The organism is Amycolatopsis panacis, from assembly GCF_003600245.1.
Lineage (GTDB): Bacteria > Actinomycetota > Actinomycetes > Mycobacteriales > Pseudonocardiaceae > Amycolatopsis > Amycolatopsis sulphurea.
The window spans coordinates 1-52,833 of record NZ_QZFV01000097.1; the positions used below are offsets into that span (position 1 = coordinate 1).

46 protein-coding genes and 3 pseudogenes are annotated in these 52,833 nt (G+C 69.8%); 29 read left to right on the plus strand and 20 right to left on the minus strand.

Annotated features, from left to right (window positions below; translation table 11 throughout):
- Together D5S19_RS20095 and D5S19_RS20100 are read right to left on the minus strand one after the other, a co-directional pair.
- A pseudogene (locus D5S19_RS20095) lies at positions 1 to 259 on the minus strand (hypothetical protein); the annotation flags it as partial.
- 80 nt (positions 260 to 339) lie between these two features.
- Positions 340 to 1,026: pseudogene (locus tag D5S19_RS20100) on the minus strand (alpha/beta fold hydrolase); the annotation flags it as partial.
- Between the two features lie 178 nt (positions 1,027 to 1,204).
- Between D5S19_RS20100 and D5S19_RS32525 the strand changes: the two are divergent.
- Positions 1,205 to 2,527, plus strand: a complete 1,323-nt coding sequence (locus D5S19_RS32525; RefSeq protein ID WP_199730596.1) for a hypothetical protein — start codon at positions 1,205 to 1,207, stop codon at positions 2,525 to 2,527.
- Here the strand turns inward: D5S19_RS32525 and rox are convergent.
- Complete coding sequence (gene rox, locus D5S19_RS20110; protein WP_120024895.1) at positions 2,476 to 3,924, minus strand: rifampin monooxygenase; 1,449 nt, start codon at positions 3,922 to 3,924, stop codon at positions 2,476 to 2,478. The two genes, D5S19_RS32525 and rox, sit on opposite strands and share 52 nt — an antisense overlap.
- Positions 3,925 to 4,101: 177 nt before the next feature.
- The gene (locus D5S19_RS20115; protein WP_233574048.1) at positions 4,102 to 5,181 is read right to left on the minus strand and encodes a C40 family peptidase; all 1,080 of its coding nucleotides are present in this window, start codon (positions 5,179 to 5,181) and stop codon (positions 4,102 to 4,104) included.
- A gap of 80 nt (positions 5,182 to 5,261) precedes the next feature.
- Here D5S19_RS20115 and D5S19_RS20120 point away from each other — a divergent pair, with 80 nt between their 5' ends.
- From D5S19_RS20120 to D5S19_RS20140, 5 genes are all read left to right on the plus strand, one after another.
- A complete protein-coding gene (locus D5S19_RS20120) occupies positions 5,262 to 6,071 on the plus strand; it encodes a biotin--[acetyl-CoA-carboxylase] ligase (protein ID WP_120024896.1) in 810 nt (269 codons plus the stop codon).
- Positions 6,072 to 6,160: 89 nt separating this feature from the next.
- Complete coding sequence (locus D5S19_RS20125) at positions 6,161 to 6,751, plus strand: PH domain-containing protein (RefSeq protein ID WP_120024897.1); 591 nt, start codon at positions 6,161 to 6,163, stop codon at positions 6,749 to 6,751.
- Position 6,752: 1 nt separating this feature from the next.
- Positions 6,753 to 7,694: a hydroxymethylglutaryl-CoA lyase gene (locus tag D5S19_RS20130; protein ID WP_120024898.1), complete on the plus strand. Its 942-nt coding sequence runs from the start codon at positions 6,753 to 6,755 to the stop codon at positions 7,692 to 7,694.
- A gap of 283 nt (positions 7,695 to 7,977) precedes the next feature.
- Positions 7,978 to 8,784: a TNT domain-containing protein gene (locus D5S19_RS20135; protein WP_233574049.1), complete on the plus strand. Its 807-nt coding sequence runs from the start codon at positions 7,978 to 7,980 to the stop codon at positions 8,782 to 8,784.
- Complete coding sequence (locus D5S19_RS20140; RefSeq protein WP_120024899.1) at positions 8,781 to 9,041, plus strand: hypothetical protein; 261 nt, start codon at positions 8,781 to 8,783, stop codon at positions 9,039 to 9,041. The genes D5S19_RS20135 and D5S19_RS20140 overlap by 4 nt, the downstream gene beginning before the upstream one ends.
- A 66-nt stretch (positions 9,042 to 9,107) precedes the next feature.
- On the opposite strand, the gene hisN is transcribed toward D5S19_RS20140, so the two are convergent.
- Positions 9,108 to 9,896, minus strand: coding sequence for a histidinol-phosphatase (gene hisN / locus D5S19_RS20145; protein WP_120024900.1), 789 nt, complete (start codon positions 9,894 to 9,896; stop codon positions 9,108 to 9,110).
- Between the two features lie 42 nt (positions 9,897 to 9,938).
- Here hisN and D5S19_RS20150 point away from each other — a divergent pair, with 42 nt between their 5' ends.
- Together D5S19_RS20150 and D5S19_RS20155 are read left to right on the plus strand one after the other, a co-directional pair.
- Positions 9,939 to 10,643 carry a response regulator transcription factor gene (locus tag D5S19_RS20150; RefSeq protein ID WP_120024947.1) on the plus strand — a complete coding sequence of 235 codons (705 nt, stop codon included), beginning with the start codon at positions 9,939 to 9,941 and terminating at the stop codon, positions 10,641 to 10,643.
- 15 nt (positions 10,644 to 10,658) lie between these two features.
- Positions 10,659 to 11,942 carry an ATP-binding protein gene (locus D5S19_RS20155; RefSeq protein ID WP_120024948.1) on the plus strand — a complete coding sequence of 428 codons (1,284 nt, stop codon included), beginning with the start codon at positions 10,659 to 10,661 and terminating at the stop codon, positions 11,940 to 11,942.
- Positions 11,943 to 12,080: 138 nt separating this feature from the next.
- On the opposite strand, the gene D5S19_RS20160 is transcribed toward D5S19_RS20155, so the two are convergent.
- Genes D5S19_RS20160 through D5S19_RS20170 form a run of 3 tightly spaced genes read right to left on the minus strand, consistent with a single transcriptional unit; the run spans position 12,081 to position 15,525 of the window.
- Positions 12,081 to 12,605, minus strand: a complete 525-nt coding sequence (locus tag D5S19_RS20160) for a GtrA family protein (RefSeq protein ID WP_199730598.1) — start codon at positions 12,603 to 12,605, stop codon at positions 12,081 to 12,083.
- A gap of 36 nt (positions 12,606 to 12,641) precedes the next feature.
- On the minus strand, positions 12,642 to 13,145 hold the full coding sequence (locus tag D5S19_RS20165) for a GtrA family protein (protein WP_120024901.1): 504 nt from the start codon (positions 13,143 to 13,145) through the stop codon (positions 12,642 to 12,644).
- Positions 13,146 to 13,155: 10 nt separating this feature from the next.
- A complete protein-coding gene (locus D5S19_RS20170) occupies positions 13,156 to 15,525 on the minus strand; it encodes a sigma-70 family RNA polymerase sigma factor (RefSeq protein WP_120024902.1) in 2,370 nt (789 codons plus the stop codon).
- Between the two features lie 250 nt (positions 15,526 to 15,775).
- Between D5S19_RS20170 and D5S19_RS20175 the strand changes: the two genes are divergently transcribed.
- The 5 genes from D5S19_RS20175 (at position 15,776) to purE (ending at position 22,230) form a co-directional block, all read left to right on the plus strand.
- Positions 15,776 to 16,615, plus strand: coding sequence for a hypothetical protein (locus D5S19_RS20175; RefSeq protein ID WP_120024903.1), 840 nt, complete (start codon positions 15,776 to 15,778; stop codon positions 16,613 to 16,615).
- Positions 16,616 to 17,866: 1,251 nt separating this feature from the next.
- Complete coding sequence (locus tag D5S19_RS20180; RefSeq protein ID WP_120024904.1) at positions 17,867 to 19,219, plus strand: glycosyltransferase 87 family protein; 1,353 nt, start codon at positions 17,867 to 17,869, stop codon at positions 19,217 to 19,219.
- Positions 19,200 to 20,360: a glycosyltransferase 87 family protein gene (locus D5S19_RS20185; protein ID WP_120024905.1), complete on the plus strand. Its 1,161-nt coding sequence runs from the start codon at positions 19,200 to 19,202 to the stop codon at positions 20,358 to 20,360. Before D5S19_RS20180 ends, D5S19_RS20185 begins: the two co-directional genes overlap by 20 nt.
- Before the next feature lie 176 nt (positions 20,361 to 20,536).
- A complete protein-coding gene (locus tag D5S19_RS20190; RefSeq protein WP_120024906.1) occupies positions 20,537 to 21,721 on the plus strand; it encodes a 5-(carboxyamino)imidazole ribonucleotide synthase in 1,185 nt (394 codons plus the stop codon).
- 11 nt (positions 21,722 to 21,732) lie between these two features.
- Positions 21,733 to 22,230, plus strand: a complete 498-nt coding sequence (purE, locus tag D5S19_RS20195) for a 5-(carboxyamino)imidazole ribonucleotide mutase (RefSeq protein WP_120024907.1) — start codon at positions 21,733 to 21,735, stop codon at positions 22,228 to 22,230.
- A gap of 58 nt (positions 22,231 to 22,288) precedes the next feature.
- On the opposite strand, the gene D5S19_RS20200 is transcribed toward purE, so the two are convergent.
- The 4 genes from D5S19_RS20200 to D5S19_RS20215 form a co-directional block, all read right to left on the minus strand.
- Positions 22,289 to 23,065: an enoyl-CoA hydratase-related protein gene (locus D5S19_RS20200; protein ID WP_120024908.1), complete on the minus strand. Its 777-nt coding sequence runs from the start codon at positions 23,063 to 23,065 to the stop codon at positions 22,289 to 22,291.
- Between the two features lie 31 nt (positions 23,066 to 23,096).
- Positions 23,097 to 24,386, minus strand: coding sequence for a ferredoxin reductase domain-containing protein (locus D5S19_RS20205; protein WP_120024909.1), 1,290 nt, complete (start codon positions 24,384 to 24,386; stop codon positions 23,097 to 23,099).
- Entirely contained in the window at positions 24,383 to 25,948 is a 1,566-nt protein-coding gene (locus D5S19_RS20210) for an amino acid adenylation domain-containing protein (protein ID WP_199730599.1), read from the minus strand. The genes D5S19_RS20205 and D5S19_RS20210 overlap by 4 nt, the downstream gene beginning before the upstream one ends.
- Before the next feature lie 465 nt (positions 25,949 to 26,413).
- Complete coding sequence (locus D5S19_RS20215) at positions 26,414 to 28,087, minus strand: class I adenylate-forming enzyme family protein (RefSeq protein ID WP_120024910.1); 1,674 nt, start codon at positions 28,085 to 28,087, stop codon at positions 26,414 to 26,416.
- A gap of 140 nt (positions 28,088 to 28,227) precedes the next feature.
- On the opposite strand from D5S19_RS20215, the gene D5S19_RS20220 reads away from it, so the two are divergent.
- The 7 genes and pseudogenes from D5S19_RS20220 to D5S19_RS20250 all read left to right on the plus strand — a co-directional run bounded on the left by D5S19_RS20220 (position 28,228) and on the right by D5S19_RS20250 (position 32,316).
- Entirely contained in the window at positions 28,228 to 28,314 is an 87-nt protein-coding gene (locus D5S19_RS20220; RefSeq protein WP_407641768.1) for a hypothetical protein, read from the plus strand.
- Positions 28,315 to 28,374: 60 nt separating this feature from the next.
- Positions 28,375 to 28,569, plus strand: a complete 195-nt coding sequence (locus D5S19_RS33250) for a hypothetical protein (RefSeq protein WP_233574050.1) — start codon at positions 28,375 to 28,377, stop codon at positions 28,567 to 28,569.
- Positions 28,570 to 28,723: 154 nt separating this feature from the next.
- On the plus strand, positions 28,724 to 29,203 hold the full coding sequence (locus tag D5S19_RS20230; protein ID WP_158605574.1) for a DUF3558 family protein: 480 nt from the start codon (positions 28,724 to 28,726) through the stop codon (positions 29,201 to 29,203).
- 367 nt (positions 29,204 to 29,570) lie between these two features.
- Positions 29,571 to 29,909 (plus strand): alpha/beta fold hydrolase, encoded by a 339-nt coding sequence (locus tag D5S19_RS20235; RefSeq protein WP_120024917.1) that lies wholly within the window; start codon positions 29,571 to 29,573, stop codon positions 29,907 to 29,909.
- Positions 29,910 to 29,970: 61 nt separating this feature from the next.
- Positions 29,971 to 30,900 carry an esterase/lipase family protein gene (locus tag D5S19_RS20240; RefSeq protein ID WP_120024918.1) on the plus strand — a complete coding sequence of 310 codons (930 nt, stop codon included), beginning with the start codon at positions 29,971 to 29,973 and terminating at the stop codon, positions 30,898 to 30,900.
- 339 nt (positions 30,901 to 31,239) lie between these two features.
- A complete protein-coding gene (locus D5S19_RS20245; protein WP_098514817.1) occupies positions 31,240 to 31,662 on the plus strand; it encodes a hypothetical protein in 423 nt (140 codons plus the stop codon).
- Positions 31,663 to 31,880: 218 nt separating this feature from the next.
- Positions 31,881 to 32,316 (plus strand): annotated as a pseudogene (locus D5S19_RS20250) (DoxX family protein).
- Positions 32,317 to 32,360: 44 nt separating this feature from the next.
- Here D5S19_RS20250 and D5S19_RS20255 read toward each other — a convergent pair.
- The 3 genes from D5S19_RS20255 to D5S19_RS20265 form a co-directional block, all read right to left on the minus strand.
- Positions 32,361 to 33,065, minus strand: a complete 705-nt coding sequence (locus D5S19_RS20255; protein ID WP_120024921.1) for a TIGR03089 family protein — start codon at positions 33,063 to 33,065, stop codon at positions 32,361 to 32,363.
- A 21-nt stretch (positions 33,066 to 33,086) separates the two neighbouring features.
- Positions 33,087 to 34,253, minus strand: a complete 1,167-nt coding sequence (locus D5S19_RS20260; protein ID WP_407641769.1) for an LCP family protein — start codon at positions 34,251 to 34,253, stop codon at positions 33,087 to 33,089.
- Between the two features lie 554 nt (positions 34,254 to 34,807).
- Complete coding sequence (locus D5S19_RS20265; protein WP_233574052.1) at positions 34,808 to 36,322, minus strand: LCP family protein; 1,515 nt, start codon at positions 36,320 to 36,322, stop codon at positions 34,808 to 34,810.
- A 134-nt stretch (positions 36,323 to 36,456) separates the two neighbouring features.
- On the opposite strand from D5S19_RS20265, the gene rfbB reads away from it, so the two are divergent.
- Both rfbB and rfbD read left to right on the plus strand, forming a co-directional pair.
- Positions 36,457 to 37,449 (plus strand): dTDP-glucose 4,6-dehydratase, encoded by a 993-nt coding sequence (gene rfbB, locus D5S19_RS20270; protein ID WP_120024926.1) that lies wholly within the window; start codon positions 36,457 to 36,459, stop codon positions 37,447 to 37,449.
- A gap of 83 nt (positions 37,450 to 37,532) precedes the next feature.
- Positions 37,533 to 38,417 carry a dTDP-4-dehydrorhamnose reductase gene (rfbD, locus tag D5S19_RS20275; protein ID WP_120024953.1) on the plus strand — a complete coding sequence of 295 codons (885 nt, stop codon included), beginning with the start codon at positions 37,533 to 37,535 and terminating at the stop codon, positions 38,415 to 38,417.
- A gap of 37 nt (positions 38,418 to 38,454) precedes the next feature.
- Here rfbD and D5S19_RS20280 read toward each other — a convergent pair whose 3' ends face one another.
- From D5S19_RS20280 to D5S19_RS20290, 3 genes are read right to left on the minus strand one after another with little or no spacing between them, the layout of a single operon-like run.
- Positions 38,455 to 39,540, minus strand: a complete 1,086-nt coding sequence (locus D5S19_RS20280; RefSeq protein ID WP_120024927.1) for a glycosyltransferase family 4 protein — start codon at positions 39,538 to 39,540, stop codon at positions 38,455 to 38,457.
- Entirely contained in the window at positions 39,533 to 42,046 is a 2,514-nt protein-coding gene (locus D5S19_RS20285; protein ID WP_120024930.1) for a glycosyltransferase, read from the minus strand. The genes D5S19_RS20280 and D5S19_RS20285 overlap by 8 nt, the downstream gene beginning before the upstream one ends.
- A gap of 32 nt (positions 42,047 to 42,078) precedes the next feature.
- Positions 42,079 to 43,005 (minus strand): glycosyltransferase family 2 protein, encoded by a 927-nt coding sequence (locus tag D5S19_RS20290; protein ID WP_233574053.1) that lies wholly within the window; start codon positions 43,003 to 43,005, stop codon positions 42,079 to 42,081.
- 18 nt (positions 43,006 to 43,023) lie between these two features.
- Here D5S19_RS20290 and D5S19_RS20295 point away from each other — a divergent pair, with 18 nt between their 5' ends.
- Positions 43,024 to 44,091: a glycosyltransferase family 4 protein gene (locus D5S19_RS20295; protein ID WP_120024932.1), complete on the plus strand. Its 1,068-nt coding sequence runs from the start codon at positions 43,024 to 43,026 to the stop codon at positions 44,089 to 44,091.
- Positions 44,092 to 44,310: 219 nt separating this feature from the next.
- Positions 44,311 to 45,441 carry a glycosyltransferase family 4 protein gene (locus D5S19_RS20300; RefSeq protein ID WP_120024935.1) on the plus strand — a complete coding sequence of 377 codons (1,131 nt, stop codon included), beginning with the start codon at positions 44,311 to 44,313 and terminating at the stop codon, positions 45,439 to 45,441.
- Here D5S19_RS20300 and mptB read toward each other — a convergent pair.
- Complete coding sequence (mptB, locus tag D5S19_RS20305; RefSeq protein WP_199730600.1) at positions 45,374 to 46,891, minus strand: polyprenol phosphomannose-dependent alpha 1,6 mannosyltransferase MptB; 1,518 nt, start codon at positions 46,889 to 46,891, stop codon at positions 45,374 to 45,376. The two genes, D5S19_RS20300 and mptB, sit on opposite strands and share 68 nt — an antisense overlap.
- Positions 46,892 to 47,026: 135 nt before the next feature.
- On the opposite strand from mptB, the gene D5S19_RS20310 reads away from it, so the two are divergent.
- Entirely contained in the window at positions 47,027 to 47,890 is an 864-nt protein-coding gene (locus D5S19_RS20310) for a glycosyltransferase family 2 protein (RefSeq protein ID WP_199730601.1), read from the plus strand.
- 40 nt (positions 47,891 to 47,930) lie between these two features.
- On the opposite strand, the gene D5S19_RS20315 is transcribed toward D5S19_RS20310, so the two are convergent.
- Positions 47,931 to 48,380 (minus strand): hypothetical protein, encoded by a 450-nt coding sequence (locus D5S19_RS20315; RefSeq protein ID WP_120024936.1) that lies wholly within the window; start codon positions 48,378 to 48,380, stop codon positions 47,931 to 47,933.
- A 143-nt stretch (positions 48,381 to 48,523) separates the two neighbouring features.
- On the opposite strand from D5S19_RS20315, the gene manB reads away from it, so the two are divergent.
- The 4 genes from manB to D5S19_RS31775 all read left to right on the plus strand — a co-directional run bounded on the left by manB (position 48,524) and on the right by D5S19_RS31775 (position 52,302).
- Positions 48,524 to 49,603 carry a mannose-1-phosphate guanylyltransferase gene (gene manB, locus D5S19_RS20320; protein ID WP_120024937.1) on the plus strand — a complete coding sequence of 360 codons (1,080 nt, stop codon included), beginning with the start codon at positions 48,524 to 48,526 and terminating at the stop codon, positions 49,601 to 49,603.
- The gene (locus D5S19_RS20325; protein ID WP_120024938.1) at positions 49,603 to 50,496 is read left to right on the plus strand and encodes a DNA-3-methyladenine glycosylase family protein; all 894 of its coding nucleotides are present in this window, start codon (positions 49,603 to 49,605) and stop codon (positions 50,494 to 50,496) included. Before manB ends, D5S19_RS20325 begins: the two co-directional genes overlap by 1 nt.
- Positions 50,497 to 50,829: 333 nt before the next feature.
- Positions 50,830 to 51,021, plus strand: a complete 192-nt coding sequence (locus tag D5S19_RS20330) for a recombinase family protein (protein ID WP_147397465.1) — start codon at positions 50,830 to 50,832, stop codon at positions 51,019 to 51,021.
- 726 nt (positions 51,022 to 51,747) lie between these two features.
- Positions 51,748 to 52,302, plus strand: coding sequence for a hypothetical protein (locus D5S19_RS31775; protein ID WP_147397467.1), 555 nt, complete (start codon positions 51,748 to 51,750; stop codon positions 52,300 to 52,302).
- Positions 52,303 to 52,833: the final 531 nt, after the last annotated feature.

Below are 52,833 nucleotides of genomic sequence, written 5' to 3' on the forward strand. Positions count from 1 at the left end.
AATGGCCGGGCTGGTGGGCGGCGTTGATCCAGCTCGCCGCCGGAACGCTGGTGTGCCTGGGCGCCGACTCCCGGGTGGTGTCCCAGGAGGGGAAGCGGCTGCCGCCGACCGCCTCGTGCAGGGTGGTGTGCGAGATCCGGCCCGAGCGTCCGGCCATCTTCCGGAACGACGGGTTCCCGGCCCGCGCCCGCAGGGCGGCCAGCTCCGCGGCGAGTGTCCCGGCGGGGGTGCGCGCCGGATGGTCTGCCCCGTCAGCCATCGTTCTCCCGGTCCTCGGATCACAGGTCCGGACAATTCTGACAGCCGAGTCCAGTGTCGTGGGGCACTCCGGCCGGAAGGTCAGCGGGCCAGCAGGTCCCGCAGGGCTTGGGTGATCCTGGCCGGTCCCTCCTCCGCCATGAACTGCCCGCAGGTCACCGTCTCGTGCACACAGCCGGGCGCCCAGGCGCGCCAGACCGCGGCAGCGTCGTATCCGAGGGTGGCACCCCAGTCCTGCTGCAGCACGGTGACGGGCATGTGCAGCTGGTTGCCCGCGGCCCGGTCGGCCCGGTCGTGTTCGAGGTCGACGGACGCGGAGGCCCGATAGTCGGCCACGATCGACGGGACGGCGGCCCGGCTCGCGGCGAGGTACTCCGCGCGGATGTCGGCCGGATCGCGGGCCCACTGGTCGAAGAAGTGGCCGAAGAACTCGTCCGGCGCCGCGCCGATCATGCGTTCGGGCAGGCCGGGTGGCTGCGCCATCAGGTAGAGGTGGAAGGCCACCGCCGCGTTCACGCCGTGCAGGACGTCCGACATGTCGAGGGTGGGCAATACATCGAGCATGGCGAGATGGGTGACCGCGTCCGGATGGTCGAGCCCGGCGCGGAAGGCGACGAGCGCGCCGCGGTCGTGCCCGGCCAGCGCGAACCGCTCGTGGCTGGACGCCTTGGCCAGCGCGACGACGTCGGCGGCCATGGTGCGTTTGGCGTAGGCCTGCCCGTGCGGGTCGGCGGGTTTGCCGCAGGCGCCGTAGCCGCGCAGGTCCGGTCCAGGGGAGGTTTTCCTGCTGGCGCATCACTTCCTGCGCGCCGGCGACGACCGTGGAGTGGGCTACGCGCGAGCGGCCGCGGAACGCGCGGAGCGAGACTTCGCGCCTCATGAAGCAGCCCGGCCATGGCAGGCGGCTTTGACGCGCGGCCCGCGGACGGCCGAGCTGTTGATGGGCTTGGCGCGAACTACGGCGATCACCGGTTCGCTCGCTGCGGCTCGCCGATACCGCGCTGAGGCACTCGACCTCGCGGGCGCCGATCTGGACTTGACCACGCGGGTGCTGACCGCGTTCGACGTGCCAGGAGTCTGGACCGACAACGACGATCCCGCGCTCGCCCGGCGGATCGCCGATGCCGCCGAATGGGTCTTGGCGACCGGGCCGGAAGCGCGGATCCGCGCCCGCCTGCTGGCGACGATCGCCTTGGAACTGCGCAGCGACGGTGGTTCTCGCGCTCTCGAAGCGGCTCTCGAAGCCGAGCGGCTGGCGCGCGAAGCCGACGACCCCGCGTTGCTGGCGCTGGCGTTGAACGCGCGCTGGACTCAGACGGTCACCCGGGCCGGGCTGGCCCCCGAACGCGCGCGGATCGGGACCGAGCTGGTCGAGACGGCCGGGCGGCACCGGCTCGTGACCTTCGAAGTGCTCGGTCACCTCATGCTGGTGCAAGCGCACTCGGCGCTGGCGGACTTCGCCGCCGCCGACACCCACGCGGCTGCCGCGGATTCGCTCGGCGCGGAGTACGGCCTCCCGCTCGTCGGCGTGTTCACCGAGTGGTACCGCGCGCTACGGCTCACTGTGACCGGCCCGCTCACCGCGGCCGAGACCAGGGTGTCGGCAAAGTTGGTCGGGGGCCCGGCAGTGGGCGATGCGGAGGTGTGTGTGCGACCACCTCGTGGCGTGCGCCGGACCGGTTTCGGGTCTGTGAAGGGTCCCTTCACAGACTCAGAGTCCGTGAAGGGTCCCTTCACGGACCTCTACACCGACTTTGCCGGAACCCTGGCGGCCGAGGCGGCGTATCGCACTGCCGCGGCTCGCCTGTCCGGCAGCGAGATGCCCGGCCTCGACCGGGAAATGGCCGCACTGGCCCGGCATTGCCTGTACCGATCGCACGGTCTTGTGTCCACAATGGAGCGTACTCCGCCGGAACGGCCGGACCTGTTCCTCGGACTCAGCGCCTGTCTGAGCACCCCGGACAGCCCTGCCGAAGCGGAACGCCGGTACGCCCTGCTCATCCCGGCTGCCGGGGAATTCGCCGGAGCCGGTTCGGGCCCGCGTTCCTGGCCCGGTCGCGTACTACCTCGGCGACTTGGCGACGGAGCTGGGCCGCCCGGCCGCCGAGCACTACCTGCAGGCCGCCGTACTCGCCCGCCGGGCCGGCTCGCCCCATTGGGTGGCCGCGGCCGAAGCGAAAGCGCGCGGCCACCCGGTAGTCCTGGCCCTTCGGTTACTCAGGCGGGCTTGCCGAACCAGCGGGCGAGGTGGTCGTTGAGGTCCTGCTGATCGTCGCCGATCCAGGCGACGTGGCCGTCTGGGCGGAGCAGGACGCACGGAACATCCAGCCCCGCAGTGCGATCCGCGAGGTAATCGACCCGGTCCGACCAACCGCCGACGGTCAGGCTTTCGCTGCAATCCAGCAGCAGGCCACGGCCCCGGTGTAGCTGATCGTAGAGGCGGCCCTGGTTCAGGTCGATGTCACGCAGCCGGCGGCCGAGCAGGTCGGGGCCCGCGCCGAAGTCGTAGCGGATGTCGATCGCGGTGATCTTCTCGATCAGGTAGCGGTTCACCTCATCGAAGTTCATCAGTTCGGTGAGCAGCCTGCGCACGGCCCGCGGGCCGGGTTCGGTGGACGACAGTTCCGTCTGCGCGCGGGTGTTGTCCAGTACGTCCCCGGCGACCGGATGACGCTCTGCCTGGTAGGTGTCCAGCAGCGTTTCCGGCGCCCAGCCGCGGATCTGTGCCGCCAGTTTCCAGCCGAGGTTCACTGCGTCCTGAATGCCCAGATTGAGGCCCTGGCCGCCGGTGGGCGGGTGGATGTGCGCCGCATCACCGGCCAGCAGCACCCGTCCGACCCGATAACGTTCAGCCTGCCGGGTGGCATCCCCGAAGCGGGACAACCAGCGCGGGGAATGGACACCGAAATCGGTTCCGGCGATGGCGCGCAGCTGTTGCTGGAAATCCGCGAGAGTAGGCGGCTCTGCGCGATCGCTGACTCCCTCGGCAGGGACCACGACGCTGTAGACCTTTTCGCCGAACGGCCGGAGCCAGAATCGCTGACGCGTCTCGCGGAGTTCGGTCATCTTGGTGGCGATCTCCTCCAGCGGCACCCCCACTTCCATCTCGCCCATCAGCGTTTCGGCCCGCGAAGGCTCGCCGGGGAAGCCGACGCCGAGCAGTTTGCGCACCGCACTGCGCGCGCCGTCACAGCCGACGAGATAGCGCGAACGCAGCTGTCCACCGCCGGCCAGCTCGACGGTCACCCCTTCGTCGTCCTGCTCGAAACCGGCCACCGCGCAACCGCGCCGGACCTGCGCGCCCAGCTCGATCGCGTGTTCTTCCAGCAGACGAACGATGACCGGCTGGGGAATCCCCAGCAGATAGTCGTGTGCGGAATCAAGGCCCTTGGGCGCGGGTGTGGGAATGGCGGCGAAGAATCCGCCGGCCGGACGCTTTCTTCCGTGCTCGAGAATGCGATCCAGCAGACCGCGCATTGCCATCAGCTCGATACTGCGAATATGCAGACCGACGATGCGGACGAACGATACGGGCTCGGTTTCCTGCTCCAGAACGAGTACTCGCACGTCGTGCAGCCGTAGCTCGGCGGCCAGCATCGCGCCGGTCGGCCCGCACCCGGCAATGATCACGTCGAACGGCTCGGGGGTGAACTTCGGAGAGTCCATAGGTGGTGCCGTTCGGGAGTGCCTGGTTGTCGAGGCGCTCCCGGCGACACCTACGTCAATCGCCCGACCGTGACGGGAGGGGGAGCACCCACATCGATACAGCGTTCATGGGTCTCACCTCCTCGGGCAGCGTCGCGGTCGAGTGCAGGTTACCGGCCCGGCAAAGATCGTGCCGCCTCAGGCGGGGTGCCCGGCGCCCGCGTAGTCGTCGCCGGGAATGTGGACGGTGTGGATCTGCACGGCCTGGCCCTCCGTCGGAGCGTTGATCATCAAGCCGTTGCCGACATAGAGGCCCACGTGGTGGATGTGGACAGCGGGGTTGCCGTAGAACACCAGATCGCCCAGCTGCGGCTCAGTAACCGGTGGCAGCGAACGGAACTGGCTGTCCGCAGTCCGGGGCAGACTGACGCCCGCGCTTTCGTAAGACGCCTTGGTGAGCCCGGAACAGTCGAAGCCCGCGGCACCCGCGTCCGGCCCGTTGCCGCCCCACACATACGGCAAACCCAGCTGTCCCAACGCGAATCGGGTGGCGCGTACGGCAGGAGTGGCGGCCTTGTCCTTGTCGAGCGACAGCGTGGCGTACAGCTGCGCGTAGCCGAGGACCCGCTGCCGGAACAGCTCCATACCGCTGCCGCTGTGGTAGCCGGCCATCGCCTTCCACCAGCCGTTGCCCGCGGTCAGGTTTCCGGCGCCGGCGCACAGCGCGCGGCCCGCGGCGACTGCGGAGGATGACGGATCGGTGAGCGCGGGCTTGGTGATCCCGCTGATCTTCGTGCCGTACTTCTTCCACTGCGCCGTGGTCAGCCCCATCGGCGTGCCTTCGCGGCGGCCGTGGTCGGTCCCGGCTTCGCCGATGCCGGCCAGCGTGACCCACGACAGGTGACAGCCGGGGTCCTCCGCGCGCAACGCAAGCTCGCCATTCGCGTAGCCCAGCAACGCGGTCGCCGGGATGTCCAACGGTCCGGCGAGCGAATCCGCCCACTGCTGCAACGGCGACCCGCCACTGCTCGCCGCGCCCTGCACCGGCTCCTGCGCACGCAACGGCGCGCTCGCTTCGAGCACGGACGGGCCGCTCACCGCGGGTTCCGTGGCGGCCGCCGCGACCGGGGCCGGGGCAGACGGCTCGTCACGGTCGGCGACGATCCAGCCCGCCGTGACCAGACCCGCCACCAGCGGCAGCGCGACCAGCCCGCGATACAGCACGCCACGGCCCCATGAGGGATTCGCGGCTTCAGCGGAGATCTCCGGCGGGGTCACGGCGTCCAATCTAGAAGAGCGCACCTCTGTGTAACGAGCGAGTCGCTTGCGCGTTAGGGGGACTCTCCTAGGCTGGGTACATGGCTGAACTGGACGCGGCACGGCTGCGCGACGGGCTCGCCGGGCGGTACGCCCGGGTGGACGTGGTCGAGACGACCGGCTCCACCAACGCAGACCTGCGGGAAGCCCTCCAAAACGGGGCGGCGGACCGCACCGTGCTGCTCGCCGAGCAGCAGACCGCCGGGGTCGGCCGCCGGGCCCGGACGTGGAGCTCACCGAAGGGCGCCGGGCTGTACCTGAGCATCGCGCTGCGCCCGGCCGGCGTGTCGTTCGCCGCGCTCGGCTCGCTGTCGGTGGTCGCCGGGCTCGCGGCCCACGCGGTGGCCACCGAAGCCGGGGTGGACGCCGTACTCAAGTGGCCCAACGACATGCTCGCCGGTCCGCAGCGGGCCAAGTGCGCCGGAATCCTCGCCGAGGCGGTCGGCGGGGACGAGACCGCCGTGGTGCTCGGCATCGGGCTCAACGTGCTGCCGCTCGGCGCCGACGTGCCCGCCGGCCCGGGCGGGCTGCCGGCGACCTCGCTGGCCGAGCAGGGCGCGACCGAAACCGATCGCACCACGCTCGCGCTCGCCCTGCTCACCCACTTCGACGAGCTGGAACGGCGCTGGCGCCAGTCCGGCGGCGAGCCGGCCGCGGCCGGGCTGCTCGCGGACTACCGGGCCCGCTGCGCGACGCTGGGCCAGGACGTCCGCGTGCAGCTGCCGGACGGCACCGAACTCACCGGCCGGGCCGCGGATCTCGACCCGGACGGGCGGCTGCAGGTCGACGTTCCGGACGGGCGCAGGCTCACCGTGTCCGCGGGTGACGTGGTCCACGTCCGCCCGTTCTGAACCCGGACCGGTGTCCGCGGGCGCCGTGACCGTCGCACGCCGGTACGGTGGGGACTATCAGCATCGGCACAGATCAGGGAGCATCCGCCGTGGCCTATCCGGAAGATCTGCTCAGCGAGAATGAGCATGTGGTGGTGCACAGTCACCCGCACTTCAAGATGCTGATCTTCCCGTTCCTGGGGTTCCTGATCACGGTGGGCGCGGCGGTGTGGCTGCTCACCCTGTCATCGGGCATGGCGGCGCCGTGGAACAACGTGGCGCTGATCGCCATCGGAGTGGTGGCGGTGGTGCTCGTGGTGTGGGTGTTCTTCACGCCCTTCGTCCGCTGGCGCAGCACGCACTTCATCGTCACCACCGACCGGTTGATCGCCCGGGAAGGCGTGCTCAAGCGCACCGGTATCGACATCCCGCTGTCGCGGATCAACAGCGTGAAGTTCGAGCACGGCCTGCTGGACCGGGTTTTCGGCTGCGGCACGCTGGTCGTGGAGTCGGCCTCCGACGAACCGCTGAAGTTCGACGACATCCCGCGGGTCGAGCACGTGCACACGGTGATCTACCGCGAGGTCAACGACAATCCGTACGACGACTATCAGTCCGATCCCGGCCGGGGCGGCCCTGGCGCCCAGCAGACCGAGCCCTTGCCGCCGCAGCGGCGGGCTCCGCGTGGAAGGAGGCGCTGAGGTGGGTGCACTGGAGGTGGGACTGCCCGAGCGGGTCCCGGCGGACGGGCTGCCGGAGCGGGTGACGATCTGGGAGGTCGGCCCGCGCGACGGGCTGCAGAACGAAAGTTCGGTCGTCCCGGTGGAGATCAAGCTCGAATTCCTGGACCGGCTCGCCGGCGCCGGGCTGAGCACGCTGGAGGCGACCAGCTTCGTGCATCCGAAGTGGGTGCCGCAGCTGGCCGACGCCGAGCAACTGCTCGCCGGGCTCGACCGTCGTCCCGGTGTGCGGTACCCGGTGCTCGTGCCGAACGAGCGCGGGCTGAACCGCGCGCTCGACGCGGGCGTCTCGCACATCGCGATCTTCGCCAGCGCCACCGAGACCTTCGCACGCAAGAACCTCAATTCCTCGCTGGACGAGCAGTTCGCGATGTTCGAGCCGGTGGTCACCCGCGCCCGTGCCGAGGGGCTGGAGGTGCGCGGCTACCTGTCGATGTGCTTCGGCGACCCGTGGGAGGGCGTGGTGCCCGCCGAACAGGTCGTGCGGGCGGGGCAGCGGCTGCTCGACTTCGGCTGTTCTCAGCTGTCCCTCGGCGACACCATCGGCGTCGCCACCACCGGGCAGGTGAGCAGGTTGATCGAGACGTTCGGGAAGGCCGGGGTGGACGTCTCCGCGCTCGCCGTGCATTTCCACGACACCTACGGACAGGCGCTGGCCAACACCGAGGCGGCCCTGCGCGCCGGCGTGTCCACTGTGGACTCTTCGGCAGGTGGTCTCGGCGGCTGCCCGTACGCCGAATCGGCCACCGGCAACCTGGCCACCGAGGATCTCGTGTGGCTGCTCGAAGGGCTCGGCGTGGCGCACGGCGTCGATCTGCGCGCGCTGGTCGAGACGAGCGGGTGGATGGCCCGGCAGCTGGGCCGCCCGTCCCCCTCCCGGGTGGTGAACGCGCTGGGCGGCTGACGCCCGAGTCCCGTCGCACAAGCGGTTCTCCGGCCCGGGGCAAGGTTGCTCGGGGCTGCCGGTACTTGTCGACGGGCGCCGCGTTCACCCGCTCGATCGCTGCGAGTCCTGCCGGACGTCGCCGCCGGTTTGGTCACCGGAACGGGTTTCCGCCGTATCGGCCCGCGCGACGCCGCCCGCGCGTTGGTACGGCGGGAGATAAACTGGGGTTCCCGCTCGGCCGGAACCACCCGGCGGGACGAACGTCTTTACCGGTGCCGGCGCGACCGAGAAGAGGGTGCCCGTGTCCGATCAGCCCGAACTGGCCGACACCGACGTGGCCACCGGCCCCGTGCAGGTGCCCCGTCAGTACCGCGGGTTCCTCGAACGGGGCTTCGACGACGTGCCGACCCCGCCGTCGGGCACCTGTGTGCGGCCCGGACCCGTGACGCGCCCGCCGGTCGGTTCGCCGCGGACGGACCGGGAGAGCGTGCTGGCGTTGTTCCTGGTGCACATGTTCCCGCTCGGGCACCTGCCGGTGGCCGCGGATCACCCCGAGCGCCAGTTGCCGTCGCGGGCCCGCCGGTACCCGCCCGCCGACCACCCGGAGTCCGCGCTGCTCGAAGACACCACCGTGCTCGGGTATGTCGCCCAAGGCTTTCGACGCTCGCCCACACCACCCGCCGACCCGTCGCCACCGGCGGCCGTGCTCGACGGCTACCGGCCGCCCGAAGGCCCGGAGTGGGAGAGCAGATTCGTCGACGGCGCCGAGTACGTGTGGCCGTCCGCGAAGGAATTCCCCGAAGGCGGGACGGATGCGGCGGAGCCGGTGGTGCTGCCGGAAGGCACCCTGCTGGACCGCTTCGGCGGCGAGCACGGCCGGATCTTCGCCCCCGAGGGCACGCCGTTCGCCCGGCGTTCGCTGCCGCCCGCGGCTTTGCGTGCCGGGTACCGGCGCTACCGCGTGGAGAAGCCGGTGCCGATGTGGCGCTCGATCGCCGCGGGATGGTTCGGGCAGCCCGGCGGTGGCGTGCGCTACCGCGCGGTGCTGTCCGCCGACGAACTGCTCACCCTGGGGTTCCTGGCCGACATCACGCGGGAGGCACGATGAACACGCAGTCGATCCGGCGGTGGCTGGACGTGATCGGCGTGCCCGCCGAGGTCGTTTCCGTCGGCGCCGAGACGGACAACACGTGGTGCCTGATGCCCACCTCGGGCGGCTGGGAAGTGTTCTGGCGAGAGCAGGGCAACCGCTACGACTGGGCCGCGTTCACCTCGGAACAGGTCGCCTGCCACTACCTGTTCGGCCGGCTCACCTGGTCACAGGTCGCCCGCGGCGCCGTCGGCGTCCTGCCCGGCGCGCACTGATCGCAGCAAGGGCTGTGAAGGGACCCTTCACAGACTCAGAGTCCGTGAAGGGTCCCTTCACAGCTTTCACCGACGCAGCAGCGTCAGGGCTTCGTCGTGCAGAAGGCCGTTCGTCGACAGGGCCGAGCCGCCCTCGTAGGTCGGCGCCCCGGACAGGTCGGTGAACCGCCCGCCCGCCTCGGTCACGATGACCTGCGCGGCGGCGACGTCCCACGGGTTCACGACGCACTCCGCGGCCACGTCCAGCGCGCCCTCGGCGACCAGGCAGTGCTGCCAGAAGTCGCCGAACGCACGGGTTTCCCAGCAGGCTTCGGTGAGCGCGAGATAGCGCTCCCGCGAGTGGTACTCGGACCAGGTGTTCAAGTCCGTTGTGGACAGATACGCGTCGGACAGCGCGGCCACTCCGGACACCGACAGCGCCCGCTCGCCCGCGGCGTCACGCAGGTGGGCGCCGCCGCCCGAAGCGGCCCACCACCGGCGGCCGAGCAGCGGCGCGCTGATCACGCCGACGACCGGCGTGCCGTCCTCGACCAGCGCGATCAGCGTGGCCCACACCGGCACGCCGCGCAGGAAGTTCTTCGTCCCGTCGATCGGGTCGAGTACCCAGGCCCGGCCATGGGCGTCCGCGCTGCCACCGCGCTCCTCGCCGAGCACGGCGTCGTCCGGGCGTTCGGCGGCGAGGATCGCGCGGATCGCGTCCTCCACCGCGGTGTCCGCGTCGGTCACCGGGGTGCGGTCCGGTTTGGCCGATACCGCGAGGTCCAGCGCGCGGAACCGGGCGGTGGTGAGCGCGTCGGCGGCATTAGCCAGCCGGGTGGCGAGGGTGAGGTCTTCGTCGTAGCCGGGCACGGTCACGATGGTTTCACGGGGGTTCGCCGTAAGGTTGGCCAGGTGAGCATGGTCCTACTTGCCGAAGACGATCCGGCCATCGCCGAGCCGTTGTCGCGCGCGCTGCAGCGCGAGGGGTACGAGATCGAGGTCGTCACCGACGGTCCGGCGGTACTGGCCGCGACCACGGCGCACCGGGTGGACCTGCTGGTGCTCGATCTCGGCCTGCCAGGGATGGACGGGCTGGAGGTGTGCCGCCGGCTGCGCGCGAGCGGGACCGAGCTGCCGGTGCTGATGCTCACCGCGCGGACCGACGAGGTGGACTTCGTGGTCGGCCTCGACGCGGGCGCCGACGACTACGTGGCCAAACCGTTCCGGCTGGCCGAGCTGCTGGCCCGGATCCGCGCGCTGCTGCGCCGCCGGGTGCCGGAGGTACTGGAGGCCGGCGGGGTCCGGATGGACCTCGGTGCCCGCCTGGTCACCGTCGACACCCAGGAGGTGCAGCTGGCGAACAAGGAGTTCGAGCTGCTGCGGGTGCTGATGAGCCGGGCCGGCCAGGTGGTCAGCCGCGACGAGATTCTCGCCGAGGTGTGGAACGACCTGGAGTCGAAGACCTCGAAGACCCTCGACATGCACATGTCCTGGCTGCGCCGGAAGCTCTCGGTGGCCGCGGACGAGGCGGCCGGCGGCCGGGCGGTCAAATCCGCGCACTCCGACGCGGAGCGGCGCATCGCGACCGTGCGCGGTGTCGGCTTCCGGTTCAACGTCGAGTAGCCGCCGCCGATGAGCATGCGCCGCCGGATCCTGCTGGCGATCCTGCTCGCCGTGCTGGTCACCGCGGCGGTGCTGGGCATCCCGCTGGGCGTCACCGCCTGGCGGCTGGTGGAGAACCTGAACCGGGAGAGCCTGGCCGAACGGGCGCGCAACATCGCCGCGACCGTGGACACCCAGGTGGCCAACGGCCAGGAGGTGGACATCGACCAGTTCCGGGTCGGCGTGCCGCACGGCGGGCTGCTCACCATCCGTGGTGACGGGATCCCGGAGAAGCAGCTCGGCCTGAATCCCGGCCCGGACCCGGTGGTCGAATCGGCACCGACCGCCCGGCGGGGCACGGTGATCCTGGCCATCCCGAGCGAACCGGTGCGTACCAAGCAAACCCAGGTGACCCTGCTGGTGGTGCTGCTGGTGGTGCTGTCGGTCGGCACCGGCACGGTGGTCGCCACGGTCACCGCGCGGCGGCTGGCGAAACCGCTGCGGCACGTCGCCGACCGCGCGTCCCGGCTCGGCGGCGGCGACTTCCGGCCCGACCCGAGCCGGTACCGGGTGGCCGAGCTGGACATGCTCGCCGAGGCACTGGACACCTCCGGGTCCGCGCTGGCCCAGCTTGTCCAGCGGGAGCGGCAGCTGGTCGGCGACGTCTCGCATCAGCTGCGCAGCCGGCTCACCGCCCTGCAACTGCGTCTGGAGCCGCTGACCCTGCACGAAGACGCGGAGGTGGCCGAGGAATCCCGCGCCGCGCAGGAGCAGGCCGACCGGCTGGCGCAGGCCCTGGAGGACCTGCTGGCCGCGGCCCGTGCCGCGCGCGAGGTCGACGCCGAGCCGGTGGACCTGCCGGTCAGCTTGCCCGCGATCGCCGAGGAATGGCGGCAGCTGCTGCGTTCCGAGGGCCGGAACCTGCGGATGAAGATCACCGACGGGCTGGTGGTCCGCGCGACCCCGGCGCGACTGCGTGAGGTGATCGGGGTGCTGCTGGACAACGCCCTGCGGCACGGCGCCGGGACGGTCACCGTGGTCGCCCGACGCGGCGACGCGGAGGGCACCGTGGTGATCGAGGTCGGGGACACCGGCTCCGGCGTGCCGGACGAGATCACCCCGCACATCTTCGAGCGCGGGTTCTCCGGCGGCGGCTCCACCGGCGTGGGCCTGGCACTGGCCAGGGCGCTGGTCGAGGCGGACGGCGGCCGGCTGGAACTGTCGAACAAGCGCCCGGCGATCTTCAGCCTGTTCCTGAAGGTGCCACGACCGGACGACGTGGGCGAGGTCCGCTGGCCCGCCGACCCGGCGCCCCGCTGAGCCGCCCGCCACCCCGCTGAGCCGCCCGCCACCCCGCGCCCCGCCGGTTTCGTCCGCAAAGGCTGTGAAGGGTCCCTTCACAGCCTCAGCGTCCGTGAAGGGACCCTTCACAGCCCTCATGCCGGGCCACAGCGGGGGCTAGCGGGGTAGGCGGGTGACGTGTTCGCGGCGGCGTTCGCCCAGCTCGTCCGGGAAAACCCACTTCTTGAAGGCCCAGAAGCGGAAGACCATGGCCAGCAGCATGCCGAGGATGGAACCGCTGGCGAAGTCCGCGACCTCCTGCACAAGCCTCGTCACGTGCGGCACCTCGAGGTGCAACGCGTAGCGCGAGAGGTACAGCGGGATCAGGTTCACCACCACCGCGATTCCGCTGACCAGGAAGAACAGCGCGGCCTCGTGGGTGCGTTCGCGGCCGCCGCGGGTGCGGAAGGACCATTCCCGGTTCAGCACGTAGGACGCGATGGCGGCGACGATGATCGCGATCGCCTTCGCGGTGGTCGGCTTGGCCTCCAGGACGGTCAGCTTCAGCAGGTACCAGACGCCGTTGTCGACCAGGAAGGTCGTGCCGCCGACGATCGCGAACTTCAGCAGCTCCCGGTGCTTGATGAGCACCGCACGCAGCGGGGCGGGCGTACGGGCGAGCACGGCTTCCACGACGGTCACCCGACCAGTCTAGAGAAGCCGAGGTCACCCCGGGTGTCAGGCGGCCTTCCGGCCGGTTTCGCCCGATTCGGCGGGCGGTGCGACCGCGCGCAGCCGGGCGCCCTCGGTGGGGAACACCCATTTCTTGAACGCCCACCAGCGGAACAGCGTGCCGAGCAGGGTGCCCAAGATCATGCCGCTGACGAAATCGGCCGTTTCCTGCCCGACCAGGCTCACGTGCGGTGCCTGCAGGTCCAGTACGTACCGCGAGATCCACTGCGGCAGCGCGTTCAGGCCGAGCGCGACCCCGCTGATCAGGAAGAACAGCGCGGCCTCGTGGGTGCGTTCGCGTCCGCCGCGGGTGCGGAAGGACCATTCCCGGTTGGCCACGTAGGAGAAGATCGTGGCGATCAGCACGCCGACGATCAGCGCGGTGACCGGGTTCTCCCGCAGCACGGTGAGCTTCAGCGTGTAGGTGATCACCGTGGTGATCACAAAGCTGGTGCCGCCGACCACGGCGAATCGAAGCAGCTCACGATGCTTCGTCAGGAACTCACGCACCGCCCGGACGCTACTGGATGAACCAGCCGAAGAAGCTGCGGGGCTCGATGGAAGGCGGCTGATCACCGGATTTGCGGCCCTTATCCGCATCATCGGACTCGCCGGGTCCCGGCTTCGGTGGCGCGCTCGTGGTGGTCGTGGCCGGGGTGCTGGAGGTGCTCTCCGGGGTGTCGGCCGGCGAGGCCGGGGGAGTGCTGCGGGCACTCGGCTGCGGGTGCGGCTTCTTCGAGGTGGACGGGCTCTCCGAAGTGGACGGAGTGGATGTGTCCGGAGTGGACGATGGTGCCGGCCGGACCGAGGGCAGCGTCGGCACGGGGCCGGTGGGGTAGGGCACCTCGCAGATGCCCAGCCAGCACCCGAACCGCACCTGCTTGCTCTTGGTCGCCTTGCCCAGCGTCGCGGTCACGGTCACGGGGGCGTTGTGCTGCGGGCGGCCCTGGACCCGCACCCAGAGACCGGCCTGCTGGGCGGGCGCGAGGGCGGTGCGCGTGGTGCACGTCGCACCTGCGCCGCCGGAGGTGCAGGCGAACCCGCTCAGGCTCCACGACTGGAACAGCGCGTGGTCGAAGGTCACGGTGACCGGTTTCGTGCTCTCGCCGGTGTTGCGCACCCGTACGTAGATGAGCGGGTTGCGGTTCCACGGGAACGACGAGAGCCGGTCCGCGTCCGCCTGCAGCAGCAGATCGTCCACCGGAGTCTGCACCTTGACCGGCACGCTGACCTGGATCCGCACCGCGACGCCCGCGGAGACGGAGCCGGTCACTGTGCCGCCCTGCGCGTCTTCCGCGGCTTGCAAGCGGAAAGTCAGTACCGCGGACTGTCCGGGCTGGAGGCCGGAGCCGGTCTTGCAGGTCACCGTGCCGGTCCCGCCGGGGCAGGCGACGTTGAGCGAGCCGGACTGCGGCGCGGCTTCGGCGGCGAACGAACCGGCTGCGCCACCGCCGCCGCCCGCGGGCACCGCGGAGACGCCAGGCGGCAGGTTCAGCGTGGCCTGGATCGGCTCGGACACGCTGCCACCGTCGTTACGCACCGTGATCGGCATGGCGACCGGCGCTCCGCCGGGCTTCAGCTCGACCCCGCTCGGCGGCGACGTCGCGGACAGCTTCGGCGGCGCCGGAGCGGCGGGCGGCTGAGCGGGGGGCGGCGGCGCGGGGGGCGCTGCCGGGGCTGCCGGTGGCGGGGCTGCCGGAGGTGCCGCGGGCGGCGGAACCGGGGCCGGCGGCGGGGGTGCTTGGGGTGCCGGTGGCGCGGGAGGGGCCGCGGGCGCCGGCGGGGCAGCAGGCGGCGGTGCGGGCTGCGGGGCCGGGGCTACTGGCTGCTGTTGCTGAACCTGCTGGGCGGCCGGGATCGTCTGCTGCCCGCCACCGGCGGCCAGCGCGACGGCGACTGCCGCCACCATCGCGGCCCCCGAAGCGGCGACCCCGACGAATTGCCGCGGTCCGGCCGCGGCTGCTGCCGCACCGGCCTTTGCGCCACCTGCTGCACCGGCCGCCGCACCCGCTTTCGCGCCGCCTGCCACGACGGCACTGGCGCCGGCCGCGGCTCCCGCAGTGGCCGCGCTCGCTTTGGCCGCGCCGATCGTCGCCAGGTAACCGAGAGCGGCGCCACCGAGGACGATCGGTGCGATGATCGCGCGCAAACCGCCGTTGACGTCGGCCAGTTCGGCCGCCAGCGCTCGGCAGTTCTCGCATTCGTCGAGGTGGTTCTCCACCTGGGAACGTTCGCGTTTGGACAGTCCGTCGCGGGTCCAGGCGCCGAGCCGGTCCGCGGTGGCACGGCAGCGATCGGCGCCGTTTTCCTGCAAGTGGACCTGCAGGTACGCCTGCCGCAGACCTTCGCGGGCACGGTAGGCGAGCGCGGACACGCCGTTGGCGGTCAGCCCCAGCAGCGGTGCGACTTCGGCGGGGCTCTGCTGCTCGATCTCGGTGTGCCACAGCACGGCCTGCCAGCGCTCCGGCAGCCGAGCGAACGCCTTCGCCGCCATGGTCCGTTCCAGACCTGCGACAGCGGTGTCGGAAAACTGGACAGTGAGCGCTTCACCGGCGGCACCGCCGACGTCGGTCATGTCCTCGTTGAGGTCGAGCTTGCGGTCGCGGCGGGTCTTGTCGTACGCGGTGTGCCGCAGGGCGGTGAGCAAGTACGCGCGGAAAGCCGTGTCCGGTCCCTTGCCGCCGCGCAGCGTGTCCAGCACCTTGGAGAACGCTTCCGAGACCAGGTCGTCGGCCTCGGAACTGGACCGGGCCAGCTGGCGGGCGAGGTTGTGCGCGGCTGCGCTGTGCCGCTCGTAAAGCGGGCCGTAGGACGCGATCTGCCCGGCGCGTACCTCAGCGATCAACTCGGCGTCGCTCTTACCGGAGAGATCGGCGGGAACGGTGGACACGGGGCTCCTTCGTCGGCGGACGCGGCCGGTGCCAGCCGCGTTCACTAGTACAACGCGCACCAAGTGTGACGGATGCGGCGATACCCGTCACGTTGTGGTCGACCGGTTGACACCGACGGCGCAAAGAGTTCACTCCACATCCGGCGGCCGGACCGGAAAAGATGGGAAAACGCGCGTCACGGCAGGCATCCGGGTAAGTCCCTTCCCCGGATGGGGACAAGATCGACACGACCGGAAGGAGGCGGGCAGGGTGGACGTACCGGCGACCGGATCGTGGTCCGGCTCCGCGGGCGGGCAGGCACGCGCCCGCTTCGACCGGGACCGGCATCTCCGGGCGTTGCGCGCCCGCTGGCGCACGGCGAGCCTCGCGGCGGGCTGGCGTTTCCCGAGCGACTGGGCGCTGCCCGAGGTGGATGCGGTGTGCGCGGCCGTCGTGCGGCACGGGTCGAACGGCGCCGAGATGGCGCTGGCCGGACTCGCCCGGGCCAGAGCCGCGGCCGGCGCCGGCTTGTCCGAGACCCTGTCCGATCTGGCTGCCCTACACGCAGTACTCGCAGATCCCACTGCCGTGGACGGATTCGTCTCACCGGATGTAGACGCCACTCCCGCTCGATTACTCAGGGTGACTGCGCTGGCTTGGGCTGACGTGGCCACCGACCAGCTGGTGCACACCGAGGTCACCGATCCGCTCACCGGCCTGCCCTCGGCGGCGTACCTGCGCACCCGCCTCGGCGAGGTCTACCGCGGCGAAACCGGCGATGACCACGTCCTGCTCGTCGTGCGGGTGGATCTCGGCGAGGTCTCCGGCTGGCCACGGCTGACCACGATGATCCTGGTCGCCGACGCCGTGCGAGCAGTCTTCGACACCGGTGAAAGCTACGCGACGCTCGGCCCCTCCGCGGTCGCCGTCCTCGCCCGCCGCGACGAACGGCTGGCTTCCCGCGGCGTCGCCCTGCGCCGCTGCCTCAACGAACGCCTCTCGGCGGACGCCCAGCTCCGCGACGTCGTCCTGCCGCAGGTCTCCGCCGTGCGCCTGCCTGCCACGCACGAGCATGCTTGTGCCCTGCTTACGGATCTTGCGCACGGTTGACGCTGCTGGCAGGTGGGTTTTGGGGCGCGAGCCTGCATCGCTTCGGCTCCGGAGTGAGGGTGCCGCTCGCACCGGACGCCTGGGCGGGCAGGGCCCCGGCAAAGTTGGTCGGGGGCCCGGCAGCGGGCGATGCGGAGGTGTGTGCGACCACCTCGTGGCGTGCGCCGGACCGGTTTCGGGTCCGTGAAGGGACCCTTCACGGACTCTGAGTCTGTGAAGGGTCCCTTCACGGACTCCACACCGACTTTGCCGACACCCTGCCTGGGCGGGGGTGAGGGTGCCGCTCGCGTCGGCGGGCCGGCTGGCCGGCAGGCGGTGCGAAAGGGCCGCCCGTGACGGTCACCTGGGGTGAAGGGGACCTTCACCCCAGGTCTGCTGAGCCAAAGTGACTTTCGCTTCACGCTCGCGGTGCGAGCGTGACCTTCGCGTCGGGTCGACGGTGCGAGCGTGACCTTCGCATCGGGGCCGGGCGGCGAGTGGGCCGTTCGCTCCCATGCTCGCGGAGGGAGAGGGACTTTCGTGCCGAGTGCGCGGTACGAACGGGCCGATCGTGGCGATTCGATGAAATGAAGGTCCCGTTCATGCCGGGGGCGTCATGCGAGTGGGAGTGACTTTCGTGTCAGGTGCTTGGGGGCAAGGGGCCGTTCGCGACGGGTGACCGAGGCGAAGGTCACTTTCGCGCCGTAAAGCAGCTGCGTGAGCACGACTTTCGTGTCCTAGAGCGGGCTCGTGAGCAGCTATGTTCGCATCGCATCCGCGGTGCCGAGGGGGAGGCGGAGCGAACGGAAACCTCGCTGCGAACGCCGGAACACTCCGGCCGCAAAGCGGCGGCAAAACAACGGCGAAACAGCAGCGGCAAGAGCACCCGGTCCACCCCGGCAAAGCACCGAACCCCTCCACCGGCGCCCCGCCGCAGAGCACCGAACCTCCTCCGCCTGCGCCCGCCGCAAGAGCAACCGAACCTCGACCGTCCGCGCCTGCGCAAAGCACCGAACCCCCGCCTGAAGCAGCGGAAACCCGCTTCCCCGGCCAAAATCCCAGGACTCCGCGGACGGCCGGCCACCGCGACCCACCCACCGCCGCCGACCGCCACCCACCGCCGCCGACCGACGCGGACCGCGAACCACCCGAACCCACCGCCGCCCACCGGCCGCCACCGCCACTACCACCGCCACCGGCGATTGCCCGCTCCGGCCCGTCTGTGGTCACCCTTCCTGACCAGCGTCCGGATGTTCATGATTTCCTGGTGCGGTGACCAGGACCGTCCCCCCCGCCCTGTCCGGCGAAGCTCCCGCGGCCGCTGCCGGGCAGCCACGGCTGGCGTTGCGCCGATCACTGGCCCGGCTCTCCGTACGTCCCCGTTCGATCCTGATTCTCTCGCTCGTCCCGCTGCTCGCGGTCGGTGTCGGTATCTGGGGCTGGGTGCACGAGTGGAACCTCGGCGTGGACAGCGCGGTCTACCGCGCCGGCGCGCTGCAGCTGCTCCATGGCGACAACCTCTACGACGCCAACACGTTGCCGACCGAGCCGGGCTGGGCGCTGCTGCCGTTCACCTATCCACCGACCGCGGCTCTGCTCTTCCTCCCCCTCGCCATCGTGCCGACACAGGTCGCCTGGGGGTTCGTCACCGTCGTCTCGCTCGCCGCGCTCGCGCTCACCGTGCGGATCGCGATCGGCGCGCTGCCCCGGCCGGCGGCCGACGGGCCGCGCTGGTGGGCTTCGCCCGCGCGCTCCACGATCGTGTTCTTCCTGGTGTTCCTCGGGCTCGAACCTGTGTGGCGGACGATCTTCCTCGGCCAGATCAACCTGATCCTGATGGCCATGGTGCTGCTGGACATGCTGGTGCTCGGCGCACGTGGCAGCCGGTGGGGTGGGGTGCTGGTCGGGGTCGCCGCCGCGATCAAGCTCACCCCGATCGTGTTCCTCGGGCACCTGTTCATCACCGGCAAGCGCAAGGACGCGATCCGCGGGCTGATCACCTTCGTCGGCCTGCAGGCGTTGCTGTTCCTGGTGAACCCCCATGACGCCTGGCAGTACTGGACCAAGACGCTGCCGGACACCGGCCGCATCGGCCCGGTGCACTGGGCGGGCAACCAGTCGCTGAACGCGTTGATGAACCGGGCCACCGACCTCGCGCCGTGGGCGTCGAAAGTGGCCATCGGGATCGGGTTGGTGCTGGCGATCCCGGCGCTGTGGCTGGTGCTCCGCTTCCACCGGCGGGGCCAGGCGCTGGCCTCGCTGCTGGTCACCGCGTTCTGGATCCTGCTGATCTCGCCGATCTCCTGGACGCACCACTGGGTGTGGGTCGTCCCGCTGGTCGTGCTGCTCGTCTCGCGATTGCCGAAGACCACCCCGGCAACAGCCTGGAAACGCTGGCTGGGCACGTTCCTGGTGGGCTTTGTGTTCGTCAGCTGCGTACTCCTGATCTTGCCCAACGGGCGCAACGTGGAGCTGCACTGGAAGGTGTGGCAGAACGTGCTCGGAGCCGCCTACATCCTGATGCCGGTGGTGCTCGCGGCGGCGTTGATCGCCAGATGGGGCCTGCAACGCCGGAAAAGGGACCGCGCGCTCGTGGACGGTCCAGGTGTCGATTCTGCGCAATAACCGGTGGCCGGCCGTACTGCCGGTGCTCGCGCTGGTGGCCGGGCTGGTGGTCTGGCTGCGTGGCTGGCATCTCGGCGCGGACAGTGCGGTCTACCGAGCGGGCGCGGCCACCCTGCTCAAGGGTGAGCCGCTGTACTCCGCGGATCTGACGACGCTGCCGGACTGGGTGCGGCTGCCGTTCACCTACCCCCCGGCCGCGACATTGACGTTCGTGCCGCTCGCGCTGGTGCCCTCGGGGCTGACCTGGGGCGTGGCCACGGCGTTGTCGGTGGCTTCGGTCACGGTGGTGCTCGCGGTGGCCGGGCGGCTCCGGGGTGCGTGGCTGGCGGTGGCCACGCTGGGTGCGTTGCTGCTGGAACCGGTGTGGAAGACGCTGTTCCTCGGCCAGATCAACCTGATCCTGATGGCGCTGGTGGTAGTCGACGCGCTGGTGCTGTGCGCACGCGGATCGCGCCTGGGCGGGACGCTGATCGGCGTGGCCGCGGCGGTCAAGCTGACCCCGCTGATCTTCGTGCCCTACCTGCTGTTCACCGGCCGCTGGCGGGACGCGCTGCGGGCGCTCGGCATGTTCGCCGGGCTGCAGGCGGTGATGTTCGTCATCGCGCCGCGCGATGCGGCGGACTACTGGGGTTCGGCGGTGTTCGACCCCGATCGCATCGGCAGTGTGCACTGGATCTTCAACCAGTCGCTCAACGGCATGGTCAACCGCGCGTCCGCGCTCGCTCCGTGGTCGACCACGGCCGCTCTCGCGGTGGGTGCGTTGCTGGCCGTGCCCGCGGTGTGGCTGGTGGTGCGCTTCCACCGCCGCGGCGAACCGGTGGAGGCGTTGCTGGTCGCGGCGTTCTACGGGCTGCTGCTGTCGCCGGTCTCCTGGTCGCACCACTGGGTGTGGGCGATCCCACTGGTAGTGCTGCTGGTGCGGACCGGGCGGCGCTGGTGGGCGGCCGCTGCCGTGGTGCTGTTCGGCTCCCAGGTGGTGATGCTCGTCCCGAACGGCGGTGGCGTCGAGTTCGGCTGGGGTCTGGGCTGGGGGATCCTCGGCAACGCCTACGTGCTGGCCGCCGCCGTGGGCATCGTCGGGCTGGCGGCACGCGAAGTGCGGCTGCTCGTTTCGGTGGAACGGTCCGGGCTGGCCAAGTAGGCTCGCTGGTGCGTACGCACTCGAAGAGCAGGAAATCGGCAGGTAGCGCCTCGCGTGCAGTAGCGAGCAGTTAATCGATTGCCTGTGGTCACCCAGGGCGAGTATCCCCGGCCCGGGCGGGTGTCGCGCAGGTCGCCGCCGGTGCGGGCAGTCCCGCCCAGTAACCTGATGGCGTTATGGACAAACGTACTGGGCTCCCTGTAGTGGGCATGGTCGGCGGGGGCCAGCTCGCCCGCATGACGCACCAGGCGGCGATTTCGCTGGGGCAGTCGCTGAAGGTGCTGGCGGCCGACGAGGCGGACGCGGCTTCGCTGGTGGCCGGGGATGTGGTCATCGGCCACCACACCGATCTGGACGCGCTGATGGCGTTCGCCCGGCAGGTGGACGTGGTCACCTTCGACCACGAGCACGTGCCCGGCGAGCATCTGCTGAGCCTCGCCACCGAGGGGTTCGTGGTGCGGCCCGCGCCGAGCGCGCTCGGGTTCGCGCAGAACAAGCTCGTGATGCGCGAGATGATGGCCGGGCTCGGTGTGCCGGGGCCGGCCTTCGCCGAAGTGTCCGAAGTGGACCATGCACTGGCGTTCGGTGCGGAGCACGGCTTTCCGGTGGTACTCAAGGCCGCTCGCGGCGGCTACGACGGCCGTGGCGTCTGGATGCTGGACACCGCGCGGCAGGTCCGTGAGACGGTGCCGGAGCTGCTCGCCGCGGGCACCGAGCTGCTGGTCGAGGAGAAGGTGACGATGCGGCGCGAACTGTCCGCGCTCGTCGCGCGTTCGCCGTTCGGCCAGGGGGCGGCCTACCCGGTGGTGGAGACCGTGCAGACCGGCGGGATCAACACCGAGGTGCTCGCACCCGCGCCGGGGCTGCCCGAATCGCGCGTGCATGAGGCGCAGGACCTGGCGCTGCGCATCGCGGCGACACTCGACGTCACCGGGCTGCTCGCGGTCGAGCTGTTCGAGACCGAGACCGGCCTGCTGGTCAACGAGCTGGCCATGCGCCCGCACAACTCCGGGCACTGGACCATGGACGGCTCCCGCACCTCGCAGTTCGAGCAGCATCTGCGCGGGGTGCTGGACTACCCGCTCGGCCGCACCGACCTGATCGCGCCCGCGTGCGTGATGGCGAACGTGCTGGGCGCCGAGGTCTCCCCGGAAATGGGGCCGGACGAGCGCGTGCACCACCTGTTCGCCCGCTTCCCCGAGGTGAAGATCCACCTCTACGGCAAGCAGGAACGCCCCGGCCGCAAGCTGGGGCACGTGAACTTCGTCGGCGAGCGGATGGACGAGTTGCGCGACCGCGCGTTGCTGTCCGCGCACTGGCTGTCCCACGCCGTCTGGCTCGACGGCTACGAGATCCACTGAAGGGGAACACAATGGCCGCTCAGGTGGGCGTGATCATGGGCAGCGACTCCGACTGGCCTGTGATGGAGGCCGCGGGACAGGCGCTCGACGAGTTCGGTGTGGAGTACGAGGTCGGCGTCTACTCGGCGCACCGTACGCCGCAGCGGATGCTGGACTACGCGAAGTCCGCGGCCGATCGCGGCGTGCGCGTGATCATCGCGGGCGCGGGAGGTGCGGCGCACCTGCCGGGCATGGTCGCCTCGGCGACGGTGCTGCCGGTGATCGGGGTGCCGGTGCCGCTGAAGTACCTGGACGGGCTGGACTCGCTGCTGTCGATCGTGCAGATGCCCGCTGGTATCCCGGTGGCGACGGTGTCGGTCGGCGGGGCACGCAACGCCGGGCTCCTCGCGGTGCGCATTCTCGCCTCCACCGATTTGCAGCTGCAGGCGAAGGTCACGCAGTTCCAGGCCGATCTCGAACAGCTGGTGCTGGACAAGGACGCCAAGCTGCGGGAAACGGCCGGAAAGTAGGGACCGTGCCGCGGAACGCTTCGGTGCGCGCCGCGGCGATCGGGCCTCGAACTGCCGATCAGCTGTTCGTCCGGCTGCTGGTGAACACCGCCGGGCGCTTTTCCAGGAAGGCCTGCATGCCCTCCCGCTGGTCCTCGGTCGCGAACAGTCCGTGGAAGACCCTTCGCTCGTATCGGATCCCGTCCGAGAGGCCGGTTTCCAGCGCGCGATCGACGCAGTCCCGGGCCGCCATCGCGGCGAGCTTGCCGTACCCGGCGATCTGCGTGGCGACCTCGGTAGCCTCGGTGAGCAGCCGATCGGCGGGCACGACCCGGGAGACCAGGCCGATCCGTTCCGCTTCGGCGGCGTCGATCAGCCGTCCGGTGAGAATCAGGTCCATGGCCTTGGCCTTGCCCACCAGCCGGGTAAGCCGTTGCGTGCCGCCGATGCCGGGAATGACGCCGAGGGTGATCTCCGGCTGCCCGAACTTCGCGGTGTCACCGGCGATGATCAGGTCGCACATCATCGCGAGTTCACAACCACCGCCGAGCGCGTACCCGGAGACAGCGGCCAGCTTCGGCGTGCGCAGGGCGGCGAAAGCCTCCCAGCCCGCGAAGTAATCCTCGGTCTGCATGTCTGTCGCGGTCTTGGCGGACATCTCGGCGATGTCCGCGCCCGCCGCGAACGCGCGCTCCGACCCGGTCAGGACGAAACACCCGACGTCCGGATCCCGGTCCAGCGGGGTCAGGGTGTCGATCAGTTCGGTCATCAGCGCGGTGTCGAGTGCGTTGAGCCGCTCGGGCCGGTGCAGCCGTACCCAGACGACCCGGCCGGACTGCTCGATCTTCATTCGCATGGTGAGTTCCCTTTCTCCGGAAGCACCGTGCTCAGGAGTCCCAGATGGCGCCGTACGCCGGAATGCCCCGGGATTCCAGGCCGTGCACGACCTTCCAGGTCAGTTTCTTGTTGGAGATGCAGATGACGGCCTCCGCATCGAAATCGCGGTAGGCCGCGTACGCGAGCTGGACCATGTCGGGCTTGCCGTGCAGGCCGGTGTCCCAGATCTGCGCGTCCGGCTGGACGGCGAGGATCTCGTCCACCAGCCCGTCCCCGTAGGTGACCCGCGGATCGCGGGTGGCCCAGACCAGCCGGGCGGGCACCTCTTGGGCCAGCAGGTGCGGCAGGCACGGGCCGATCCCGCTGCCGGTGGCGATGTAGACGACCCGGCGGAACAGGGTTTCGATGTTGGCCACGCCCGCGGTGGTGATGCCCTTGACCCACACCCGCGAGGGCAGGTCGTCGATGAACCGCCCGGTCCAGTCGCCGGCCCGGGAGATGGTCAGGCGGAAACCGTGCTCGTGGGGCGCCGGGATGTTGGCGAACGAGTGCCACTCGCGCAGCGGTGACCGGCTGATCGCGGTCGACGATCCGGCGAAAGGCTTGCGGCCGTGGGTGAATCGGGCGATCGCGACGTGCGAGGACGGCCGTTCGATGTCCACGTCCACCTTGCGCAGCCGGGTCCACGGCGCGGCGACGGCGGCGGTGAGCACGATCAGCGCCCAGAATTCCGGCACCGAGAACAGTGACACTCCTTTGTGGACTGTCTGCGCGATTGTCAGGCCCCACAACAGAATCAGCGACAGCCAGCCACCGAGCCGGTGCATCAGCTCGAAACTGTTGTGGAACTTGGCCCGCAGCCGCGGCGTTGCGAGCACGACCATGCCGAGGAACAAGGCGACCAGCGCGTACGCCAGTACGAGCACGGTGGCGGGTGCGGGCTGTGCCGTGCTGAGGCCGACGAAGGCGCCGAACCAAAGCGTGCCGGACACGGCGCCACCGACGTGCATGCCGCCGAAGTGATAGACCTTGCCCAGCACCCACCGCACCCGCAGCGGCCAGGTGACCGGTGCCGAGGTCGCGACCCGGAACATCAGGTTGATCAGCCGCTGGCGGCGGATCAGGATGGCGAGCGCGAAGTTCGCCAGCGCCGCCTGGGAGGCGAACTCGGCGGTGATCCCGCCCGGCAGCGCGAAGCCCAGCACGATCAGGTTGATCACCACGACGCCCGCGGCGAGCCGGTTGTGGTGCATCAGTTTCGGATGCTTGAACACCCGCCGCAGCTTCGGCAGCAGGGGTGGGAGGACGATCTCTTCCCGTTCTGCGGTCACCGCGGTCATGCGGCCGGCTCCTCTCCGCGTGCGACACGCAGCAGCTGTGTCTTGTCGATTTTGCCCCGGCTGGTCATCGGCAACGCGGTCATCGAATGCACGGCCGCGGGCGTGCAGTAGTAGGGCAAGGCTTCGGCGACCGCCTGCGTCGCGGCGGCCGGGTCGACTGTCTCCGGCTGGACGAACGCCACAAGCGTGCTGTCGTCGACCTTGAGGGTGACCGCCCTGGTGCATCCGGGCAGGTTCTCCAGCACCGTGGACACCGAGTCCAGTTCGACCCGGAAACCCCGGATCTTGACCTGGTCGTCGGTCCGGCCGAGGTGCTCGAGTTCGCCGTCGGGCGTCCAGCGGCCCAGATCGCGGGTCCGGAACATCATGCGGCCGCCGCCGAGGAAGGGGTCGGGCCGGTAGCGCTCCGCGTTGAGCTCGGGATTGGCCAGGTAGCCCGCGGAAACGCAGTCGCCACCCGCCCACATTTCGCCGGTTTCCCCGATCGGGCAGGGCTGCTGGTGCTCGTCGAGGACGTAGACGGTGTTGTTCGGGGTGGGGCGGCCGATGGTGAGCAGCGGGGCTTCGGGGTGATGGTGCTGCATCGTGTTGACGATGGTGACCTCGGTCGGGCCGCATCCATTGTAGAAGGTGCGGGTCGCGGCCCACCGGTCGGCCAGCGGACGCGGGCACGGCTCCCCGGCCACCGCGACGGTCCGTACCTTGGCGCACTTGTCGGGATCCAAAGTGGACAGGATGGTCGGCGTCGCGATCAGCACGTCCGCCCGGCGGGCGACCGCCCCGATGTCGTCGCCGCGAATCAGCAGGGTGCCGCCGTGGGTGAGGCAGCCGAGGATTTCCCAGGCGGCCATGTCGAAGGCGATGTTGAGGATCTGCCCGACCACCGTGCCCGGCCGGATGCCGAGGTCGCCCGGCCGGGTCAGCAGGAGATTGGCCAGATTGGCGTGGGTGACGGCCACCCCGTTGGGCTTTCCGGTGGTCCCGGAGGTGAACAGGATGTAACACGGCTGGTCCGGCGTGATCTCGACGCGGGGCCGGCGGACCTCGCCGCGCTCGGTCATCACCGCGTCGATGTCGAGCGTGTGGTGTCCGGTGGGGACGGTCACCGGCAGGTCGGACTGGGTGAGCACGACGCGGGCCCCGGTGGTGCGCAGGATGTGGCGGAGCATGGCGGGCCGCACGATCCGGGCGTCCTGCGGCACGTAGGCGGCGCCCGCTTTCAGGATGGCCAGGATGCCGACGACCATCGGGATACCGCGGCGGACCACGAGGGCCACGTGGTCCCCCGGCCGTACTCCGTACTCGGCCAGGCGGGCGGCCAATCGTTCGGCGTGGGCGGAGAGTTCCCCGTAGGACATCCGGTTTCCGAGGTGTTCCACCGCGACTGCGCCGGGTCTGGCGAGGGCGTACTCCTCGATCATCCGGTGCAGTGCCACCCGGGGCACCGAGTGGTCTGGACCCCATCCGAAGTGCCGGAACAGCCGCCGATCCACCGCACTCAGGATGTCGAGTTCCGGCGCGAAGTCGAGCTGTGTTCCGGGCATGGTCAGGAGTTGCTTCATGAGACCGACTCCGTTCAAAGCTTCTGGCAATGACTGCGAAATCGTCGAGTGTGAATTCGGCGAATAAGAGGTCGAATAATGGGGACATGGCAGGAGTAGGCCCCCTATGGGCCACCCGGATGGGCCATACGGGCTATTGTCTACACGACCTTGTTGAACCAATGCCAATGCTGGAGCGAGGGTCTACCCGAAAGAGTGATCATCTTGAGTAAGTGTGCCGTAAGGGCATCGTTGGCCGGGTTGGCCTGGTTGGCGGCACCTTCCCGCCTTCGAGCTTCTCGTCAGGCGGCGCCCGTCGCTGGCTACCGGCTACGTCAACCCCGTCAAGCTGAGGCACGCGATCGCCGCCGGAAGATTACCTGATGGTCATGCGGATTAATCCGCGAGCGGGTTGTCCCGCTGAGCGGTACTCGAATGTCGTTTGCAGTACACAGCGGACCCGGAAGCCCGTTCTGGCGCGTGTGTTCAGTTCGGCTCGGGGAGTCGCTTGCGCAGCTCGCGTTTGAGCACCTTCCCGGCCGCGGAGACCGGGATCTCGTCCACGAAGTACAGTTCCCGTAACCGCTTGTACGGTAGTACCCGCTCGTTCACCGCGGAGATCAGCTGTGTGGCGTCCACTTCGGAGCCGGGTTGCCGCACCACGAACGCCACCGGAAGCTCGCCGACATCGTCGCGGGGCCGGCCGACCACCGCGGCGCCGAGCACTCCGGGCAGCGTGAGCAGCAGCTCCTCCAGCTCCCGGGGAAAGACGTTGTATCCCTTGTACAGCAACATGTCCTTCTTGCGATCCACAATAGACAAGTAGCCGTCCTCGTCGAGTACGCCGATGTCGCCGGTGTGCAACCAGCCCTGCACGAGGGCGTCGGCGGTCTCCTCCTGCCGGTTCCGGTAACCACGCATCAGCTGCGGTCCGCGTACGCACACCTCGCCCTCTTGCCCGTATGGCAACGGTTCCTCGCTCCCCATGGCGACGAGTTTCAGCTCGGTGTCGAAGATCGGCCTGCCGACAGAGCCCACCTTGCGCACCCCGGAGCGGTACGGGGGAGAGGAGATCGCGCCCATGGTCACTTCGGTCAGCCCGTAGCCCTCGGCGATCAGCACCTCGGGGAATCGTTCTTGCAGTGCGCGGAACATCTCGTGGCTCATCGGCGCCGCACCCGATCCGATGGTGCACACCGACGACAGATCCGCGGTGTGAAAGGAGGGCGTGGCCAGGAGTGCGGCGAACAAGGCCGGCGCCCCGCCGAGGGAAGTCACCCGGAGCCGTTCGGCTTCCGCGACAAAGGCGGCCGGGTCGAACCGGGCTTGCAGCGCGATCGTGGTCCCGGTGAGCAACGCGCAGTTCAGCCCGGCGATCACGCCCATCGCGTGGAACCACGGCGTCAGGTTGATCGTCACGCCGGTACCGAGCCGCGTGGGCCACTCCGCCGCGCTGCCGATCTGGTCCAGCACGACGTCGCCGTTCGCGTCGAGGGCCGGTACCGAGCCGCTACTCCAGCAGCCGTACTGCACGGTGTTGGCCACGATGTTGTAGTGGGTGAGCTCGACGCCTTTCGATCGGCCGGTGGTGCCACCGGTGTAGGCCAGATGGGCCAGCTCGCGGTGCACGTCGATCTCGACGTCCGGCCGGGAATCCGGTGCTCCCGCAAGGAACTCGCCGAACTCGACGCTGCCTTCGCCGAGTTCGTCCTGCGGGGAGACGACAATCCGCAACCGCGCCGGAATGCGGCCGGCGACCGCCGCGACGGTCTTCGCGGCCGCGCCGTGGGTGACCACGGCGGTGGCCCCGCAATCGGTGAGCTGGAAGGCGAGATCATCCGGCGGGAGCAGCGGGTTGGCCGGGCTGAAGGTGGCCCCGGCCAGCAGGGTGCCGTGGTAGGCGACCGGGTAGGCCAGGCAGTTGGGCAGATGCACGGCGACCACGTCGCCCCGCCCGATTCCGTGCGCGCGCAACGCGTTCGCGAACCGGCAGGCAGCGGTGTAGGTCTCGGCGAACGTGCGGCTCTCGCCGCCGAGCACGTACGCCGTGCGCGAGCCGTATCGGGCGGCGGCGCCGGCGAGTATCGACCCTGCCGGGACGCCCGGATAGTCAAGGGAGAAGGGCAATCCGGGCGGCGGCGTCGACGCGATGATGGCCATCGCTCGACTCTACGAACGGTGCGGATCGCGGCACAAGGACCAGAAGTACGGTGGTGAGCGGGCGGTAATACCGGGGACCGCTGTAGAGAAGGTGACTGGACGTGGCTGGGGGTCGGTATCGGCTCCCGGAGGAACGGATGATGCGGGACGCGAAGACAGCGCCGATTTACGGGGGGACGAACCGGATTCAGAAGGTCGTGATGGCGCGGGTCTTGGTGAAGGAGTGACGTTCGGGCGGGGCGCGGTCGGTGTCGCGTATGTCTGGTCTTCGGCTAACATCCTGCTTGTTGATCTTGCTGCTACCGGGGCGGCGAGCGATGCCGCCGATTCAGGTGGGCAGCTACGGTCAAGGCGGGGGCCACGAGTTCAGCGAAGACGAGATCGACGGAGTCATCAAGCAGTGGAAAGATCTGCTGGCCGACTTGCAAGATGATCTCGGGCACGCCATTGCCGTCCGAGACGTGAAGCCGCCCGCAGCATAAGGCGATGGTCGACTATACGAAGAAGTTCATCACGGCCTTGAAGGCTGCGAAGAACAAGGTCACGGTGGCGGAGCAGGAAGCAGCCGACTCCGCCAAGAAGTCTGGAGATGTCTGAGTGAGTGCACCCTGTTCTCGCCCGCGTCGCACCGGTGCTGTGGCGGCCCTTGCGATTCTCGCCGCAGCGTCGGTCGCCGCCTGTAGTAGTGGTGGCTCGGCCGGCGACAGCCTATCCTCGTCATCGTCAGTGCCGGATGCGTCATCGCCGGTCGACCCTGCGCTGAAGGTGCCTGCTCCGTTGCCGACGCAGGAGTTGCTGAGTAATCCGTGCAGCGCATTGACTGGCGCTCAGCTCACGGATATCGGGCTGGCCCCTCCGGGCAAGGTCTCGCAAGGTCCCCCCGCTCTGTGCGGCTGGTCCGCTGCCACGATTCCGGAAAATCGCGTGAACGTGGGAGCGGTGCCCCAAAACAAGGGCGGGATCAGCGACATCTACGCCCAGAAGGCGACCCAGGCATACTTCCAGCCGGTCACCGTCAACGGCTATCCCGGGGTCATCGCCGCCGCCGACGACTTGCGTTCGTCGGGACTTGCAGTTTGTGGGTGGGTATCACGGATCAGCTTGCCTTCACCGTGATCACCATGATCACCACTGGGCAGAACAAGCCCAAAACGTGTGAGACCGCGCAGAAAATCGGTACGGCGGTGATCACGCACCTGAAGGGCGCAGCCTGAGTCCTTCGCCGTGATCCCGGCGCCAGTCCACCGAGAGGCGCAGACCTTCCCAGCGGGCTAACGTCCGGCAATGGCGGCAAGGACGACGTCCGGTGGGCAGCAGGTGCACGGTCAGGGCGGGTTCGTCGCGTTGCGGATGGCCTTGCTCGTGCCGGAGCGGGTCACCGCGCTCGCTGTGCTCGGCACGTCGGCCGAAGCGGAAGGACGAGCAGGTCGCCGCCGGGTACCGCCAGCTGGCGGAGATCTGGGCCGGACAGGGAACGGACACCGTGGCGAAGATCTGCCTCGGCGACGCGGACGCCTCGGGCTGGATCCCGAAGTGGCGGGAGATCCGGGGCGAACGCCTGTCGCGGATCATGAACGCGCTCGTCGACCGGGACGGCGTGCTCGACCGCGCCGGTGAGATCGGCGCGCCGGCCATTGTTCCGCACGGGACGGCTGACCTGGCCTATCCGGTCGCCAGGGCGGAAGCTCTCGTCGCTGCGCTGCCGAATGCCGAGCCGCTGGTGACCATCGAGGGCGGGGCGCACTTCCTCGGTCTCAGCCACGCCGATGCCGCCACCCCGTACCTGCGGCGTTTCCTCGATGCGCAACCAGCCGGAAAATAACCGTTCCCATCGCCGCCGTCCCGCGTTAAGCAGGCATCGGGCGCACAGAGAGGTGGAGCGGATGGGCATGCGCGGTTTCGGGCGGCGGACGGTGGCCTTGGTGGCGGTGCTCGGGGGGATGGTCCTGAGTACCGGGACCGCCTCGGCGGAGCAGGATCCCACCGGGCCGGTTCAGCCCAACATCATCGCGGCGGCGATCTACTCCGTGGCACAGCCGACACTCGCGCCGCCAGGGGCGAACGACTGGAATTGCATGCCTTCCGCGGCGCACCCCAACCCGGTGCTGCTGTCCAACGGCACCACCGCCAACGCCTACGAGAACTGGGCGGGTCTCTCCCGGCGGCTGGCGGATGAGGGCTACTGCGTGTTCGCGGGCAACTTCGGCGGCTCACCGGGCGCTTTCCTGCAGACCGTCGGCCCGATCGCAGGTACCGCCGGGCAAATGGCGAGCTTCGGCGACAAGGTGCTGAAGGCCACCGGCGCGGCGAAGCTGGACGTGGTAGGGCATTCGCAGGGCGGGATGAACCCGCGGTACTGGATCAAGAATCTCGGTGGCGCGGACAAGATCGGCAAACTGATCGGCCTGTCGCCGTCGAACTATGGCACCAGCCTGTTCGGCCTGCTCAGCGCGATTCAGGCGATCCCGCCGGCCAGGGACCTGGTCGGCGCGGCGTGCCCGGCCTGTAATGAGCAGTCCACCGGCTCCGCCTTCCTCACCGATCTCAACGCGGGCGGCGACACCGTGCCCGGTGTGGACTACACGGTGATCCAGACGAGGTACGACGAAGTGGTCACGCCCTATACCAACGCTTACCTCAAGCCCGCGCCGAATGTCCGGAACGTTCTCCTGCAGAACGTGTGTGCGCTGGACTTCACCGATCACCTCGGCATTCCGTACGACCCGATCGCCCAGCGCGAGGTGCTCAACGCCCTTGATCCGCAGCACGCGGCCGCGCCGAAGTGCGTTTTCGTGCCCCCCGTGATCAGCTGAGCAAATGGGGTGTTCCGGTCCTCCGGAAGGCGCTCCGTGGTCGCCGGTTTTGACTACGGAGCGTCACGTGATGTCATTCTCTTGTATTGCTCGCATCTGCGCTTTCCGTTGTCCCGCTGCAGTGTGCAATTTTCCCGGACAGCCCGGTGGCCTGCGGGAACGTCCGGATCGGGTGGCCGGCATCCGGCTATCGCAACTCGGCTTCGCGTGCACGGGTTTTGCCGCCGAAAGACCCGTTTGCCCACGCGGAGGGTAAGAACGCGAACACTTTTCGACCCGGAAGGCCATTCTGGTCGCGGTTGGTTGTGCGACGCCGATCCGGATGTCACAGTCATCGGCATGTTCTGGCCCGTCCCCGAAACCTGGACGCCATACGACGAAGCCGAGCTCGTCGCAGGATGGCGGCTGTGGCTCGAGTTGAGCGACCGTGTGTGGCTCAGTGCGGCGTGGGACGGTACACCTTCGGATGCCGTACAGCCGCTGCGCGAACTTCTCGATGTCTTCGACGACATCGAGGACGGCTGCCGTGCCGCGGGCGAACCTTCGGACGAGTTCGGGCGGCTGATCCAGCCTCTCGTGCTGTCCGCGAGCGCGGTCATCGGCCTCTGGTGGGACGATCATGCGCCCTTGGACACCGACCGCGCCCGCACGCTGCACGAGGACTTGCAACGGTTCGCCACGCTCGCCGAGCGCGTGCTGACCGTGCTGTCCGTGCACGGCGGCTGGGCGGAACTCGACGCGGTCCGGCGTCGCCCGGCCTGAATCTCGTACCCGGCGAAGCGGTCCTTCGTCCTGCGGTAGTTCCTGTCTTCGCCGTGCGCCGTCGCCTGCGCTGTGCCCTGGGAACCGTGCCATGGCTGGGTTTCCGGTGCCTGTCGGTTTCCTGTCGATCACTCGACGGAGCCGCTGTGACGGTGCCGGGTGCCCTACCCCTCGGACGGGCCGGTTGAACTTTCACACACTTGGGAGTCCTGAGGCGTATGTTCGCTCGGGTCAAGGACGTCGCATTGCTGCTCGGCCGGCGTGGCGGTGGTGCTCTTCGCCCACGGCCTGCAGAAGTGGAACAACGGGGTCGAGGCCACCGCGGCGATGTTCGGCAAGGTCGGCATTCCGCTGCCGAGTGTGGCGGCGATCTTCGTGATCGTGCTCGAACTGCTCGGCTCGATCGCCTTCGTGGCCGGCTTCCTGCTGCCGCTGATCGCGGTGGGATACGCGGCCAACATGGCTGGTGCGCTGATCAGCGTGCACGCGGCCAACGGCCTCACCGGCGATGGTGGCTACGAACTCGTGCTGGTGCTCGGTCTCGCCGCACTGGCGCTCGGCTTCAACGGCGGCAGGCTGTCGCTTGACCACCTGCTGTTCCAGCGGCGACGGGAGGTCCGCCTCGACGCAAGCCCGGCGCTGGAAACCGCCTGAGCCCGGGGAGGGAACCCTGTCTGGGCAAGGGTTCCCTCCCCGCCTCACGCGGGGAGATCGGCGGTGGTGCGTTCGGCCTCGCGCCGGGCGGCCAGCTTCGCCGGGTCGGCATTGCTCACCTGCACCAGGTGCGCACCCGCGGCGAGCGGGACGAGCAGGCCGTCCAGTACTCCGTCCGGAATCGTCCAATCCACTGTGGACAGTACGCGATCGGTACCGTCCAGGCTGAGTTTTCCGGCCCGGGCGCGGGCTTCGGCGAGTAGTTCGTCCACAGTGGAGGACGTGAGGGCGGGGGTGTCACCGGGGATCGGCTGCGGCGGGAGGAACTGGTCACCGGACATCCGGGCCTCGGTCACATAGTCCAGCGCACCGTCGGCAGGTTCGGTGGTGAGGCCGCGGCCCATCGGGTCGAGCGACACGACCGCGACCGCGGGTGCGCGCACCTGCTGCTCGGGGCCGGTGAACACCACCCGCGCCCCGTCCGGCTCGGCGACCACGTTCGCCCCGCACCACCAGGCCCCGAGCAGGACGCCGGCGGTCTGCCAGTGCGCCGGCAGCAGCACCGCGACGTCGTCACCCGGCTCCACGTCGAACTCGTCCACCAGCCAGTTCGCCGTTTTCGCGGCCCAGTTCACGGTGGTCGCCACGGACAGCTCGACCCGGCTGCCGAGCCGGTCGTCGTAGTGCGTGATCAGCGGTTTCGCCGAGTTGGCCAGGAGCGGGCGGAGCAGCTGTTCGGTCAGGCTCATGCGCGCAAGGCTAGCCGGGGCTCAGTCCACGCAGGGCAGGCCCGGTACCCCGGAATCCATCTGACCGACCGGCGCCCCGGCCGCGCCGCCGCCCCCGGACGGAGCCCGCCCGGCGAGCCCCGCGACGAACTTCCGCACCTGATCCGGATCGACCTCCACGATGCTCTGCCCGTCCGGGCTGCGGCCGTTCGCGGTGACCACCGGGATCGTGGTGAAGTTGAGGTCACCGGAAGCCAGGCCCTTGAGCTGCCGGGCGAAATCCAGGACGTCGAGCCCCTCGTCGAGCACGATCGATCGGTGCACGGCGTCCATCAGGTTGTTCAGCGTGCCCGGATCGGTCAGCGTGCCCGCGGAGAGCACCTTGCGCAACGCGGAGGTGAGGAAGGTCTGCTGCCGCTTGATCCGGTCCAGGTCGCCGTTGGGCAGGTTCTTGCGCTGGCGGACGAACGAGAGCGCCTCGCCACCGGAGACGGTCTGCACCCCGCGGGTGAAGTTCGCGCCGGAGTCCTTGTCGGTCGTCGCGTGGTTCAGGCACACCTGCACCCCGCCGAGCGCCTCGGTGAGCAGGTAGAAACCGAGCAGGTTGACCTCGGCGTAGTGGTCGACGCGGACCTGGGTGAGATCCTGGACGGCCTGCAGCAGCACCCGCCGCCCGGCCGCGTCCGAATCGCGCTCCAGCTTGGCCTGATCGTGCTCGCCCCGCGCGCGCTGCTCGTTCTCGGCCGCCGCCTTCGCCACCCCGTACGCGGAGTTGATCTTGGACGGTCCGCGGCCCGGCACAGTGACCCAGCTGTCCCGCGGGATCGAGATCCCGGACGGTCTGCCGCCGTTCCTGGGAAACCGCAACAGGATGATCGTGTCCGTGTTGACGCCGGCTTTTTCCTCGGTACGCAGCGATTTCAGCATCTTGGGCGGCAGGGCGTTGCCTTGCGCGTCGGTCCGTGCGTCGCTGCCGACGAGCAGGATGTCGGTCCCGCCGTCGTTCGCGGACGGCGCCGGCGGCTCGCCCGGGCGAGGGGTGAGCACGTCGGTGGTGGAGACGTTGTTCTGCAGCCGATCCTTGGTGACGTAGGCATATCCGGTCGCCCCGAGGGCGAGTACGGACGCCAGCCCGAGGGCGATCCGGCGGGTCACCCGGCCTGCCCCCCCAGGCCTGCGGTGTGGCTGTTCGTCGGTGGCCTCGGTTATGCCGACGGTGGCGTCGTTGTCGCTGGCGACAGGGAGTTCGGCACGGTCGGTGTCGGCCGGGTCGTCTTCGGCGTCTGGCTTGGCGTGGCGGGGGCTGTAGTGGGACCTGGTGGTCTCCGCCGACGTCGGCCGGCTCGGGCCGGTGGGTTCGCTGGAAGTGGGGGATGTGGCGCCCGGGGCCTCGGCGGCCGGGCTGATGGGTGGCGGGTCGGCAGGGGAAGAGATCGCCGGGCTTTCGGAGGTGCCGTCTCGGGGCGCGGCTGCCGAAGCGGCTGATCCGGTCAGTGGCGTGGTCTCCGGGGCAGGTCCGGAAATGTCCGGTGCGTCCACCGGCCGGTCCGTGCTCTTCGGGCCTTTCGCACCTGCCGGTCCCGTCGCGCCGCCCTCGTCCGCGGGCCGGTCGGAACTGTCCGGGGGTGTGGCGGCGTCCGGATGTGCCGGAGCCGGGCCGTGGTCCGGCCGGTCCGGGTTCTTCCGCTCTTCATCCACCCCGCGTACCTCCCCACCTCGCCGGCTCGCGCTCCGTTGCCGAGCGCGCTGCCAGATGTCCGACTCTAGTTGACGCAGGGCACTTCGCCTGCCGTGATCGGCGGCGCGGCGGGCGTGACGGGGGTCGCTGAGGAAGACGAGGCGGGCGGGGCCGGCGCGACGGGCCTGGTGGGTGTGCTGCTCGCGGCACCGGCGTCCTTGCCCAGCAGCACCCGGACGTGGCCGGCGGCGACATCCGCGTCCGGTTCGGCCTGCGGGTTGCCGCCGAGGGACTGGCGGACCAGGTCCGCGGCCGCCTCCTCGGACGGGTGGTAGCGCAGCACGGTCACGGCCCGGGTGGACAGCTTCGTCGCGTCGGTCAGGTGGAAACCCTTGCCCTGCAACAGGGTTCGGGTCTGTGCCGCGGCGCCGGAACCGGAGCCGTCGAACAGATCCACGGTGATCGCGTCCGCGCCCGGCAGGTTCGCGGTGCTCGCCGGGGGCGGGGCGCCGTCCGAGGTCAGCCGGGTGACCTCGGCGTGCACCTTGGCCTGGTCCACGCGCAGCACGTCCGCGCCGCCGATCCGCGCGTTGCCCTCGGTGGGGATCGTGTGGAACTCGATGTTGCCACCGGTCAGGCCGCGCATCTGGTCGGCGAATTCGGCTATGTCCCAGCCCGCGGACAACACCACGGACTTCTTCACCGCCGAGATCAGGTCGGCCAGCTTCACCGGGTTCGCCAGCACCTCCGGCGAGAGCACCTTCCTCGCCAGCCCGGACAGGAACGCCTGCTGCCGGGCGATCCGGTCCAGGTCGTAGTTGGGCAGGCCGTACCGCTGCCGGACGAAGGCCAGCGCCTGCACGCCCTGCACACTCTGCTGCCCGGCGGGCAGGTCGATCCCGGACTTCTTCTCCTGCATCGGCGCCTTGAGGCACACCTGCACCCCGCCGATGGCCTTGGTGACCTCGTAGAAGCTGGCCAGGTTCACCTCGGCGTACCGATCGATCATGCCCGGTTTGCCGATGAACTTCTCCAGCGTGGCGACCAGGTTTTTGCGGCCGGCCAGCTTGGCCTGCTCGTCGATCTCCTTCAGGTCGCCGCCCTTGGCCTGCAGCGTCTTGAACGTGTCGTTGTAGGCGTAGACGTACGCGCTGTTGAGCTTGTGCTTGCCGAATCCGCCGGTGATCTCCACGTACGAGTCGCGCGGGAAGGAGACCGCGACCGCGTGCTGCCCGTTCTGGGGGATGTGCACCAGGATCATCGTGTCGGTCTGCTTGTCGCCCTCCGCTTCGCCGGCATGCAGCATGTCCAGCACCTCGCGGGGCAGCGGGTCGCCGTGGTTGTCGGTGCGGCTGTCCTGGCCGACCAGCAGGATGTCCATCGCGCCGTCGAGCGGTTTGGCCTGCGCCTGCTGTGCGCCGAAGATGTCGGTGGTGGCGAATCCGCTGCGCGGATCGCCGATGAACTGCCAGAAGTACCAGGTCAGCACCATGATCGCGACCGAGAGAAGGGACAGCACGACCTTGCCGCCGCGGCGCAGCACGAGCAGGACACCGCGACCGCGGTGCGCTGCCTCCGACGCCCCAGGCCACTCGGCCACGTGTCCCTCCCCGGACATGCCCTGCGCACTTCTGTCCCGCGACCCGACTCTACCGGCCCTCCGGCCCGGCACCCGTAGGCTGGTGTCCGATTGCCCGCACGGGCACAAGACGGTGGCAGGAAGGGTGGAGACGGATGCGAGTCCTCGTGACGGGCGGTGCCGGGTTCATCGGATCGCACTACGTCCGGCAGGTGCTTTCGGGGGCTTACCCGACGCTGGGTGATGCCGAGGTGGTGGTTCTGGACAAGCTCACCTACGCCGGCAACGAGGCCAACCTGGCCCCGGTCGCGGACAGCCCGCGGCTGCGGTTCGTCCGTGGGGACATCTGCGATACGGCCGTGGTGACCGAGCACATGCGCGGGGTGGACCTCGTCGTGCACTTCGCCGCCGAGTCGCATGTAGACCGTTCCATCCTCGGCTCGGCGGATTTCGTGCTCACCAATGTGCTTGGCACGCAGACCCTGCTGCAGGCCGCCCTGGAGGCGGAGGTCGGCAAGTTCGTGCACGTGTCCACGGACGAGGTCTACGGGTCCATCCAGGACGGTTCGTGGACCGAAGATCACGTGCTGGAGCCGAATTCGCCGTACTCCGCGTCGAAGGCGTCCTCCGATCTGATCGCGCGCTCCTACTCGCGCACGCACGGGCTGCCGGTGTGTGTCACGCGGTGCTCGAACAACTACGGGCCATACCAGTTCCCGGAAAAGGTGATCCCGCTCTTCGTGACCAACCTGCTCGACGGCAGGAAAGTGCCGCTCTACGGCGATGGCCTGAACGTCCGTGACTGGCTGCACGTGGACGACCACTGTCACGGCATCCAGCTGGTCGCCGACGGTGGGCGCGCGGGCGAGATCTACAACATCGGCGGCGGGACCGAGCTGACCAACAAGGAGCTGACCGGACGGCTGCTGGAGGCGGCCGGGGCCGGCTGGGAGATGGTCGAGCCGGTGGCCGACCGCAAGGGCCACGATCGGCGGTACTCGGTCGACATCGGCAAGATCAGCGCGGAGCTCGGCTACGCTCCGCGGGTGTCCTTCGAGGACGGCTTGGCGGGTACCGTGCGCTGGTATGCGGACAACCGGGCGTGGTGGGAGCCGCTGAAGGGCCGCGCCGCGCTCGGCACGTCCTGACGTCTCTCGCGGTCGGTGATCCGCGGCAGTCGATCCGCAGTAGCAGTTCGCAGCAGTAGTTCGCAGCAGTAGGAGGTGTGCCGGTGCGGCTGGCCCTGCTCGTGCCCGGCGGTTCCGGTCAGCTCGGCCGGGACCTGGTGGAATCCGTGCCGTCCGGGACGGAGGTGGTCGCGCCTTCCTCGGCGGAGCTGGATCTCACCGTCACCGGGGACGTGGTGTCCGCGGTCGGCTCACTTGCCGCGCGTGCGGCCAGATCCGGGGCTGTCCCGCTGGTGATCAATGCCGCGGCTTACACGGCGGTGGACGCCGCCGAGTCGGACGAGGCCCGCGCGTTCGCGGTCAATGTGGACGGTCCCCGGGTGCTGGCCGCGGCCTGCTCGTCGCACCGGGTGCCGCTGATCCATGTGTCCACCGACTACGTCTTCCCCGGCGATGCGAAGCGACCGTACGAAGTGGACGATGCGCTGGGTCCGCGCAGTGCCTACGGCCGGACGAAGGCGGCGGGCGAGGACGCGGTTCTCGGCTCCGGCGCCTCGTCCTGGGTGGTCCGGACCAGCTGGGTGTACGGCCGCACGGGGAACAACTTCGTGAAGACCATCGTGCGCCTGGAGGGCGAACGGGACCGCCTGTCCGTTGTGGACGATCAGGTCGGTTCGCCGACCTGGTCCGCGGATCTGGCGGCCGGTCTGCTCGAACTGGCCGGGGCGATCGTCGAAGGCCGTGGCCCGGCGGCGAAGGTCTTGCACTGCACGGGGGCGGGCGAGATCACCTGGTGCGGGTTCGCCCGCGCGATCTTCGAGGAGATCGGCGCCGATCCGGAGCGGGTGCAGCCGTGCACCACGGCGGAATTCCCGCGTCCCGCACCGCGTCCGGCGTATTCGGTGCTGTCGAACGCTTCCTGGCGCGAGGCCGGGCTCGCGCCGTTGCGTGGGTGGCGGGAAGCCTTGCACGGTTACTTCGCGTGCTGACAATCCGGCTCCGCGGTGAACTCAGTGGAGCCGGGTATTACCGTGCCACAGCCTGGTGATACGCCTCGACCGTCCGAAGTGCACAGTTGCGCCAGGTGAACCCGGCCGCGTGCGTGCGGCGCGCGGTCGAGGTGGTGGTCGCGTGCGGGTCGGTCACGGCTTGGCGGAGGGCGTCGGCCAAGCCGTCGACGTCGTCGTAGGGGACCAGCGTCGCGCAGTCGCCGGCGACCTCGCGCAGGGCCGGGATGTCGGTGCAGACCACCGCGACGTCCGAGGCCATGGCTTCCAGCACCGGCAGGCCGAAGCCCTCGTCCCGGGAGGGCAGCACCAGTGCGGCGGCGCCCGCGACCACCGCGCGCAGGTCCACATCGGACAGATAGCCGGTCTGTCCGGATCGGGGCAGCCGGGGGAATGGGCCGGGCCCGGCGAAGACCAGCGGCGGCAGGTCCGGGGCAGCGTCGTGTGCTTTGGCCAGCCACTCCAGGCCCTTGCGCGGCCCCGCGGCACCGGCGAACAGCAGGTACTTCTCCGGCAGCCGGAGTCTCGCGCGCACACCGTCCTCCGGCGGGCGCGCGGTGAACCAGGCCGGGTTCACGCCGAGCGGGGTCACCACGATCTTGTCCCGGTCCACGTCCAGCTTCTCCGCCACCGCGTCCGCGACCGCGCTGGTCGGCGTGCAGATCACGTTCGCCTTGCGGGCGCCGCGGCGGACGAGTTCGGGCAGGGTGCGGTCGGACGGGTTGAGTTCCCCGGGCTCGTCGAAGAACGCCAGGTCGTGGATGGTCAGCACCCCGGCGGCGCGGAATCGGCCGGGCAGCACGAAGTTCGTGCCGTGCACGACGTCGGTGGGGCCGGCGAACAGCTCGACCGGCGGCAGTTGCGAGCGCAGCCAGCTCGCGCGCAGCAGCCGCGCGGACACCGGCATACCGCGAGCCTGGACGCCGTGTGGCAGCACTTTGCGCAGCTTCCGCCAGCCGCGCAGGGTGAACGCGACCGCCCGAAGGTCCACTTCGGACAATGACGTGAGTTCTTCGCTCAGCGCGGCGGTATACCGGCCGATGCCCGTGCGGGCGCCGAGCAGCGGTGTGCCGTCCAGCAGGACCCGCAACGGACCCTCAGCCACGGCGCAACCGTTCGCGGGCGACCTTCACGACCCGTCCGGTGGCCCGCCGGGCCAACTCGCCCGGACCGCCCGCGGCCAGATATTCCTTCACCAGCGCCACGTCCCGGCGAACCAGCTCGGCGCCGCGCACCGGCGCGGCGGTGGTCAGATCCGCGGCCCCGGGCAGCCGGTCCGCGGCCGGGCGCGGGTTCCGGCAGAACTCCACCAGTGGCTTCAACGCCTCCGGCCACGCATAGCGCTGCGCGACCAGCCGCATCCGCTCGACGCAGCCCGCCGCGAATTCCTCGTCGTACAGCGTCTTTTCCAGCGCCGCCGCCAGTGCCTCGGCGTCCTCGGCGGGTACCACGACGCCCAGGCGCTCCGTTCGCACCAGGTCGGCGAATGCGTCCCCGTCGGTGGTCACGATCGGCAGGCCCGCCCACAGGTAGTCCAGCACCCGCGTGCGGAAGGCGAAGGTGGTCTCCACGTGCTCGTAGTGCGTGGTCACGCCGGTGTTCGCGTCGAGCAGCCAGTTCTGCCGGTCCGAATAGGGGACCCAGCGCTCGTTGAAGAAGACGTGCTTGTCGGTGAGCCCCAGCGAATCGGCCAGCCGCATCGTTCGCGCGCCGATATCCATCTCGGCGACCTCGGGATTCGGGTGTTTCATGCCGAGGAACACCAGCCGCGCGTCCTCCCGGCGCTGCCGCAGCAGGTCGACCGCGCGGATCAGGGTGAGCGGGTCGAACCAGCTGTACACGCCGCCTGCCCACAGCACCACGCGGTCGGTTTCGCCGAGGCCCAGCGTGGCGCGCAGGCCCGGCCCGGTGCGTACCGGCGCCCGCGGCGAAAGCCCGAACGGCACCACCGCGAGCAGTGACTGCGTGGTCGGGTCCGCGTCGTAGAGCCGCGGCGAGAGCCGGCCGAGCGCGGCGAGGTGGCCCAGCCAGAAATGCCGCTGCCGTTCCGAGGCGCAGAGGAAGAAATCGGCCCGCTCCAGCTGGGCGTCGAGCACCTTCGTGACGCCCGCCAGGTCGAGCGCGCGCTGGTCGTCCGGCGCGTCCTTGCCCTGTTCCAGCAGCTCCAGGTGCATCGGGTCGTAGACGTCGGCGACCACGATCTTGTGCTCGTGCTGCTTCTTCAGCGACGGGGCCAGCTCCAGCACGTGGCCCTGCAGGATCACCACGTCCGCCCAGCCGATCGGGCCGTCCAGGTCCCGGTGCTTGCCGGAGCTGATCCGGAACGCCGCGGGTGGCGGCGAGAGCAGCGGGTTGGTGGTGATCAGGTGCACGTCGTGCTCGGTGGCCAGCGTGGCGGCGATGTTCCAGGCCCGGATCGCCGGGCCGGCCATCCGCTCGGTGATCGCGTCGCCGGTCAGCACGAGGATCTTCCGCCGCTGCCCGAACACCTCCTCGATACCGAAGGCTTCGACGAGGATTTCGTGTGCCCGCAGGTAATCCGGCAGCGGATACGCGGGTTCGAGCGCCTTGCGCAGCAACGGCAGCAGATCGGCGTCCGTCCGCACCCGCGCGGCCTGTTCGGCGGCACGGGATTCGGCCAGCGACGGCATCAGCTCCACGAACCGGTCCACGGCCAGCACTCCGGCGAGCGTGGTGCGCGGCACCGCGACCGGGTCGGTCACCGCCGGGCCGACGCCCTTTTCGAGGTCCAGCTGATCCGGGTCGAGACCGCCGCGCGCGGTGGCGCGGCGCACGGCCAGCGCGAGCGCGGCGGGCAGCGCACGGGCCAGCGACTCGTCGGACAGGTTCTTGTACAGCGCGGCCAGCGCGTTGCGTTCGAGGAGGAAGGTCTCGCGGCCGCTCTCCGGCGCGTCGACGGCCGACATCGTGCCGTGATGGCGGTGGTAGGTGAGTGATTCCGGCACGTACCGCACGCGCCAGCCGCGCAGGTTCAGCCGCCAGCCGAGGTCGACGTCCTCGTAGAACATGAAGAATCGTTCGTCGAAACCGCCCAGCTCGGCGAAAACCGCGGCGCGCACGAACATCGCCGAACCGGTGCCGAAGAGCACGTCCTTGGCTTCTTCGTGCTCGGCCGCGGGCACTTCGGCGAGCGGGCTCCCGGCGTGCCGCTTGTAGCCCATGCCGAACCAGGTGAGCCCGGCGTCGACGAAATCGGTGCCGGTGCCTTCCCAATCGAGGACTTTGCTCGCCACCGCGGCGACGCCCGGTTGGGCGCGCAGTTCGGCGACGGCTGCGGAGACCCAGCCGGGGGCCGGGCGGGCGTCGTTGTTGAGGAAACCGAGGACGGTGCCGTTCGCGTGTTTCGCGCCGAGGTTGCAGCCGCCCGCGAACCCGGTGTTGACCGGGGATTCGATGAGCCGCACGTCCGGAATTGCGGCACGGATGCGGGCCACGTCTTCGCCACCGGAGGCATTGTCGACGCAGATCAGCTCGACGTGCTCGTAATCGAGTCCGGAATCGAGCGCCCGCAGGCAGGTGATGGTGTCGTCGGTGCCGCGGTAATTCACCACGATCACCGAGACGAGTGGTTGCGGGTCCCCCAGCGCCAAGACAAGCTCCTGTCCCTTGATGTGCGCTCAGCTTAAAGGCCCGCCCACGCCTCCCAGATCACCCCTCGTCCGAGGGCCGCCACGCGCGATATCCGGCGGCGTTCGCGCAGCGTGCGGGGCATTCGGAGGGCGATCTCACCGAGTACCCGCCAGCGCAGCCCGGTGGCGAAGTTCGCTGCGGTCGGACGGCCGCGGCGAAGCGGCAGCAGCACGGTGAGCGCGGCGAACCGCGCCAGCTCGCGTACGGCGACCACGGTCGGCGCGCAGCGCAGCAGCATGAGCAGACGGTTGCGCTCGTTCCAGCGATGGAACAGCGGCGAGCCAGGCTGCGTACTGGCGCCGTGCAGGTGACGTACGCGAGCGTCGGCGGCCACCACGTGCCAGCCCGCCAGCCGTAGCCGCCACGCGGTGTCGGTGTCCTCGTAGTAACAGAAGAAGCCCGCTGGCACGCCGCCGACCGCGCGCACTGCGTCGGTGCGAAGCAGCGCCGCGCCCCCGCAGAAGCCGAACACTTCGTCGGTGGGTTCGGTGAGGTCGGCACCGTGTCCGTCGGCGGTCAGCCGTACGCCGGCGGATTGCGTATGGCCGTCAGGCAGCTCCATTCGCGAGGTGACTGCGGCGGCCAGCGGTTGCGCGGCGAGGGCGTCTTCCAGCTCGGCCAGCCAGCCGGGCGCGGGTTCGGCGTCGTCGTTGAGCCAGGCGACGCGGGGCGTGTCGATCGTGTCGAGCGCCTTCGCCATCGCGCCCGCGTACCCGGCGTTGCGGCGCAGGCGGACGACCTCCGGCCGGCTTGGGTGCGCGGCGAGCAGCGCGGAGGTTCCGTCGTCCGAGGCATTGTCCACCACGAGCGTCCGATGTGGACGATCTTGGGCGGCCAGCGCGTCCAGACAGGCTGTGATGTGGTTTGCCCCGCGCCATGTCACGACAACGACGGTGGTGCCGAAATCCCCGCTGGTCACCTGGAGGACAATAGCGCCGTGCCCGAACTGGTCGTGCTCGCCGAGCAACTGCTGGCTCCCGTTCCGGGCGGCACCGGCCGGTACACGGCTGAGCTGCTACCCGCACTGGCGGCCACTGCGCCTTCCGGCTGGACTGTGTCCAGCGTCGTCACGCGGCATGCCGACGTGTCCGCCGCGCGGATCGAAGGGGTCGAAGGCCCGCGCATGTTGCGGCTGCCGCCGCGGGCGGCGATCGCGACGTGGCAGATGGGGTTCCCGTGGTGGCCGGGCGGCGACGCGGTGCACGCGCCCACGCCCTTCGCGCCTCCGCGCGCCCCGGCCGGGCGCACGCTCACCGTGACCGTGCACGACACGGTGCCGTGGACGCATCCGGAGACGCTCACCGCGCGTGGCGTGAGCTGGCACCGGTCGATGATCGCGCGGGCCGCCCACCGGGCGTCCGGCCTGATCGTGCCGACCCGCGCCGTGGCGGACGAGCTGGCAGTGCTGGTCGACGTGACCGTGCCGGTGCGCGTCGTGCCGCACGGGGTGACCGTGCCGGAGGGGTCCGCGGAGCTGGACCTGCCGGCGCGGTACGTGCTGGCTGTCGGCACGATCGAACCGCGCAAGGGCATGGACGTGCTGGTGGACGCCGTGGCGCAGCTGGACGGCGTGGCCCTGGTGATCGCCGGGCAGCCCGGCTGGGGCGAGATCGACCCGGCCCGGCTGGCCGCCGACCGCGGCCTGCGGGAGGTGCGCCTGCTGGGCAAGGTGACGGACGCGGAACTGGCGACCGCGATGCGCGGGGCGGCCGTCCTCGCCGTCCCGAGCCTGGCGGAGGGTTTCGGGCTGCCGCTGCTGGAAGCGATGGCGATGGGCGTCCCGGTGGTGCACACGGATGTGCCTGCCTTGACGGAGGTGGCCGATGGGGCTGGTGTGGTGGTGCCCCGCGGGGATGCTCCGGCCCTGGCGAACGCGCTGCGGGGGGTCCTGGACTCGCCGGAGCGAGCGGCCGAGCTGACGAAGCTGGGCCGGGAGCGGGCCCGGACGTTCACCTGGCGAGCCGCCGCCGAAGCGGTCTGGGCCGCTCACCGGCGCCCCTCCTGAGTTGCAGGGCTGTGAAGGGACCCTTCACAGCCGCAGAGTCCGTGAAGGGTCCCTTCACAGCCTTAGCCATCCGGGGAGGGGGGTGAGGGGTGGGTGCATAGGGGAGTGGGTGCGACGTCGGTCGTACTCCGGATGGGTGGGTAGTGGTGAGTTTGTCGGTTCCGTACCTGTGCGTTGGGTGATCGCCGTACGCTGCACCTCGTGACCGGTAATCCCCGTGTGCTGATCGATGCGACCGCGGTGCCCGCGGACCGGGGTGGGGTCGGGCGATACGTGGACTCGCTCGTCGCGGCACTGGATCAGGACGGGGCGCGGCTCACGGTGGTGTGCCAGCCCCGTGACCTGCCGCTTTACCGCCTGCTCGCGCCCGGCTCGCGGGTGGTGCCGGCCTCCCCGGCGACCTCCACCCGGACAGCACGGCTGACTTGGGAACAGGCCACCTTGCCCCGGCTCGCGCGGCGGCTCGCGGCGGACGTCGTGCACTCGCCGCACTACACGATGCCGCTGGCCAGCGGAGCCGCTTCGGTGGTGACGCTGCACGACGCGACCTTCTTCACCGACGCCGTGCTGCATTCGTCGGTCAAGGCCCGCTTCTTCCGCGCCTGGACGGCGACGGCGCTGCGCCGGGCGACCCTCTGCGTGGTGCCCAGCCAGGCGACCGCCACGGAACTCAGCCGGGTCAGCCCGGTCCACCGGGCCGAGCTGGAGATCATCTACCACGGCGTGGACACCGACAGGTTCCACCCGCCATCGCCGGAGGAGATCGCGGCCGCGCGCGCCGCCGTCGGGCTGGGCCGCGCGCCGTACGTCGCGTTCCTCGGCGCGCTCGAACCGCGCAAGAACGTGCCCGCGCTGATCCGCGGGTACGCCAAGGCCGTCGCCGGGCAGCGGGAGGCGCCCGCGCTCGTGCTGGCAGGTCAGCCCGGCTGGGACACCCAGGTCGAACGGGCGCTGGACGCGGTGCCCCACCGGTTGCGGGTGATCCGCGCCGGCTACCTGCCCTTCGGCACGCTCGCCGGGTTCCTCGGCGGGGCGGAGCTGGTCGCGTACCCGAGCCTCGGCGAGGGGTTCGGCCTGCCGGTGCTGGAGGCGATGGCGTGCGGCGCGGCCGTGTTGACCACCCGGCGGCTGTCGCTGCCCGAGGTAGGCGGCGACGCGGTGGCGTACTGCGGAGTCGGCGCCGGCGACGTGGCCGCCGCGCTCACCGAGCTGCTCGACGACTCGGCCCGCCGGGCGTTCCTCGCTGCGGCTGCGCAGCGTCGGGCGAAGGACTTCTCCTGGGCTACGACGGCGGAGCAGCATCGGGAGGCGTACGCGAAGGCGTGGTACCAGCACCGCCGCCGACGCTGACCGGCGTCGCCCGGTTCATCCTTCGCAGCACCAGGAAAGCGCCCACGACGAAGGCGACCGCGATCGCGTAACCGGCGATGAGCAGCCCCACATGCCCGGCGAAGTTCCCTCCGCGCGGAGGCAGGACGACGGCGAACACCGCGGACAGTGCGACCAGCCAGTTCCGTGCCCGGCCGGACGGCAGCGAAGCGGCGAGCGGGAGCACGGCCCACAGCAGATACCACGGCTGCACGGCCGGTCCGAACACCACGAGCAGGGCGAGCATCAGCCCGAGCGACCGCACTTCGTCGATCCGGCCGGTCCACTGCCGGCGCAGGACCAGCGCGATCCCGGCCGCGCTCACCACGTACCCGATGATCCGGCCGACGCCGATCATGGACTGGGTCAGGTGCGCGCCGAACAGCGAGCCGATGCCGCCGATCAGGAAGCCGAACCAGTTCGTCGGCGCCATCCAGCTGTTCACCTGCCCCGAGGCGCCCAGTGCCGAGATCCAGCCGAACCCGAGCCCGGTCGCCAGCGAAACCAGCACGGACACCACCGCGAACCCGGCGACCATCCCGGCACCGGCGAGCAGGAAGTCACCGAGCCGTGCCCCACGGCGCTGGGCGAGCGCGGTGCCGACCGCCGCCAGCGCGACCAGCGCGGGCAGCTTCACCTCGGCGCCGAGCGCGATCAGCACCACCCCGGCGGTCAACGGCCACCAGCGGACTTTGTCCGCCAGTGCGTCGAAGGCGAGCGCGGTGCCGGCCAGCATCAGGCCGAGCATCAGCGCGTCGTTGTGCGCACCGGCCACGAGATGCCAGAGCACCAGCGGGTTCAGCGCACCCAGCCAGAGCGCGACCCGCGGCGAGACGCCGACCCGAGCGGCCAGCCGAGGCAGCGCCCACACGATCAGCACCAGCGCGAGGACCTCGACCAGCCGGTGCAGCACCAGCCCGGCCACCGGGTTCCCGCCGCAGAGCTGGGCGATCACCCGTTCCACCGCACCGAAAAGGGGACCGTACGGCGAGGGCGTGTTCTGCCAGTACCCACTGACCCGCTCGACGATCGCGGAACCCGCGCCGAGCCCGTCCAGCGGCCCGACGGTGTTCGGATCGAGCCCGCGCGCGGCGATTTCCCCTTGGGCCAGATAGCTCGACACGTCTCCGCTGAACAACGCGGGCACGGCCAGCAGCGGCAGGCACCACAGTGCGACTGTCCACTTCAGCCACCCGGCACCGGGCAGCTCACGCCCCAGTGGGAGCAGCACCCAGCACAGCACCACCAGGCCGACGCCGCCGACCCCGCCGGCGAGCGCCAGCATCGACGCCCCCGGCGTCGACGGCCCGACCAGCACAGCCACCGCGAGCAGCACTCCACCGCCGAACCCGGTCCAGCGAAGCACTCTCGACGACGGCCATCCCCACCGTCCATTTCGGTCGGCGACGAGCTGGGAAAACCATTGCCACATAACCGAAGGCTATCTGCCGTTTTCGTAGGCTCCGCGGACCGTACAGGCGACGATCCGGAACGTCCGGTGTGGTGACCCGCAGTGACCGCGATGGTGGGCCTTGGTGACTGTCCGTGATCGGTGGACAATGGCCCGGTGACTGAGCAGCGCACGTATGGCGACCGGGTCGGGATCGTGACGGTGACCTATTTCGCCGGGGACACGCTCGAGAAGTTCCTCGACACCCTGGAGAAGGCGACCGAGCGGGACGTGCACGTCGTGGTCGCGGACAACGCCTCCACGGACGGGGCGCCGGAGCGGGCCGCCGAGCGCGAGAACGTCACCCTGGTCAGCATCGGCGAGAACGTCGGGTACGGCACGGCCGCCAACCGGGGGGCCGCCGCTCTCGACGACAGCTACGGCTGGATCGTGGTGGTCAACCCGGATCTCGAATGGGAGCCCGGCGCGCTGGACGCGTTGCTGGACGTGGCCGGCCGGTGGCCGCGCGGGGGCGCGTTCGGGCCGCTCATCCACGATCTCGACGGCACCGTCTACCCGTCGGCCCGGCTGCTGCCCTCGTTCGGGCGGGGGATCGGGCACGCGGCGTTCGGCAAGATCTGGCCGGGCAACCCGTGGACCCGCGAGTACCGCCAGGAGAACGCCGCGCCCGCGGAACGGGTCTCCGGCTGGCTTTCCGGCTCCTGCCAGCTGCTGCGCCGTGAGGCGTTCGACTCGGTCGGCGGCTTCGACCCGCGCTACTTCATGTATTTCGAGGACGTCGACCTCGGCGACCGGCTGGCGAAGGCGGGCTGGCTGAACGTCTACGCGCCGTCGGCGGGTGTGATGCACATCGGCGGGCACTCGACGGCGCAGGCCTCGGCGAAGATGCTGCGCGCGCACCACGCGAGCGCCTACCGCTACCTCGCAGACCGGCATCAGGGACTGCGCTGGAAGCCGGTGCTGGCCGCGGTGAAGCTGGGCCTGGCGCTGCGCGTGAAGCTGGAGACCCGCCGGGGCTGACGGGACCGGCCGCCCCAACCGGCGCCGGTCCGTCAGCCGGTCACAGACCGTCGAGACGGCGGGAGAGGTTCGAGCGGCCGCTGGTCTGCTTGATCGTCGGGACCAGGCCGGTCATCTCCGCCTCCGCGGGGTCCTTCAGCGGGGTCGGCACCGGCTGTGCCTTCGGACGGGGCAGCAGCGGGGTCGGCTTCGCCTCGGGGCCGCTGGAGACGTCGAGGGGCTGCGTCGGGTTGGTCCGGGCGAGCGGATGCTCTCCCGGGGTGGTCGGCGCGTGGCCGTTCAGCGGATGGTCGTGCTCCGCGATCAGGGACGCGGGCAGCTGGGTGGTCGTGTCCGGGTCCTGCCCGTCCAGTTCGGCGACCACCGCTCTGGAGATCTGCTGGGTGTTGGAGGCGTCCATCGGTGACGTCATGTTGTCCGGCGTCACCACGAAGGCGCCGCGGGACCGTGCGCGTGCGAGCAGGGCATCCGCGCGATCGCGGGGGTCCATTCCCCTCGGCCTCCCGACTGAGCAGGGGCCCCTCTGCGGAAAGGCCCTCCTGTTTCGTGTCTAGGGTAGGCCCTCGGGGGCCAGGCCGCCCACGTTTCCCGCGGGCTTGTCGCCCAGTGGTGCGTGATACAAAGGAGAATTCTGTGACGCCCGAGATCGAGGCCGACGCGGTCGTGCTGGTGGGGGGACGGGGCACCCGGCTGCGCCCGCTCACGTTGTCGGCGCCCAAGCCGATGCTGCCGACTGCGGGAACCCCCTATTTGAGCCACCTGTTCTCCCGCATCCGTGCCGCGGGGATCCGGCATGTCGTGCTCGGCACGTCGTACCGGGCGGAGGTCTTCGAGGAGTACTTCGGCGACGGGTCCGCGCACGGGCTCGAACTGGAGTACGTGGTGGAGGACGAGCCGCTCGACACCGGTGGCGCGATCCGCAACGTGCACGACCGGCTGCGCGCGGACCACGCCATCGTCTTCAACGGCGACATCCTCTCCGGCGCCGATCTGCGCGCGCAGCTGGGTATGCACGTCGAGACCGGCGCAGACGTCACATTGCACTTGCAACGAGTTGCGGACCCCAGCCGGTTCGGCTCGGTGCCGACCGATCGCGACGGCCGGGTCACGGCATTCCTGGAGAAGACGCCGAATCCGCCGACCGATCAGATCAACGCCGGGTGCTACGTCTTCCGCCGCGCGGTCATCGAGGCGATCCCGGCCGGGCGGCGGGTGTCGGTGGAGCGTGAGACGTTCCCGGGGTTGCTCGCCGACGGCGCGCACCTGCATGGTTTTGTCGACTCTTCGTACTGGCTCGACGTCGGGACGCCGGAGGCTTTCGTGCGGGGCAGTGCGGACTTGGTCCGCGGCGTCGCGCCGACCTCCGCGCTGGCCGGTCCGACGGGGGAGTCGCTGGTATTGGCCAGTGCGTCGGTCGATGCCGCGGCCACTCTCGACGGCGGTACGACGGTGGGTGCGAAGGCCGTGGTCGAAGCGGGAGCGAAGGTCACCGGCTCGGTCGTGTTCGACGAAGCCGTGGTCGGCGCGGGGGCGACTGTGGAACGTTCCGTGCTGGGTCGCGGGTCGCGGGTCGGCGCGGGCGCGGTGCTGCGCGGGGTGGTGCTCGGCGACGGCGCGAGCGTCGGCGCGGGCTGTGAACTGCTCGACGGCGCGCGTGTGTGGCCGGGTGTTTCCCTGCCGGACGGCGGCATCCGTTTTTCGAGCGACGCGTAATGGAGTGGCGTCCGCCGTTCCCGCTGGACCTGGCCGCGGTGCTGGGTCCGCTCAGTCGTGGACGGGGGTCGCTCAACTTTCGCGCGCACCGTGGGGTGTGGTGGCTGGCGGCCAATACACCCGGCGGCAAGGGCACGCTCGCGCTACTGCGTCGTCCGGACGGCGTGGTTGAAGCCGCGTCCTGGGGCGACGGCGCGGATTTCCTCCTGGCCGGCGTGCCCGCCTTGCTCGGCGCCGAGGACGACGACACCGGTTTCGTCGCCCATCACGAGGTGCTCGCGCAGGCCCGGCACGAGCATCCGGGACTGCGACTCGGTTCGACCGGGCGGGTGTGGGACGCGCTCGTGCTCGCCGTGCTCGAGCAGAAGGTGACCGGCAAGGAGGCGATCCGTTCGTGGGCGCGGCTGTGCCGATGGTTCGGCACACCCGCGCCCGGACCGGCGCCGGAATTCCTGCGGGTACCCCCGGATCCGGCCGCGGTTCTGTCTATTGTGGACTGGAACTGGCACCGGATCGGCGTGGACCTCAAACGGCGCACGACCATCATCGAGGCCGCCCGCGTCGCGCCACGGTTGGAGGAGGCGGTCCAGCTGGCCGGCGCCGAAGGCCGCGCCCGGCTGCGCAAGGTGCGCGGCATCGGCGTGTGGACGGCGGCGGAGATCGCCCAGCGCGCCTGGGGCGACCCGGACGCCGTCAGCTTCGGCGACTACAACATCCCGTCCATGGTCGGCCACGCACTACTGGGCCACCGCATCGACGACGAGGCCATGGCGGCGCTGCTGGCCCCGTATGCCCCGCATCGGCAGCGCGCTGTCCGGTACCTGGAGACTTCCGGCATCCGCGCTCCGCGGTACGGGCCGCGCATCGAACTCCGCGACTACCGCGCGATGTGATGGGCTGTGAAGGGAACCTTCACAGCCGCAGAGTCCGTGAAGGTTCCCTTCACGGCTTTGCGACTTAAGGGTCCGAAACCATGACAGTGCGGAAGAAGCGGCCTGGACCTGGGGTTGTGCAGGTCCAGGCCCGTTGTCCTGAGGGCATCGGTATCGGAGAAGCCGTCGGACGGCTGTGCACGGCACGTATGGGCTTTGACCTGCGGCTGTCGGCTAGAGCTGGTGCGCACGGTAGAGGGTCCGATGGTGGCCGAAACCCGGCTAGGTGCTGGGAGTTTGTTCGTGGGTAGGGCGCTGACCCGTCAGCTGATGAGGGCGGCTGCGGGTGAGCGCGTGCGGCTGCAGGTGGTGATCTATGCGCGTGCCTCGGAGGACGGCAAGGGGCGCAAGGTCTCGGTTGCGTCGCAGATTGCGCAGGGGCGTCGGTGGTGTGAACGGGTCGGCGCGGTCGTGGTGGCGACGTTGGTCGACAACGATCTGTCGGCGTCGCGGTATGTGACTGAGGAACGACCGCCAAACAGGTGATCTCGTTCGTGGATGCGACAACCCCGGGCATTAACCCTCAGTGAGAAGATTCGGGTATCGAGGTGACTATTTTGGAGGAAAAGAAATCGATATAGTGTGTGATTTCCTCACTGTGGATAATCGCGAGGAAGCGGAGATTCTCAGTTGTTCTGCAAACATCGGGCCAACTGGGGTCAGTCGATCGTGGAACTTGACCACATCATCAGGTTAGGGGTAGGAATGAAGAGAAGGGTGGCATCGGGCGACTGAACACCATAAAATAGGGGGATTGATGATTCGCACCATACGCATTTTTGCAACCACTGCAATAATGCTCCTCGCGTCCGCTTCCATTGCTGCTGCAGCGCCACTGCCAGATCCGCCACATAAGCCGAACTGTGGAAGTGATATTGAATCCGTGTTCGTCAAGGGTGGCCGCAGTTCTACCAGCTTCAGGATTGTCGGCACCAACTTGTGGCGATGGCTGGGGCAGGATGGAGGAGGAATCGTCCACACTTACGTGAACGCTCCGGGAATGAGCCAGAAGCACTTTCAATCGGGAGCTTCTGGTAGAGGTGGGGCTCGGTCTGGCCTAATTACCGTGACAACCGCGCGTCACAACATCAGCCTGTATGTAATGCTCAATAATGACCATAATGACACGTTGTGCACCAAGTCCATGGGAGTCTAGAGCGTACTCCGCTGCCTTCGCTGCAAGAATCACGGACTGGGTGTAGATTGGAGACTATGACAGATGACACCCTGGGTAGGGTTAACGCTTTGCGTATCATCAACGCGCTAACTCTACCCGTTCCACTGGCCTTTGGCCTGCCGCCGAATCGACGCGTTGACCTCATGCCTGAGGACTGGGTGGAGATTAGGGAAACCGTACCGGTCGATGGATATTTGGAAATCTCGGTAGACGACATCGAGGGCTCCTCAATCTGGGTCCACGAATGGGAATCGGGAGTAACTGAAGTATTGCTCAACGGTTCTCCGCGTCTGTTCGCTCCGGCGGTTCGAAACAACAATCCGGAGCTTCGTCAGCGTGGATGGCCGACCGGGGATATTCGGACTACTTCCAGCGGGATTTCGGTTGGCTTGCTACTGGATGACGGTCGCTCAGGTGTAACACGATTGCGTGTTGAGCAGCAAGGTGAAACTAAAACTTACACAGGATCCGGTCGGACGCCCATCTGGTACTCGGGAATCGGATTCGAAGGTACCCCGCCGAAACTATTTGTCGAGCCCGATGGATTGCGGATTGTAGCGAGCGAAGGCCACGTGGCTTTGGACTACTGAGATAGGTTGCCAGGAATTCTCGGAATTCTACAGTGTGCGCATTTTGCGCGGCAGCCGGTAGGTGGGCATTATAGTGGCTAGCCAGATGAACACCCGCAAACGCCCGCCCCGTTTGCGTCCACGTCGGGTCCACTCGGGCGATGCCAGCAGTAGCCGCCGGACGTGCCGGGTGCCGATCAGGCACACGGCGAGTCCCCGTCGTGGGTCGGGGCCTTCTGCTTGATCTCGGCCAAAGTGCGTTCCACGGCCGAGATCTATGTGGGCCTCGCCATGTTCGACATCTTCCACGTAGCCCGACACGCCCAGCAGCTTCTTCCCCGCGGCTATCTACGCACCGGCTTGCGGCTGTTCCGCTGGGGGGCCTGGCAGGCCTGGGCTTCGTGGCTGAGAAGCTGCTCTACTCCCTAGATCAACTTGGTTGATGAGTTCTTCGTATTTGTGTCAAGTTTCAGGGTGCGGGCTTGAGGCGGGCGTGGTTGATGTAGTCGTCGACGTGGTGGTTGAGGGTGCGCAGGGCTTGCCGCAGCGGTG

What these genes read in the sequence shown, in the direction of transcription:
- rox (WP_120024895.1), bottom strand. Translation starts at nt 3,924, where the DNA reads ATGGACTCTCCGAAGTTCACCCCCGAGCCGTTCGACGTGATCATTGCC.
- D5S19_RS20120 (WP_120024896.1), top strand. Translation starts at nt 5,262, where the DNA reads ATGGCTGAACTGGACGCGGCACGGCTGCGCGACGGGCTCGCCGGGCGG.
- D5S19_RS20140 (WP_120024899.1), top strand. Translation starts at nt 8,781, where the DNA reads ATGAACACGCAGTCGATCCGGCGGTGGCTGGACGTGATCGGCGTGCCC.
- D5S19_RS20150 (WP_120024947.1), top strand. Translation starts at nt 9,939, where the DNA reads ATGGTCCTACTTGCCGAAGACGATCCGGCCATCGCCGAGCCGTTGTCG.
- D5S19_RS20155 (WP_120024948.1), top strand. Translation starts at nt 10,659, where the DNA reads ATGCGCCGCCGGATCCTGCTGGCGATCCTGCTCGCCGTGCTGGTCACC.
- D5S19_RS20190 (WP_120024906.1), top strand. Translation starts at nt 20,537, where the DNA reads ATGGACAAACGTACTGGGCTCCCTGTAGTGGGCATGGTCGGCGGGGGC.
- purE (WP_120024907.1), top strand. Translation starts at nt 21,733, where the DNA reads ATGGCCGCTCAGGTGGGCGTGATCATGGGCAGCGACTCCGACTGGCCT.
- D5S19_RS20200 (WP_120024908.1), bottom strand. Translation starts at nt 23,065, where the DNA reads ATGCGAATGAAGATCGAGCAGTCCGGCCGGGTCGTCTGGGTACGGCTG.
- D5S19_RS20205 (WP_120024909.1), bottom strand. Translation starts at nt 24,386, where the DNA reads ATGACCGCGGTGACCGCAGAACGGGAAGAGATCGTCCTCCCACCCCTG.
- D5S19_RS20210 (WP_199730599.1), bottom strand. Translation starts at nt 25,948, where the DNA reads ATGAAGCAACTCCTGACCATGCCCGGAACACAGCTCGACTTCGCGCCG.
- D5S19_RS20215 (WP_120024910.1), bottom strand. Translation starts at nt 28,087, where the DNA reads ATGGCCATCATCGCGTCGACGCCGCCGCCCGGATTGCCCTTCTCCCTT.
- D5S19_RS20220 (WP_407641768.1), top strand. Translation starts at nt 28,228, where the DNA reads ATGCGGGACGCGAAGACAGCGCCGATTTACGGGGGGACGAACCGGATT.
- D5S19_RS20240 (WP_120024918.1), top strand. Translation starts at nt 29,971, where the DNA reads ATGGGCATGCGCGGTTTCGGGCGGCGGACGGTGGCCTTGGTGGCGGTG.
- D5S19_RS20245 (WP_098514817.1), top strand. Translation starts at nt 31,240, where the DNA reads ATGTTCTGGCCCGTCCCCGAAACCTGGACGCCATACGACGAAGCCGAG.
- D5S19_RS20255 (WP_120024921.1), bottom strand. Translation starts at nt 33,065, where the DNA reads ATGAGCCTGACCGAACAGCTGCTCCGCCCGCTCCTGGCCAACTCGGCG.
- rfbB (WP_120024926.1), top strand. Translation starts at nt 36,457, where the DNA reads ATGCGAGTCCTCGTGACGGGCGGTGCCGGGTTCATCGGATCGCACTAC.
- mptB (WP_199730600.1), bottom strand. Translation starts at nt 46,891, where the DNA reads ATGTGGCAATGGTTTTCCCAGCTCGTCGCCGACCGAAATGGACGGTGG.
- D5S19_RS20315 (WP_120024936.1), bottom strand. Translation starts at nt 48,380, where the DNA reads ATGGACCCCCGCGATCGCGCGGATGCCCTGCTCGCACGCGCACGGTCC.
- D5S19_RS20325 (WP_120024938.1), top strand. Translation starts at nt 49,603, where the DNA reads ATGGAGTGGCGTCCGCCGTTCCCGCTGGACCTGGCCGCGGTGCTGGGT.
- D5S19_RS31775 (WP_147397467.1), top strand. Translation starts at nt 51,748, where the DNA reads ATGACAGATGACACCCTGGGTAGGGTTAACGCTTTGCGTATCATCAAC.